This window comes from Acinetobacter sp. CIP 53.82 (assembly GCF_000369465.1).
GTDB lineage: Bacteria > Pseudomonadota > Gammaproteobacteria > Pseudomonadales > Moraxellaceae > Acinetobacter > Acinetobacter indicus.
This window is the reverse complement of record NZ_KB850046.1, coordinates 594,117-651,787: the sequence shown is the minus strand read 5'-3', so window position 1 is coordinate 651,787 and position 57,671 is coordinate 594,117. Positions and strand designations below refer to the sequence as shown.

Below are 57,671 nucleotides of genomic sequence, written 5' to 3'. Positions count from 1 at the left end.
CTGCTGGGTGGTTAGTGGTGTAATTTTTTCATGTTGAATCTGTTTCAGCTGGGCATCGGCTTCTTTATAGCGCTGAATCAGATGCTCAATCTGGCCATCCAGCTGTAGTGCCTGTTCTAACACGGGTTGTAACTGTAGCTGTTCTTTCTGCTGTTGTTGCGCGCTGTGCTGCAATTGTTCCAGCTGCTGCTGTGCCTGCTGATGCTGCTGTTCACAGTGTTGAAATTCCGGCTGGAATTGCTCAAGTTGCTGCGCTAGTTGTTGCTGTTGCAACTGTTGCTGGCGCTGCTGCAGATACTGTTCACGGATTTCCTGAAACTGGTCCAGCTGCGCCAGCAGGTCACGCTGCGGCTGCATTTTCTGGTTGGCATCGACCTGCACCAGATAAAATTCTTTTTTGGCCTGAATTTCACTGTGCAGACGATGTTGCTGCTTGTACCAGCTTAAATCATTCAACAGCAGTTTTTCGCTTTGCAGTTTTTCATGCAGACTCAGTTTGCTCTGGGCATGCTGTTGTTGCAGGGCTTGTAGCTGCTCATCACTAAGCAACTCAATATGCCCCATCAGTTGTTGTAACTGTTCTTTTTCGCTGCGAATCTGGCGGATTTTTTCAAAGGCTTTCTGACTGACCAGACTGAAAATATGGGAATTGGTCAGATATTCCAGCAAGTCGGCGCGGTCCTGATCTTTGGCCTTTAAAAAGGCACCCACTTCAGACTGGGCCAGCAAGACGGCGCGGGTAAACTGCTCAAAACTCAGCCCAATCAGCTTTTCAACAGTCGGGGTGCATTCCGAAATTTTCTGGGTCAGCACGCGCTGATCTTCCACAGCGGTAATCGCGCGTTCGACTTTTAAATTGCCATCGACCTTGTTACGGGCGCGGCGCACTTCCCAGCGTGCCAGATAACGCTTTTGATCCAGCGCAATAAATTCCAGTTCGGCAAAGCCTTGGGTACAGCCGCGGCGCAGAATATTTTTAGAATCTTTAATCGAGATGCCCTGACCGCTGGCATCTTTAAGCGCCCCGGCAGCGCCGTTTAAGCGCGGAATCTGGTCATACAGCGCCAGACACATGGCATCGAGCAGGGTCGATTTACCGGCCCCAGTTTTTCCGGTAATCGCAATCAGGCCGGCATGAGCCAGCGGTGCGCTTTCAAAGTTGATGTCCTGGGTGCCGGCAATAGAAGCCAGATTATTCAGACTTAAACGTAAAATTTTCATGTCTGATCCTTATGGCTGTTCTTGTTCAAGGCTATGCTGCGCTTCAATCAGCAGCTGCATAAAATCTCGCTCGACCGAGGCATCCGGCTGATAGCCCATTTTGCTCCACAACTGTTTGAATAAGCTGTCCGGTGTGGGCGGGGCCAGATCAATTTTGGACTGATCTGCGGCCTGATCTTCCTGTGGGGTGTAGACCCGGCAAATGCGTAACAGGCGATAGCGCTGTTCCGGTAAGGTCTGTTCAATCTGCTGGCGTAAATCGACCGGTGGTGGTACATCGGTGCTGTATTCAATTTCCAGATAATCACGCTGGCAGATGCGTTCCACCGTACCTTGCGGGAGGGCTTTCAGTTGCTGAAACACTTCATCCAGACTGCCGCGAATACGGTGCAGCTGTACACTGCGCGGAATCAGCAGTGAGCCCAGTTGCAGGCGCTGTTCGGGCGCAGCCTGCGGGTCAATCTTGACCTCGAGCACCTGATGCTTGTACTGGATTTCACTAAAAGACAGCGGAATTGGAGAGCCGCTATAGCGGATATGTGGATGCTGGACTTTTTGCGGTTTATGCAGATGCCCCAGCGCGACATAGTCAATCACATCATCAAATAGGGCAGTGGAAAGTGCTTCTTCATGACCAATAATGATCGGCCGTTCTGAATCTGAGGTTTCGCCACCTTGCATATGCGCATGTGACATCAGGATTAGTGCCTGATCTTCCGTTTTACGGCGTTTGGCTTCGGCAATCAACTGCTGATGTAAATAGGCAATCGCATTCTGGGCGTTCTGGGTCTGCTCATTCAGTCCGGTAATTTCCGCAGTGCGCAAAAACGGCAGGGTCAGACACCAGGCAATAACTTTGTTTTCGGCATCATAAATTGGCACCAGTAAACGGTCGAGATCCAGCTGGTTGTCGGTATTGCGCTGAATCACCCCAACCGCCTTGGCTTTAAACTTGGCCAGCAACGGTTCCACCTGTTCAATGCGGTAGCCGGAGTCATGGTTACCGGCAATCATCAGGGTTTGCATGTGTGGTGCAATGGCATGAGCATCGGCCAGAAACTGGTACAGCTGGCGCTGCGCGCTGGAGGCCGGGTTAATCACATCAAAAATATCCCCGGCAATAAACAGGGCATTCGGCTGTTTTTCCTGGATTTGTTCTAATAACCAGTCTAAAAAATGTGCATGTTCATATTCACGATCGTGGTTATGGAAAAATTGCCCCAAATGCCAATCTGACGTATGAAAAAAATGCACTGCCATGTCATCAACCTGTTTTGCTTTAGGCAAGCATACTATAGCTGAGGGCGAAATTTAAAATTCTGTACCGGTATAAAACGCTAAGGTTTAATCTTTATTGTCCTGAAGATGAGTGCTGCTCACCAGCAAAGGCCAGACAAATAAAAGCCGACGATTCGAGTGATGATAAATCGTCGGCCAAATAAAAAGTGCGATGAACAAAGCATTTGGCTGCTATACAAAAACTTGATTCACATTCGCTTATTGCTTTAGCAAAGCTTCCCGAAAAATTTGTGGATGCCGTTACAAATTCGCCGGAGATGAAGCTTGTGCCATATATAACGCCTGTTCGGGCACAACGGTTGACAGGATCATGCAAAAAAAATCAATTTTTTTTATACTAGTTGCTTATGGCTCAGGTAGACAGTTTAATGATTTCTCTAACACGTTATTTTCTCTGGTTTTTATTTTTCTGTCTGATCTTTACCTGTATCTGCGGGGTACTGGCTGCATTGTTACCGGCAGGTGTGGGCGGCATTTTAACCGCAGTGCCTTACTTGGTTGCCATGATCTGGGTGCTGTTTAAATTTTTAAAACAGCAGCAGCGCGCACCGTCTCAGGCCGAGCGTAAAAAGCTGACCTTGGGTTTTAGCCTGATTTTCTGGGGCTATAATCTGGCCTTTTTATTACTCGGCATCTGGATTTTTTCCCGTCAGAATCCAACCATCTGGCAGGATTTTCTGCTGTATTTACAGCAGCCGCAATTTTTAAGCGTGGTGGTGATTATGTGGTTATTAATTGCCATTCCGCTGTATCTGCTGACGTACTGGTTTTATGGCAAACAGGCGCAGCGGATGGCGGCGAAAATGTTTGGTTCATAGCATCAGGGCTAAATCATCTGACGTATTTTCCCTTCGCCTCATCTCGGGTAGGGGAATTGTTCCAATCTTAACTGGCCAGTGCAGCATGCTGTAAACGGGCGGGACTATAAGCCTCAGGAGATACATCCGGGGTCTGGCCCAATAGCAGTTGACGCAGCAAACGCGCAGAGGCTGGTGCCATACATAAGCCATTGCGGAAATGGCCAAAATTGGCCCACAGATTGTCAAACGCTGGCATCAAGCCAATATAGGGAATACCGCCGTCTGGTGAGCCCGGGCGTAAACCGGCCCATTGCTTGACGATGGGCAGGTCTTTTAAGGCTGGCACCATGGCATAGCTGGCCTCCAGAATATTGGCCGTGGTATCGGCATTCAAACGGGTATCAAAGCCCTGTTCTGCCATACTGGAACCACAGACAATATGGCCGTCCTGACGCGGAATCAGATACATGACTTGATTCATGCACATGGTGGGCAGCCAGTTTTCAGGAGTTTTAAACAGTACCATCTGTCCATGTACCGGACGTACCGGAATCTGTACATCAAGCTGCTCGGCCCAGCGCGCTGACCAGGCGCCGGTGGTCAAGACATAGTCATCGGCCTGATAACGCTGTCCGGTCTGATCAACAATGGCGCGTACTTGCTGACCGTGCAGTTCTAGGCGTTCAATCGGGCAGTGTTCAAACAGCTGCACCCGTGGATGCTGCTTTAAATAGCACAGAATTGACTGTAATAAACGCGGATTACGCACATTGGCCAGCTGCGGGAAATAGATGGCCTGCTGGAACTGGGCGGAAATATGCGGATTCAGCTGATGCAGTTCGGTACTGTGCAGATGCTCTGCCTGCTGCATCGGTTGCTGAAACTGCTCGGCAAAATTCAGACCGATATCAAAATCGCTTTCATCAAAAATCAGCATACCGGTTTCATGGATCTGAAAATCAATACCGGTGTCAGGCTGAAGTTTAGCATTCCAGCGCAGATATTCAGTCTTGGCTGATTGCGCCAGCACATTTACCGCAGCCGGATAACGCCACGGATACATTGGAGAGAGAATACCACCACCGGCCCAGGAGGCTGCCTGACCGGATTGCTGCTGATCAAAAATACTGACCGAGCAGCCCTGTTCTAATAGCTCCAGCGCCGACATCAGTCCACTAATGCCGGCGCCAATCATGGCAATGTGCTTCATTGCAGTGGCAATATCCTTATTTCATGTCTTTGAGTTTGAGTGCGGCTTCTTCTGCAAAGTAGGTCCAAATGCCATCGGCACCGGCACGGCGGCAGCTCATCAGCGATTCAATGATCACGCTGTCGGATAACCAGCCATTTTGAATGGCAGCAGCCAGCATCGCGTATTCGCCACTGACCTGATAGACAAAAGTCGGCACAGCGAAGGTATCTTTGACTTCACGGACAATATCTAGATATGGCATACCTGGTTTGACAATCACCATGTCGGCGCCTTCCTGAATATCCAGCGCGATTTCATGCAGCGCTTCTGCACGGTTGCCAATATCCATCTGGTAATTGTATTTATTGCCGCCTTTTAAATTGCTGGCCGAACCGACGGCATCCCGGAACGGGCCGTAAAAGCTGGAAGCATATTTGGCCGAGTAAGCCATAATATTGGTATAGATATGACCTTGTGCTTCCAGTGCCTGACGAATAGCACCAATACGGCCATCCATCATGTCGCTTGGCGCAACCACATCGGCACCGGCTTCGGCATGGCTTAAGCATTGCTTGATTAAGGCTGCTACGGTTTCATCATTCAGCACATAACCACTGTCATCAATAATGCCATCCTGACCATGGGTGGTGTACGGATCGAGGGCGCCGTCGGTAATCAACACCATCTCCGGGAGTTCTTTTTTCAGTAAACGGACCGTGCTTTGTACCAGGCCATCTTCGCGCCAGGCAGCTTCGGCGGTCAGACTTTTATCTTCTTGTGGGGTGACCGGAAACAGCGCCAGTTTAGACACACCCAGTTCCAGCAGGCGCTCGGCTTTTTTCAGCAGCAGATCGGCCGACAGGCGCTGAATGTTGGGCATGCTTGGAATATCTTGGGTCTGGTTCTGACCGGGTAAAACAAATACTGGATAAATGAGATGATCAACCGTGAGCTGGGTTTCTCGCACCATGGCACGTAGCTGGTCATTTTTACGGATACGACGCATACGAGTGGCAGGAAATGCGGGACGATTGAACGTATAAGTCATAACAATCTCACTGATCAGTATTAAACTAGGCAATATTGTAGACCCATAAACAGGATTGTGGGGCAAAATACATGCGTTTTTTCTCAATTTAAGGTAATTGGCCAATTTATGAGCGATATGGCAAAAAAGTGGACCGGAGGCATTCATTTGGGTTCGAAAGTAGATATTGATGTCGTCTTACAGCAATTGTGTCAGGCCTTTAACAGTTCACCATTTTTTAAGCATAACGGTATGCAGATGCGCGTGGTGGATCAGCAGATTGAAGCCTATATCGAGATGCAGCCGCAGCTGATTGGCAATGTGGCTTTCCAGATTTTACATGGTGGGGTGGCTGCGACAATTCTGGACAGTGTGGGCGGGATTGTGGCGATGGGCGAGCTGTATAAGCGCACCGAGCCGGAGCAGTTGCCTGATACCATCAAGAAAGTGACCCGATTGGCCACGGTGGATATGCGGGTGGATTATCTGGCGCCGGGGCGAGGCAAATATTTTACGGCCCGTGCTGAAACCCTGCGTTTGGGCCGTAAAGGCTGTACCATGCGCATGACTCTGGTCAATGATGAACATAAAGCCATTGCCACCGCAATTGCGTCTTATGCTTATTAATCCAAATGGATTGATTGGCAGATAAAAAAACAGGCTCAATCGGGCCTGTTTTTTATTTGGATCAGTCGCGGTGAATAGCGTAAAAATCAAGCTTGAGCGATTTCGCGGGTATTCGCCGTTTAATGATCGGAACGGGCACGTTTTAGCGCCTGTTGCCATTTTTGCAAATGTGCCTGACGCTGATCTTCTCCCATACCGGGTTCAAATGCGCGTTCCAGCTGCCAGTTATCGGCAATATCACTTAAGCTGTTAAACACCCCGGATTTAAGCCCGGCCATTGCCGCTGCGCCCCAGGCGGTGGATTCTCGCATTTGCGGCCTTAACACTGGCACATTGAGCAGATCGGCCTGAAACTGCATTAGCATATCATTACAGCTGGCGCCGCCATCGACCCGTAATTCTTTGAGCGGTTGCTGAATATCTGACTGCATCGCGCTGAGAACATCGGCCACCTGAAAGGCAATTGCTTCAAGCGCTGCCCGGGCGATATGGGCTTTGTGAGTGCCACGCGACATACCGCAGAGCAGGGCACGTGCATCACTGTCCCAATGCGGCGCACCTAGACCGGTAAAAGCCGGCACCAGCACCACGCCATCGGTATCGCGGACCTGACTGGCCAGCTGTTCGACCTCGGCACTCTGTTGAATGATGCTCAAACCATCGCGCAGCCATTGCACAATCGCGCCAGCCATAAACACACTGCCTTCAAGCGCATAATGGGTCTGGTTCTGGCATTGCCAGGCCAGGGTACTGAGCAGCTTATTCTGGCTGTATTGCAGTGTCGAACCGGTATTAAACAGCATAAAGCAACCGGTGCCATAGGTGTTTTTGGCCATGCCCGGCTCAAAGCAGGACTGGCCGAACAGGGCAGATTGCTGATCGCCCAGAATGCCGCTGATTGGAAGTCGGGCGCCGAGTAAGCCGGCAGCGGTATCGGCCACATAATGGTCGGAACTGATGATTTTTGGTAAGACCGAAGCGGGAATCTGAAAAAGTTGCAGCAGTTCTTCATCCCAGCTTTGGGTTTGTAAATTCATGAGCATGGTGCGTGAGGCATTGCTGACTTCAATTACATGCTCGGCGCCTTGGGTCAGGTTCCAGATTAGCCAGCTATCGACGGTACCAAAGGCAACATGACCTTGCGCTGCCAGTTCGGCCAGACCGGGAATATGCTTAAGCAACCAGACCAGCTTGCCGGCACTAAAATAAGGGTCAATTAATAATCCGGTGGTCTGCTGTATTTTTTGTTGCAGTCCCTGTTGCAGCAGCTGATTACACCAGTCGGCTGCGCGCCGGTCTTGCCAGATGATGGCCGGAGCCAAGGGCTGGCCATTGCGTTTGTCCCAGACGATGGTGGTTTCCCGCTGGTTAGTGAGGCCAATGGCATGAATATCTTTGGCCAGAATCCGTGCGGACGCCAGCGCCTGTTGCACCACAGCCATCTGGCTGCTCCAGATTTCCTGGGCATCCTGTTCCACCCAGCCGGATTGCGGGGTGTTGATTTGGGTTTCGCGTTGCGCGCTAGCCTGAACCTGTCCATGTTCATTAAAAATAATCGCGCGACTTGAGGTCGTGCCCTGATCCAGGGCGAGTAAATAAGTCATAATTTATACTGTTATCTGACTTGAAATTTAAAATATTAGCGCAATTATGTTATTAAGCGCAGATCTTGCGGTGAATAGTTGTGAAATGATCTCGTAATTTTCAACTTTTATGCTATGATGGCGCTGTAGTCTGGGGGTGTTATTGGCTTCGACGCTGATGATGAAACTCATAGATGCATGCCGAGAGCGCATTTTCTCTCGTAAATCAAATTTGCATTTAAATAGTCGCAAACGACGAAACTTACGCTCTAGCTGCCTAAGGGCCGCTTGTCCGCTTCACTGAATACTTGTGGTCAGTGAACCCGACCGAAGCGAACGCACACAAGTCCGTATAGAGCCAAGCCTCGGGGCTTTATACCAAACTTAGAGGATCGCACTTTGAACCCTGTTCGTCGGGTCTTAAAGTGTTAAAACAATAGACGATATCTAAGCATGTAGTATTCTCGAGCGTAGTGTTGGCGGACGCGGGTTCAACTCCCGCCACCTCCACCAGAATTTATTTTATAAATCAGCCACTTATGTAAGTGGCTTTTTTATTTGCCACATTTTTGCCACATTTTTATTTCAACAAGTAGAAATATCAGTGGCCTTATGCTGTGTGTGCCACGCTTAATTTTGCAATTTCTTGCTTGTTCTTATCCCCATGCAGCGGCTACTGGTATACATTTGCCAAAGAAAATTCACGTCAATATTTTAAACAGGGAGATATCTTTCCTGATTTTAAAAGTGATTGGGGGATTGTATTCTGGCAGTTTGATGGTGAAGAATAATAGAATGTACGACCGCTCTTTTAAGAGGAGATTTTTATTTCTTATTAATTTGATTTAAAAAAAACAATAAATTAGACCGTCATGAAAAATGTAAAGGACTAGATAAACCAAAGTGTACACGGACAGTGACTGCATACGATATTAAGTTAGAGTTTGTTTTACCTAATGAGGTGTTGGAGCGATAAGATAATGTTCATATCGGTGAATGATCAATAAATAGATTGGCAAAAATGATTGAGCTTGGACATAAAAGATACAAGTTTGTTTAGAGATAAAAAGCATAATAGAAGATTACAATCGACATATAAGCCCTATAAATTGAATCCGCGTACCATGCTTTTATAAAGCAGAATAAAAATTGTAACTCTATTTTAGAGTGATGGAGCCTGTAAATAATTTTGTGTAATTGCTTTTCATCAATTTAAAGGTGATTGCTTAAGCGGTCACCGAATTCAATAATAAAGCGGCTCATGGCTAAACGCCAGTCGCGAATCGCGCATATTCCACTTTTTAGATGCTGCATCAATTGCCAGGTAAATCACTTTACGTACAGAATCATCCGTTGGAAAGACTTTACGTTTTTTGATCGCTTGGCGTATTACGCTGTTTAATGACTCGATTGCGTTGGTAGTGTAGATGGCTTTGCGTATCTCGGCTGGATAAGCAAAGAAGGTATTCAGATTCTCCCAGTGCGTACGCCAGCTTTTGCTGATCTGTGGGTACTTGTCATCCCAAGTTTGGGCAAATTGATCCAGGGCCATCAAGGCTGCCTCTTCAGTGGGTGATTGATAAACGGCTTTTAAATCCTGAGTGACCGCCTTGTAATCTTTCCATGACACGTATTTCAAGCTGTTGCGCAGCATGTGGATAATGCACAGCTGGATGTGGGTTTGCGGGTATACGCTGTTAATGGCATCAGGAAAGCCTTTTAGTCCTGAGAAGCACTGCTTCGCAAGGCAGGCGATCAGAATATCCTGCAACCCTCGGTTTTTAAGCTCAGTCAGGACATTCAGCCAGAACTTGGCACCTTCATTCTCAGCCATCCACATGCCGAGCAGTTCTTTGTGTCCATCAAGATTAATGCCTAAGGCAAGGAATACAGCCTTGTTGATGACACTGCCATTATGACGGACTTTAACCACAATACAGTCCATATAAACGATGGGATAGATCACATCCAGCGGACGGTTTTGCCATTCAGCAACCTGCTCATTGACGGCATCCTCACAGCAGTGCTGTTCGCCTTGGAAATGAGCGTTGGAGATACATCGGCATCGTACATTTCCTTGAAGGTAGCAACGATTTCACGGGTGGTCATGCCTTTGGCATAAAGGGATAGAATCTGGCTATCCATTTGCGTGATACGGGTCTGATTTTTCTTAATCAACTGAGGTTCGAAAGTGCCATCACGATCACGTGGTGTGGTGATCTCAATCTCCCCATCATCGCTAAGTACAGTCTTACTAGAATAACCATTGCGTGAATTTGAGCCAGATTTACGGGCATTTTTTTTCATGTCCGAGATGTTCGGTAAGTTCGGCATTAAGAGCCGTTTCAACAGTGAGTTTGGTCAACAATCGGGTGAATTGGTTGAGGTCGTCTTCTGTTTTGATTCCTTTAGCAAATTCTGCTGCAAGGTCTTTTAGTTGTTGTTCGTTCATCATATTGCCTGACTCCGTTGTGAATATGAACATAGCAAATTCAGGCAATTACACAATTTAATTTACAGTCTCGAGTGATGAGTAATTGCACTTCTGGATTTTTTTAGTCAGCACGATAAACTCCAATTTCTCTTTAAAAATCCTCAAATTGGGGTAAGATGTGACAACAGATTCTACCGTTGAGATCACAATGAGCTTTTTAAAAAAGAAAAATAGCGCGAGTTTTGTCTTCTTTATTATTACGCTGTACTCATTGATTGGTTTTGGTCTAGGCTATGTGATCTGGGAATATCTGCTGTAACGTTTTCTTAGTCGCTTTATCCAATAATTATTGAATCATCAGCAAGTTATTAAACTTGCTGACTATCACTGTTTTTTATTCTTTCTCTAAAGCCGACCCATCATCCAGATGATCAGCTTTTATATGTAAGGATAAATTTTTTACGCTGTTTTCTGTGCCAATAATGTCGCAAAGCGCTGTTGAATACGCTTGCCCTGTTCATCGACACGGTGCAGTTCACCCACATTTTCATTGTATTTCAGCAAAGTCCAGCCTTCATAATAAGCTTTTAACTCACCGGCTTTAAAGCTAAAAGGGAAGTCCAGTTGAATCGGATAATCTTCACTATCCATCGCGCAAACAATCAGGTTAAGGCCACCAGCTTTGGTGGCCTGCTGCATCTGCTGAATTAGAGTCGGGATGGTGTCGGGTTGTAAAAACATCATCACCACCGTGCAATACACAAAATCGTATTGACCCTGAATCTGTGGATTAATATTTAAATCCCGCAGTGCGGTGTGAATGTTCTGAATCTGTTCCTGCTGAATAATCTCGTTCAGGCGCTCCAGACTTTGGGCATTGACATCCCAGGCATCGACCTGAAAACCGTGCTGACTTAAAAACAGCGCATTACGACCACTGCCACAGCCAACATCCAGCGCCGTGTTGCCCTGTAAAGATGGCTGTGCGGCCAGAATTTCTGAATGGGTCGGGGTCAGTTTATATTTTTTGGCAAAGTAGTCATCGGCTGTGCAGTAGAAGCTGAGCTGACATTCAATATCGGCACTGGCCGAAACAATCTTGTGCCACACTTGCGGCTCAAGCATGGGCGGTTGCTGTTCCGGGCTAAACAGATGTTCAGACAACAGCGTGCCTGCTTCATCGAGCAAGGCAAAACGCAATTCACCTTTTAAAACCTTCAGTTGGGCCCAAGTGCCGGCTTTGGTATTGTGCTGGCGTAAAAAGCCGGGCGGGATAGTGTCTTGTGTCCAGATCGGCAGCTGTTTATAGCATACGAGCGATTGCATCTTTTCTCCATGTGCACTTGGGGTAGATTTTATTAAACCCTAAGACTGCACAATATGCCAGAGAGGGGAGGGTAAAGGGCATGATTTCATCGGCCCACTTCCAATCATCTAGATGGCTCAATCCATACTATTTCAGCCATGAAGATTCAGCTCAAAATGATCTCCACATTTCCATTTTTGCAGATGTATTAGCTTTTTGAAAAATGCTTCAGTATCAAATAGTGAGAATTTAAAGGTGAAAACCAGGTCACATTTTGGGCCTGGAAAAGCATATACACTTTAGAAAATTATCAACTGACCCGTTGGCAGGTGGCTAAAAAATAAGTAAAACTAAGTGAATGATATAAAATGATAAATATTTTATTGCTTTATTTTGAAAGCAAGGGCAAAAAGAAAAAAAACGGGATTAATTAACAAATGTATACACAAATAATAATAAAATAATGGTTGAATCTGCGCAATTGCTCGAATGTAGCATCGTATCTTCTTGTCTGTACCATGAATTCCGCGCGCCTTATGTCTCCTCTATTTCAGTTTATTAAAGCGGTCCAGATTTTTGTTTTCTTTCTTTGTAGTATGCTCATGGGGTGGGCACAGGCGGGAAATGAAATGAAAAACTTGACGATCCTTGCCTACCACGAAGTTACTTCTGAACCACAACCGTTAATGCCTGAATATGCAATTGATCCTAAACAATTGCAGCAGCATCTGGACTGGCTGGTACAAAATGGCTTTCAGTTTATTGGCAGTCAGCAACTGTTAGAGGCACAGCAACACAACAAGGCGCTACCGGAAAAATCAGTCTTGTTGAGTTTTGATGATGGCTATCAAAGTTTTTATCAGCATGTCTATCCTGTTTTAAAACAGCGGAATATTCCGGCCGTGTTGTCGGTGGTTGGGCGCTGGTTAGAACCAGCAGAACAGCAACAGGTTAATTTTGGCGGGCAACTGGTGTCACGCCAGCATTTTTTAAGCTGGGCACAGTTAAAAGAATTACAGGCCAGCGGTCTGGTGGAAATTGCCAGCCACAGTTATGACCTGCATAAAGGCATTGTGGCCAATCCGCAGGGCAATGAATTGCCAGCCACCGTAGCACGCGCCTATTTTCCGCAGCAGCAGCGTTATGAAGATAACAACGCTTATCAGAAACGTATTCAGCAGGACTTAAAAGCCAATCAGCGCCTATTGCAAAAACATGGCCTGAAAGCGCCAAAAATTATGGTCTGGCCCTATGGTCGCTATAACTTGCATACGGTAAAAATTGCTGAAAAACTGAAGATGCCAATCAGCCTGACGCTAGATGATGCCGAGAATCAACCTGTAAACAGTTTTTCCAGATTGCCGCGAATTCTGATTCAAAAACACATGGATGCAGCGCTGCTGGCTAAAGAAATCCAGAAACATCAGCAGCAGCGCACGGACAATGACCGTCCGCAAAAGATCATGCATGTCGATATTGACTATATTTATGATCCGGACCCGCAGCAGCAGGAACGTAATTTAGGCTTATTGCTGGACCGGATTCAGCAGATTGGCGTCAATACCGTATATTTGCAGGCATTTTCTGATCCGGATGGCAATGGCTCGGCCGATCTGGTCTATTTCCCGAACCGTTATATTCCAATGCGTGCCGACCTGTTTAACCGTGTGGCCTGGCAAATACAGACCCGGACTCAGGTACGTCGTGTCTATGCCTGGATGCCGGTATTTGCCTGGGAATTACCGGTCTCGAATCCGGTGGCCCAAGATCTGGTGCAAACCGAGCAGCCGCATAGCGGTAAGCATCTGAACATGGGCTATCACCGTTTAAGCCCATTTTCGCCGCGCGCCCGCAACACCATTAAAGGCATTTATGAAGATCTGGCCAAATCGGCGCAGTTCAACGGCATTATTTTCCATGATGATGCCACCTTGTCCGATTATGAAGATGCCAGCAGCTGGGCCAAAAAGGCCTATCAGCAGCAGGGCTTAGCGACTGATCTGGCACAACTGCGTGCTGATGATGCCGCCTTACAGAAATGGACAGCTTATAAAGTCAAAGTAATTGATGATTTTGCCATGGAGTTGGCCGAGACCGTGCGTCAGTATCAGCCTTATTTGCAGACCTCGCGCAATCTGTATGCACAGGTGGCACTATCGGCCTATTCAGAAAACTGGTATGCCCAGTCGCTGGAACAGTCGCTAAACCGTTATGACTTCACCGCGATTATGGCCATGCCATATATGGAACAGGTCGATGATCCGGTGCAATTTTATCGGCAGCTATTGAGTCGGGTGCAGCAGTATCCGCAAGGGCTGCGTAAAACGGTATTTGAATTGCAGGCCGTCGACTGGCGCAGTGGCAATAAAATTCCATCTGCGGAAATTGCGGAAACAATTCAGAAACTCTATCAGGCCGGTGTGAAGCACATTGCCTATTATCCGGATGATCCAATCCAGAATCATCCTGATCCGGCTGTGCTGCGTCAGGCTTTCCAGTCTCAGCCCGCATCCGCACCGTAACAGGCTAGAGGAACAACCATGTTGCAAGAACTCTGGCAATCGGTGCTGAACTTTGTGTTTTATTATCCGCTGTTCATGTCCTATTTATGGATGATGGGCGCGCTGATTTTCTATGTCAAAGAACGCAAAGATCCGACCTTTACTCAGCCGCCAGCTTTACAGGAATATCCTTTGGTGGCGGTGCTCATTCCGTGTTTTAACGAAGGCGATAATGCCGAGGAAACCATCACCCAGGCACTGGCATTAAAGTACCCCAACTTTGAAGTCATTGCGATTAATGATGGCAGCTCGGACAATACTGGCGAGGTACTGAATCGTCTGGCGGCCCAGCATCCACGGTTAAGGGTGGTGCATCTGGCAGAAAATCAGGGCAAGGCCATGGGGCTGCAAGCTGGCAGTCTGGTCACCGATGCTGAATATCTGCTTGGAATTGATGGCGATGCCTTGCTCGATCCACATGCGGCCAGCTGGATGTTACGCCATTTTCAGCGTGATCCCGCGGTGGCCGCCGTTACGGGCAATCCGCGAATTCGCAATCGCTCGACCTTATTGGGCCGAGTCCAGGTCGGAGAATTCTCCTCGATTATTGGCATGATTAAACGTGCCCAGCGCACCTATGGCCGTATTTTTACTGTTTCCGGCGCGATTACCGCCTTTCGTAAAAGCGCGGTACATCAGGTCGGTTACTGGTCGCACGATATGCTGACCGAAGATATTGATATTTCCTGGAAACTGCAGCGTGCCGGCTGGAAAATTGAATTTGAACCGAATGCGCTGGTCTGGGTACTGATGCCGGAAACCCTGCAAGGCTTATGGAAACAGCGTTTGCGCTGGGCCATGGGTGGGGCGCAGGTGTTAAATAAAAATATTGATGTAATTTTTAAGCCCAAGCTGAATTATTTGTGGCCGCTGATTCTGGAAATGATGCTGACTCTGGTCTGGTCATATCTGCTGCTGTTGCTGTGTCTGCTCTGGATGTTAAGTTTCTGCCTGCCTATTTTACCGTTGCCGGAACTGCAATCGCCGTTTTTACCGCAAGGGGTGGGTATTGTGCTGGGCGCGACCTGTTTGTTCCAGTTTATGGTCAGCAAATGGATGGACAGCCGCTATGAAAAAAATCTGGCCAAAAACTATTTCTGGATGATCTGGTATCCGTTCATGTTCTGGCTGATTACCGTATCGGCCAGTATTGTGGCGTTTCCAAAAATGCTGCTGCGTGGGGAAGGGAAACGTGCACGCTGGATCAGTCCCGATCGTGGAATTAAACGTGACAGCTAACTGTCGCGATGTGATGTGTTGAGAGTAAAGTTGTGAAAGCCAATACTTTAATTATTGATTATCGCTATGAATTGCCGTGGCAAAAGCGTTATGCCTCGAACGTGTGTACCGCCGGCTTATGGCTGACCTGGGGCCTGTTGTGGCAGCCGGTTTTAAGCAGTCTGGGTTTACTGGATTTGGAACGGGATGCACTGATTCAGCAAGTGGCCCAGTTGATGCTAAGTATTCTGCAAAACGGTTTTAGTGCGCTGGTGGCTTGTGGCTTGAGTTTATGGCTGTGGACCAACTATATTCCGGCATATTCCCTCCAGACCATGCAACCGGCACCGCTAAACCAGTTTGCCGAGCATTTTCAGCTGGAACCGGTGATGTTAACGCAATCCCGTCAGGCCAAAATTGTCACGGTCTATCATGATCAGGAGGGTAAGATTGTCGATTTACAGGCACATTCCCAGCACACTGTATCTTAAAGGTTGGCTGGAATTCGGCTGCTCTGGTTTTATATCTGCAAAAAAAAACAGGCAGCCTGATAAGCTGCTTGAATGGAGATAAGAATCGCGCTTGGAATGAGGACTAAAGCTTGCGCCAGACCTTGTTTTCATCTTGAAATGAAATGGTGAAATTAAATTCAGTGTCGGCGGTGACCAGATACGCTGTTGGCGTGGTCATCAGAACTTTTAAAATAGTGCCTGTCTCAAAATGGATAGGTGGGCAGTTCTCTTTCTCAAGTACCAGAGGTTGAATAAGTTCAACAGCTTTCACTTCCATCATGATTTCCCTCAAAAATGTATTATGTATCACATATTTATCTTAGCATTGTCTGGTCGGGAATATGGGTTTTATTTGTCAGATTATAAATAAGTAATTGATATTTTAAAAAATAAAGTTAAATTTTTAGTCTAAAAATTGGTATTTTAAGCTCTTGATTTTTTATTGTTTTACTAAAAATAGTCAGGGGGAGTATTGGGGTTTTATATTGCTTTAAATACCGGTTAGTGGAAAAATCGGTACTGAAAAGTACATGCGCTGTCGGGGAAATCTTGTATATTGCTCATGTTGAAGTCATCGCGTGGCGCATTGCACGCTGCAATGTTGTAAACGCTGCTTTTCAACATCTTGAAAAGAATAAAGGAAATAGAACACTGCATGTTTAAGTCATTTTTTCCACATCCGAAATGGTTTTTTAGTTCGCTGTTACTCTGGTTCATTCTTAATCTGGTGCTGTGGTATTCCGGTGGACAAGGCTGGGGCACCATCATCGGTTTGCCTGAAGGCTATCATGAAGCAGAACTCCCGATTGGGGTCAGCCGTTTCTGGTCACCGGCATTTCTCTGGTTCTATCTCTGGTATTTTCTGGCCACAGCCATTTTTGCAATTTTCTGGCGGATTCAATCGGATAATCCCTGGCAGCGCTGGTCGGTATGGGGCTCATCCTTCATTCTGTTTAATATCTGGTTCTGGGTGCAGGTGAGCGTAGTCATTAACGCCTGGTACAGCCCGTTTTATGACCTGATCCAGCAAATGCTGAGCAATGGCGGTGGTGATGTGAATAACCTCTATGCCGAGATCATGACCTTTTTGTATGTGGCAATTGTGGCGGTGACGGTTTCGGTATTTAACCTGTTCTTTGTCAGCCACTATGTGTTCCGCTGGCGGACGGCAATGAACAATTATTACACCACCTACTGGGACCGCTTACGTCATATTGAAGGGGCATCGCAGCGTATTCAGGAAGATACCATGCGCTTTGCCCGTACCACCGAAGGTCTGGGCGTCAGTCTGATTGAAGCGCTCATTACCCTGATTGCCTTTTTACCGGTTTTGGTAACGCTATCGAGCCATGTGAAAACCCTGCCAATTCTGGGGGAAATTCCTTATGCGCTGGTGTGGGCGGCAATTGGTTGGGCGGTGTTTGGTACCGTACTGCTGATGGTGGTCGGTTATAAACTGCCAGGACTGGAGTTTAACAACCAGAAGGTGGAAGCGGCTTATCGTAAAGAACTGGTCTATGGGGAAGATCATGCCGAGCGTGCCGATCCGCTAACCTTGAAAGAGCTGTTTAGCAAGGTTCGTCTGAACTATTTTCGCCTGTATTTCCATTATGCCTATTTCAACCTGGTACGAATCTGGTACATGCAGCTGGACAATATTTACGGTCTGTTTGTGCTGTTCCCGAGTATTGCTGCGGGAGCGATTACCCTCGGCCTGATGATGCAGATTGGTAACGTGTTCGGGAAAGTGCGTGAATCGTTCCAGTATTTAATTGCCTCCTGGCCCACCATTATTGAACTACTGTCGATTTATAAACGTTTAAAAGCCTTTGAATCGACCCTGGATGATTAAGTCATTCCCAACTGACCCGCTGTTAAGGCGGGTTTTTTAATGATCGGATGAAAGTGTTAAGGCGTTCAGGTTTCGCTGTTAAAACTCTGGATATTTTGCATTTACCAGAGGATAGTGCGGGGCAGTAGTAATAAATAAACGAGAAATATCAAGTAAAATCAAGCGACTAGATTTGTTATTTGCGCCTATTTGAGCTATGTTTTGAGTGGGGAAAAATAGAGAATAAAGACGTGAATGTCAAAACCTTCATGATGTTGGCTGGGGTCGGTGTCGTCTTTTCGGGCTGTGTCAGTGTAGAGAGTTTTAGTCCAGATGCCTTGAAGCACTTTGCTTCGCCACAAGAGCTGATTGCGAAAAAAAATCTGAATCAGACCAATGGTTCAGCCAAAGCCTATGTGTATGACTGGGGACCGCAGCGTAAAGAGCTGGCGGCAGAATCGCTGATTCCGCGCAAATATATGGGCAGCTATTGTCAGTCGCAGCAAGGGCATTTAAAACTGGCCTATAAAAGCACGATGTCGATGCTGAAAAATAGCTGGTCCAAAAAACTGTTGGCGACTTATCGTGATGTTAATCAGGGCATTGGTGCCTATCGCTGTGTCAGAAAAAATGGCCCGGACTGGATTGTTTCAATCGAGCCGGTCAGCGAGCGTAAACGCGATGGCCAGGGTGAAGTCCGCATTGTGCATTTACTTACTCAAGTCATGACGGAAGATGAAGCACGGCGTTTTTATCGTTCGGCATCTTCCAGCAGCAAGAAGGCTAATACGAATACCAATCGGAATAATAAAAACACTAAAGCTGTTGCCAAAGAGCCCGAACCAAAAGAAACACCGGAACTTCCAGCCGAGAAAACCCCGGCACCCGTAAAAGCGGCGCCTGTGGTGGCTGCGACCCCACAACAGCAGCAGATGAAATATTATGTCGCTGCACGCCGTGATTTAAACAGCGGCCGCAATGAGTTAAATGCCTGTAACAGCGCACAGCGGGCCTATAATTATGGCCGGTTGCAGGGCACCAATGCGCGGAATGTCTATGCTGAATCGGGGATTTTGCTGGCGCGTTGCTTAAGCGCTGTGCCGAGTTTTAGTAACCGTTTTTCCCAGCCCAAAGCCCGAGCCAAACGGATTTTGCAGGAGCTGGCCAACCAGCATAATCATGCCGGTGCCAAGCGTATGCTCAGGCAAATGAAATAGTCAGTATAAGTAATAAGGAGAAGCACATCACTTCTCCTTTTTTATGCGCGTTACATAGTCATAACAGGTGAGATTGCTGCTTGCATGCTACAAATAGGCTATTTCTGGGATGAGTCGATGTTGGCGAGGTATAACATGATGCAGTTGAGTCTAAAGCAGCTACGAGGATGGGGCCTGGCGATTGCGCTCTTGGGCTGCTCACAAGTGAGTACGGCTGGTCCGGCCGTTGATCAGTTGAGTGACTGTCTGGTGAAGTCGACCACGGCAACTGATAAAACCGCGGTCTTACAGTGGACCTTTGTAGCGCTATCTGCACATCCGGATTTGAAACACTTGAGTCAGGTGACGCCAGAACAAAAACAGGCTTTAGATCAAAAGCTGGCAACCGTTTTGCAGCGGATACTGGTAGAGCAATGTTCTGCGCAGGCCAAAGCGGTGATTCAGACTGAAGGAATACAGGCGGTCGGCAGCAGTTTTCAGGAGCTGGGACAAATTACCGGTGAAGAACTTTTAAAGACGCCTGAAATTAAAAGTCAGCTGAGTGGTGTACTGCGTTATCTGGATTTAAACAAGTTGATGATGACCTTTTTGACGCCAGATGTGTGGAATAAGTTGGGGGTGATTCGGGGGCAGTGATGCGGGTTTTGTCTTCTCGCTTATACTTCGTTTTAAAATTTACCTCTCCCTAACCCCCACTAGTGCGTTAAAACTTGCTCAGGAGAGGGAAGCTTTTAATAATCCTCTCCCTAGCCATCATCCTTTCTTGCGCTTCGTTTTAAAAGCAGTGCTTTAAAATTTGCTCAGGAGAGGGAACTACGCGGTTCTAATGGATTACGTGACAAAGTCTCCCTTTTTAAAAGGTGAGAAGCGAAGCTTCGCAAGGAGGACTATTAAATAAGATCGGGATAAAACTGCTCAAATTCTTTATTCATCGCCTCACCACGTAATAAATAGCCTTTAGGCTGAATATAGCTATAAATTTCCCGAGTAGGTTGTTCATGCCAGCCAATATTAAATGCACAAAGTTTTGGGAAAAATTGTAGATGGTTGTAATTCAAATTATTATGAATCCAATAGGCGAGTTGTTGCCAATTGACTTGATCTTTTTCATACAGTGCTAAAAATGATGGAATGACAATACACGCCGTTGCACCGTAGCCTTTTTCATCTGGATAGTCCCAAATATGACTGGCAAAGTTTTTCTCGTTGCTGGCGCAATTATGTCCTTTTTCATTACCAAGTTGGTTTACGCTTGGTGAGCGATACGCCGAGCGAATCGCAATTCGTCCAAATTTTTCTTGGAGTGGTTCGAGCAGTTGTTGGCAGAGTTCTTTGCCTGTGCGAATGGCAATGTCAGGATGGTCGGGGAAGTTTGGTACACCGTACCAATTGGCGATTTCGCTATACAGAAAGTCACGCATAAAAAAGGACTTGGAGAGTTTGATGCGTCCTAAGTCTTCGAGTTTGGCGATGGAGGATACTTTTTTGATGGTCATGTTGTTTTTGGTGTGAAGTGCTTAGAAAGATTATATTGATAAAGTCGTTCTTTGAAAAAGGGGGTTCTGAAAATATACGCATCTATCTATTGGAGAAAAATATTTTTGTAACTGTCTAATTTTTTGATGTTTAATACTATTCTATATTTTCGAAGATAATTATTTTCATGGATAGAAAACTCTTAATTTTTGGCAATGGTCTAGGGATGGCTATTGATTCTAATCATTACTCTTTAAATAATGCTTTGAACACAGTTTGGAATGACACTTCAATGTGGAGTGATATTCAGCATAGAGGATTGATTCAGAATTGTATACCAACTGGAAACTGTCCTGTTTCGGAAGATGAGTTAGACAAACTGCACTTAGTGTCTACATCATGTGATTTTCTGAACGGTTTTCCAAATGCTGCTAATAATATTCATTGGTTATCAAGTTATGGCAAAGATTTTACTGAAGCAGTTCAAGAATATATTCATACTGTAGCGTCTCATTTGTTCGATTCGTCAAATATCTTACCTAGTAATTTTAAGAATTCATTAATTGATTTTATTAAAAATACAAAATCACATGTTGCTACCCTGAATTACGATAAACTTTTATATGATGAATTTATCAAGGAAAAGATTTGTAAAGGTTATTCAGGATATTTGGTTGATGGTTTTTATGATACTGGTTTCGCACCTAGTAACATGGAAAGACTTTTTGGAAGAGACTTTGGGTATTATATGCATTTACATGGCTGCCCATTATTTAAAGATATAAGCGGGATAACCTACAAATTAAAAACTTCACAGATTTCAACCAATAATATCTTTGGTAGTAAGCACATAGTATTAACGCATATTCCTCATAAGCCAAGTGTAATCACAGCTTCAGAGGTTTTATCAACTTATTGGAGCTATTTGATTCTATCTTTAAGTGAAGTAAAAGAGATAATTTTATTTGGATACTCAGGTTGTGATATTCATTTAAATAAAATTTTAAAGGTACATGCTAGTTCAAAAAATAAAAAAATTATTGAATGGGACGGTGATGGACAAACAACTCAACAGCGTCAACAGTTTTGGGATAGTGAGCTAGGTGCTAATGTCACGTTGCAGAGAATGCCCGATATTACTCAATTTACATCATGGTAATAGAAAACCCGCTCTAAAGCGGGTTTTCTATTAAAGAAAGATCAGATCAACCTATCAATTTCTTCATCAACTCATTTACTTGTGCAGGGTTGGCTTTGCCTTTCGCAGCTTTCATTACCTGACCAACAAGACCGTTAAAGGCTTTCTCTTTACCAGATTTATACTCTTCAACCATCTTCTCGTTCGCAGCAAGTACGTCTTTAATAATTGCTTCAATTGCGCCTGTATCTGTTTCCTGCTTTAAGCCTTTTTCAGCAATAATCTCGTCCGCAGATTTGCCTTCTTCCCACATAAAGCCGAATACTTGCTTCGCGATCTTACCGTTAATTGTGTTGTCCACAATACGCGCGATCATACCGCCAAGTTTTTCCGCAGATACAGGAGAATCAGCCAAATCTAAGCCTGCTTTATTTAAAGCACCTGAGAATTCACCCATTACCCAGTTTGCCGCAATCTTACCTTGTGCAGCACCGCCAGCAGCTTTCACCACTTCTTCATAAAACTCTGACATTTCACGAGTTAATGTAAGCACGTGAGCATCGTAATCAGTTACACCAAAGTCTGCTACGAAACGCGCACGGCGTGCAGCAGGAAGCTCAGGCATAGTCGCTTTAATGGCTTCAATTTGCGCGTCAGGAATAATCACAGGCAACAAGTCTGGATCAGGGAAGTAGCGGTAATCGTTCGCTTCTTCTTTCGAACGCATTGAACGCGTTTCCATCTTCACAGGGTCGAACAAACGTGTTTCTTGATCAATGGTGCCATCCCATTCCAAAATTTCCATTTGACGTTCAATTTCAACATTGATTGCTTGTTCAATGAAACGGAATGAGTTCAAGTTTTTAAGCTCACAACGTGTACCGAATGGCTGACCTGGACGACGTAGTGACACGTTACAGTCCGCACGGAATGAACCTTCTGCCATGTTGCCGTCAGAAATACCCAACCAACGTACCAAAGTGTGAATCGCTTTAATATAAGCAACCGCTTCTTCAACCGAACGCATATCTGGTTCAGATACGATTTCCAATAAAGGCGTGCCTGCACGGTTTAAGTCGATCCCAGACATGCCTTCAAATTGGTCATGGATTGATTTACCCGCATCTTCCTCAAGGTGCGCACGGGTCACGCCTATGCGTTTGGTTGTGCCATCTTCAAGTTGGATGTCAATATGACCCAAGCCCACAATCGGGTTATCCATCTGGCTAATTTGGTAGCCTTTAGGCGAGTCAGGGTAGAAGTAGTTTTTGCGCGCAAACACAGAAGCTTGGTCAATGTAAGCATCAATGCCCAAACCAAAACGGATTGCCAAGTCCACCACTTCTTTATTCAACACTGGCAAGACGCCTGGCATGGCTAAATCAACAAGGCTGGCTTGCGTATTTGGGTCTTGACCAAATTCGGTTGATGAACCTGAGAAAATTTTAGAATGGGTTGCAAGCTGAGTGTGAATCTCAATACCAATCACGACTTCCCAACCATCAATCAGGTTTGATTTTGGTTTAGCAGTATTCTTCGCCATTATGCGTTCTCCTCAGCAATTGCCGCACGTTGTGTATGCCAATTGGTGGCTTGTTGGTACTGGTGCACCACAGACAACAATTGAGATTCTGACCAGTAATTACCAATCAGCTGTAAGCCAACTGGCAGGTTGTTCTGGTCAAAACCAACAGGCGCACTAATTGCAGGTAAGCCCGCTAAGTTTACCGCGATGGTGTAAATATCACCCAAATACATTTCAACAGGGTCTAAAGACGCGCCAATTTTGTAGGCAGTTGTTGGTGCAGTTGGTGCTGCAATTACATCGACCTGTTCAAAGGCTTTTAAGAAGTCTTGCTGAATTAAACGACGTACTTTTTGCGCTTTTACGTAGTAAGCATCGTAATAACCCGCAGAAAGGGCATAAGTACCAATCAAGATACGACGTTGCACTTCAGCACCGAAACCTTCTGAACGCGAACGTTTGTACAGGTCCAGAATATCTTTTGGATCTTCACAGCGATAGCCATAACGTACGCCGTCATAACGTGACAGGTTAGAAGATGCTTCTGCTGGTGCAATCAGGTAATAGGTTGGTACATAGGCTTCCGTCATGTTGAGATCAACCTCAACCAGAATGGCACCCATCTCTTCTAATTTTTTCAGCGATTCTTCAACGCGCGCTTTTACATCTGTGGCCAGACCGGCAACATTAAAGTACTGTTTTGGAATGCCAATACGTAAACCTTTTAACGATGTACCGTTTAGATTTGCCACGTAATCATCGACATCTTTCTCGACCGACGTTGAATCTTTGGCATCATGACCCGCCATCACGTTCATCAGATACGCACAGTCTTCCGCAGAACGCGCCATAGGACCGCCTTGGTCTAAAGATGATGCGTATGCGATCATACCGAAACGTGAAACACGGCCATAGGTTGGTTTCAGACCGGTCAAGCCACAGAAAGAAGCTGGCTGACGAATCGAACCACCGGTATCGGTACCGGTTGCAAATGGCGCCAGATCAGCCGCGACCACCGCAGCCGAACCACCTGAAGAACCACCCGGTACACGATCCAGTGCCCACGGGTTTTTGGTTGCGCCAAAGTATGAGCTTTCCGAGGTCGAACCCATTGCGAATTCGTCCATGTTCACTTTACCTAAAGTGACTAAGCCAGCAGTTTTACCTTTGGCAACCACCGTAGCATCGTAAGGTGAAATAAAATTATCCAGCATTTTAGAACCAGCGGTGGTTTTAATGCCTTGGGTACAGAAAATATCTTTATGCGCAATAGGCACACCGGTCAGCACACCAGCGCCGCCAGCTTGACGCAACGCATCGGCAGCATCGGCTTGGGCCAGCGCCTGTTCCGCAGTTACGGTGACATAGGCATTGACCTGGGCATCAATTTTTTCGATGCGTTTTAAATAATGTTCGGTCAATTCGCGAGCAGAGAATTTTGCATTGGCTAAACCCTCAGTCAGTTCACGAATGGATAAGCGATGTAAATCTGTCATGAGAAATATTCTTTACCTGAATTCAACAAAAAGATGAGCGCTGAAAAAATTATTCAATTACGCGTGGTACCAGATACAAACCGTCCTGCACGGCAGGTGCAACGGCCTGATATTCCTCACGATGGTTATCTTCAGACACCACATCTTCACGTAGCGGTTGAGGGTGGTCAAATGGGCTTTTGAGTGGCTCAACGCCATCGGTATCGATGCCTTTTAAGGTTTCCATCATGCCTAAAATTTTATTTAGACTTTGAGCATATTCAGCAGATTGCGTATCATTGAGCGACAACCGAGCAAGATTGGCGATTGCTGAAACTGTTTGTGCATTTAAATCTGCAGAATGCTGTGCATCCGATGTAGACATAACATCACCTAATCAGTATTAAAAATTTTCAAAATATCGTGCGTTATAATAAGCGATTGACTTGTCCAAAGCATCACATTTAGTTAAAGTTGCCAACTTGCGTCCACATAAAGTTTAATCGAGAACGACTCCGTGATTCTAAAACGACTAATTGGCTTGTTTTCACCAGATCTAGCCATTGATTTAGGTACAGCAAATACACTTATTTATGCGCCAGGACGAGGCATTATATTAAATGAACCGACGGTTGTGGCAATTCGTCACAGCGGTTCACAGAAAATCGTTGCCGCAGTCGGTCTGGATGCTAAACAGATGCTGGGTCGTACACCTGCCAATATTTCTGCCATTCGTCCAATGAAAGACGGCGTCATTGCCGACTTTGAAGTGACTGAAACCATGCTGAACCAGTTCATCAGTAAAGTGCATGAAAAGCGCCTGTTTCCGCCTGCACCGCGCGTGGTGGTGTGTGTGCCATGCAAATCGACGCTGGTTGAACGTCGCGCCATTCGTGAGGCAGTGTTTAATGCCGGTGCGCGTGATGTCCGTTTAATTGAAGAACCGATGGCTGCAGCAATTGGTGCAGGTATGCCTGTCGAGCAAGCCTGTGGTTCGATGGTGGTCGATGTGGGCGGTGGTACAACTGAAATTGCGATTATTTCGCTACAAGGTTGTGTCTATGCAGATTCACTGCGTATTGGGGGCGATGTGTTTGATGAGCAGATCATCAACTATGTCCGTAAAGCGCATGGCTGTGTGATTGGTGAAACCACAGCAGAAACCATCAAGAAAGAAGTGGGCATGGCAGTTCCGGAAGAAGGTGCGAAGCCTCTGGAAATTGAAGTACGTGGCCGTAACCTGGCCGAAGGGGTGCCACGTGCCATTACCGTGACTTCTGATGAAATTACTCAGGCGATTTCTGACCCGTTACAAAATATTGTGTCCGCAGTAAAATCGGCGCTGGAACAAACACCACCAGAATTATCTTCAGATATCGCCGAGCGCGGTATTGTCCTGACCGGTGGTGGTGCCTTGCTGCGTAATCTGGACAAGCTGTTGGCCAAAGAAACCGGCTTGCCAGTGGTCGTGGCTGAAGAGCCTTTAACCTGTGTCACCCGTGGTGGTGGCAAGGTGCTGGAATTCTTTGATAATCCAAACCATGACATGTTATTTGTAGGCTAATCAAAAGGACCCGGCGGTGCAATCACATCTGTTTTCCAGACAACCGCCATCTTTTCGCTCCTTTATTATTGCGGTCATTACATGCCTGGTGGTGCTGTTTTTTAACTGGCGCATGCCGCATGTAATTCAACCGGCAAGGGATCTCTTGTACGCGGCATATAATCCGATTTATGCGCTGGCAAGTTATCCGGTGTTGTCGCGAGAATGGCTAAGTCAACAAAGTAAATCTGAAGCCCAGCTGCGTCGTGAAAATACCGCGATGCAGGCCGAGCTGCTTCAGGCACAGGTACGCCTGCAAAAACTCTCCGAACTGTCTGCCGAAAATACCCGTTTACGTGGCCTGCTCGATACGCCGCTGATCATTGACGGACGCATGGAAATTGCCGAAGTGATTGGGACCGATGCCGATCCGCTACGACATATTATTGTGATTAACCGCGGCGCCAACCGTCAGCTCAAAGTCGGGCAAACCGTGCTGGATGATCGTGGTATTATGGGCCAGATTGTTGATGTCTATCCGCACAGTAGCCGGGTGATGCTGCTGTCTGATAAAGAACATTCGCTGTCGGTACGTCTGGAACATACCGGTATGCGCGCGATTGTTTCGGGTACGGGTGACTTAGGTCGTTTAAAAATGGAATATGTGCCGACCAGCGCCAATATCAAAGTCGGTGAAAAAGTCTATAGCTCCGGACTCGGTGAACATTTCCCGGCAGGTTATCTGGTCGGAACCATTTCCAAGGTTAGCCGGCATAACTCGGGCGAGTTTGCGCAAATTGATGTGATTCCTGCTGCACAGCTGGCCGGTGGACATCATGTGGTGGTGTTATTCTCTGAATCCTTATCACGGGAGCAGCCACATGCCAATCGCTAAAATGGGCCAGCGCAAACCCAAAGATCCTTTATTCCCGATTATCTTCTCGGTCATTATTGCCTCGGTGCTGCTGGTTTATCCCTTGTCTTATGCCTTATCGGGCTGGCGTCCGGTATTTATGATAATGGTAATGCTGTTCTGGGTCATGAGCCAGCCGACCTGGTGCGGCGTCTGGTTTGCCTTTGGCACCGGCCTGTTTACAGATTTGCTGCTGGATGCACCGCTGGGCATGAATGCCTTAAGTTTTGTATTAATTACCTTCGTGGCGCGCTTTCTAACCCGCGAACGTCGGGTGATGACTTTTGCCAATTTATGGGTGATTGCCAGTATTGCCATTGTGGTCCATCTGGCGCTGATCTGGCTGTTACAGGTTATGGCCGGTATTGAATTTCCATTTGCCCGTCACTGGCAACCGGTGCTGTCCAGCATTCTGGTCTGGCCGGTGCTGTATTATCTGCTACGAAAATGGCGCAGCGTATAATTCTGGCCTCCAGCTCACCTCGACGCCGTGAGCTGCTTGCACAGTTGGGGCTGCAATTTGAGATTTACAGCCCGGACATCGACGAGTCTATTTTGCCAGATGAGCCAGTTGAGCAGTATGTTGAGCGGCTGGCCTGTGCCAAAGCTGATGCTGTGTTGGCACGTTTTCCAGAGGCGATTGTGATTGCCGCTGATACCAGTTTGGGCGTTGATGGGCAGATTTTAGGAAAACCAGAATCTAAGGCGCATGCCTTTGCCATGTGGCAGCAGATTTCCGGTCGAAAACATGATGTATTTTCAGGTGTTTGCGTACGCACAAAAGCAGAAAAATACAGTATAGTGGTACGTACCCAGGTTGAATTTCAAGCGCTGAGTCTGAGTGACATGGAGTGTTATTGGGCCAGTGGAGAGCCGCTGGGTAAGGCGGGAGCCTATGCTATACAGGGCATTGCAGCACGTTATATCCCGCGTATTGAAGGCAGTTATAGCAACGTGGTGGGATTGCCGCTGCATGAAACCGTACAGTTATTACAGACAGTTAAGGCACTAAATTAACTGCTGCTACAAGAATTTTTATAAGGCTTTGAGTTGTATTATGTCTGACGAGTTGTTGATTAACGTCACGCCTATGGAATGTCGTGTCGCGTTAATTCAAAACGGCACGGTCAATGAATTATTTGTTGAACGTACCGCCAAACGTGGTTTAGTAGGAAATATTTATAAAGGTAAAGTGGTACGGGTGCTGCCAGGTATGCAGGCCGCCTTTGTCGATATTGGGCTGTCACGTACCGCTTTTTTACATATCAATGACATGGTCTGGCCACGCAGCCAGCCGACCCCGAATGTTTTCGAGCTGTTACAGCCGGGACAAATCCTTACTGTGCAGGTCATGAAAGACATGCTCGGTACCAAAGGTGCGCGTCTGTCGACCGATCTGTCAATTCCTTCGCGTTATCTGGTATTGATGCCATTTGGCAGTCATATTGGCGTTTCACAGCGGATTGAATCGGATGAAGAGCGTGACCGTTTACGCTCGATGATTGAACGGATTCAGAAACAGCATAAACTGCCGGGCTCGGTGATTGTCCGTACCGCCGCAGAAGGGGTGGAAGAGGCCGCCATTGCCCAGGATATGGCCTATCTGGCCAAGCTGTGGGAGCATATTCAGCGTAAACAGAAAATTATTGCGGTGCCGTCTTTAATTTTTGAAGAGCTGCCTTTGCCGCAGCGCGTGATTCGTGATCTGGCCAATGAAGAAACTGCCAAAATCTATGTCGATTCACGTGAAATCTATGCCAAGCTAAAAGACTTTGTCGATGAGTTTGTGCCGAATATGCAAAACCGCTTGTTGCATTATCCGGGTGAGCGACCGCTGTTTGATTTATACAATGTCGAAGAAGATATCCAGAAGGCGCTTCAAACCCGCGTGGCGCTGAAATCGGGTGGCTATCTGATGATTGATCAGACCGAAGCCATGACCACCATTGATATCAATACCGGTTCTTATGTCGGCGGGCGTAGTCTGGAAGACACGGTCTTTAAAACCAATATGGAAGCCACACAGGTGATTGCACGTCAGTTGCGACTGCGTAATCTGGGCGGGATTATCATCATTGATTTTATTGACATGCAGGAAGCACAGCATCGTGAAGAAGTGATGTGCCAGTTCGAGAAAATGCTGGAACGCGATCATGCTAAAACCAAAATTACCCAGGTGTCTGAACTGGGTCTGGTGGAAATGACCCGTAAGCGTACCCGTGAATCTCTGGAACATTTGCTGTGTGAGTCTTGTCCAACCTGTCAGGGCCGCGGTTATGTGAAAACAGCCGAGTCAGTGTGTTACGAGATTTTTCGAGAAATTATGCGCTATGCACGTGCCTTTGAATCTCAGCGTGGCTTTACTGTCGTTGCCCATCCATCGGTGATTGACCGGCTGTTAACCGCAGAAGCACCAGCCGTCGCGGATCTGGAGCATTTCGTGAATCGTGTCATAAAATTCCAGGTTGAAAATTTATACACGCAAGAGCAATACGATATCATTTTAAGCTGAAATTGTAACAGGATATCGTTAAACAGTTGTTACATCTGAAATTTTACTTTTTTAGGTAGATTCACAATACTAAGCATACACCAAAGCCAAAGCCGTAATCTCCCTTACGGTTTCAGCAAAATGAGGTCTATCATGGGTATGAGCGAAGTCGTGATTAATAAAAGTCTTAAAGTTTTAGAACCAAAAACTGTACACAGTGCGGCGTATATCGTAGATGAGCAAGGTAAAGAAGTACAAATTACCACCGCCATGATTCGCACCGTCTGTCAGCAATTATTAAAACAATGTCGAACCATTAAAAGTTAAGGGGCCTTTTGAAAGCCCCTTAATTTTTTCTCTTATCATTACAACTTAAAAAAGAGATTCATACTTTTCGTCTGAATCTCGATGTTCTTCCGGCCTGGGCCGAGTCTTTTAACTGACTTTTTGTTCCACCTCGTCCAAGGTCACATCTACCGTTTCAATAATCCGTTCGAAACGCTGAATTTCATCTTCCAGATGCTGTAATAGGTTCTGCATTTTTGGCAGGGCATTGCGGCAGGCTGTTAAACCGACTTCCAGCTTGTCCTGATAACTGGTCATGGTGATGTTCAGCGCCTGACCATCCAGCACAATTGAAGCCGGATACAGCGCTTCGAGTTTGGCACCATTCCAGTACAGCGCTTCACGCGGTCCCGGCACATTGGAAATGACCAGGTTAAAGGCCTGACGTTTTGGCATTAAACCAGACACAATGTTTAGGCCGGCGGCGCTATAAACAAAGGCGCTATAGTTTAGAATCTGGTTGGCATTCATGCGTTTAAAGCGTTCTTTGGCATTTAGTACGCTGCGGCGAATAATGCTGAGACGTTCCAGCGGATTGTCCTTGTGCGTCGCCAGGTTGGCCAGAATCATGGTAATCCGGTTGGATACATCGGAATCATCGCTCCGGACTGACGCGGGTACCATGGCAATTAGTGGTTTTCTTGGCAGGGCATTCTGGCTGAGTAAATATTCACGTAAGGCACCTGAACAGATGGCCAGCACAATGTCATTAATAGTCACGCCCAGGGCCTTGGCAATTTTATGCAGACGGGCAAACTCATAGGACTGTGCAGCAAAGCGGCGTGAGGAACTAACGCGCTGATTCAGAATTGAACTTGGCGCCTGGAAGCTGGATACATAATCCGGATTACGGCCCATATCTTTCATTACGGTTTGTGATAACTCGTACATGACTCGCGGTGTGGCTTCCAGCTGGCTTTTCAGGCCTGCTGCAATATTTTTAAAGCGGCTGGCTTTTGGCTCTTTCAGGCGTTTGGCGCGGCGGCCTTCTACACACCAAGGCGGTACAATACTTTTGGCATCTGGATCGTGTGAGAGCGATTTTTCCAGTAAGCGCATGCCGGCAATGCCATCAACCATGGCATGATGGATTTTGAAGTACATAGCAAAGCGGTTGCCTTCAATGCCTTCAATAATATGACAGGTCCACAGCGGTTTGGCGCGGTCAATCAGCGCGCTGTGTTCTTGAGAAATATAGGTCAGTAATTCACGAATTCGTCCCGGATGAGGCAGGGCGATATGACGAAAATGGTGGTCCAGATCAAATTCAGGATCTTCATCCCAGAATAGTCCATTTAATTTATTATTAAATGGTGGAATCGGCATCGATTGAGAATTACGGATGTCTTCGACCAGATCTTGAATAAAGGTTTCAGGTGCGTTCTCTGGAATCTGAAATAGGAATAACCCCCCAACATGCATTGGTTGCTGGCGTTTTTCTAAAGACAGAAAGATAAAATCAATCGGATGTAATGGACGCATAGCGTTAATTGCCTCACTGCAATATGACCGACCCTCATTGGAACGGCTTTTTAGAATTATAGGTGAACTGACTTAGTATATAGTGTTTATCATATAAACGCGGAACTTTGTTTATTCTGTTGCGTAAAAAAATAAACCACTGCTGGGCAGTGGTCTAGCGTATTTATTTTTTCAGATTTCCGGCGTGAAGTCCACATTCTTTATGGGTTGCATCTTCCCACCACCAGCGGCCTTCGCGTTCATGCTGGTTTGGTAACACCGCACGGGTACACGGTTCACAGCCAATCGAAATAAAACCTTTTTCATGTAATGGATTATATGGAATTTCCATTAAACGGATGTAATTCCAGACATCACTGCTGGACCAGTTGGCCAGCGGATTGTACTTGATGAGCTGTTTGCCAGGACCAGAAAAACCCGGGTCAGCCTGAACCACTGGAATTTCATTGCGCGTGCCCGGACTCTGGTCTTTACGCTGACCGGTAATCCAGCCATCTAGCGTGGCCAGCTTTTTACGCAGCGGCTGAACCTTACGGATGCCGCAGCATTCCTGATGACCGTCGGCGTAGAAACTGAACAGGCCTTTTTCATTAACCAGTTGCTGAATCGCTTCAGTTTCCGGGAAACAGATTTCAATTGGAATATTATAGTGCTTGCGAACGGTTTCAATAAATTGATAGGTTTCGGCATGCAAACGGCCGGTATCCAGGCTAAAGACACGAAAAGGCAGACCCAGATTGGCCGCCATATCAATCAGCACCACATCTTCAGCGCCTGAAAAGGAAATCGCAATTTCACCTGGCTGGCTGAGTGCCAGTTTTAGAATTTCACTTGGAGATTTATCTGCATATTCGGCGGCAAGCGCGTCAACGAGATCAATAGTGGGAATGGTAGTCATAATATTCCTGGCTATAGGCTTGGAGATGACAAAACCTATATTAATTTATTTCGGCTGTATTTTAATAGAAATGCCAAAACCGACTTATCACTAAAAAATCAATGCTTATGAAAAAAATAGATTTAAAAAATAACAAGTCAAAAGCACGATCTTGGTCTATGATAGAGCAAATTTTTTTCAATGACAGATATGGGGAGCATTCATGGAAGTTGTATGTCTTGATCTTGAAGGTGTGTTGGTTCCAGAAATTTGGATTAACTTTGCAAAAAAAACTGGGATTAAAGAGCTAGAAGCGACAACCCGTGATATTCCTGACTATGATGTATTAATGACACAGCGTTTGAATATCTTAAAACAGCATGGTTTAGGTTTAAATGATATTCAGGAAGTGATTGCCGATATGGGTCCTTTTCCGGGTGCCAAAGAATTTGTGGAATGGTTGCGTACCCATTTCCAGCTAATTATTCTATCTGATACATTCTACGAGTTTGCCCATCCGCTAATGAAGCAACTGGGCTGGCCAACCATTTTCTGCCATAAACTGGAAACTGATGAAAATGGCATGATCACCGCGTACAAGCTGCGTCAACCTGACCAGAAGCGTCAGGCGGTAAAAGCATTACATGGTTTGAATTTCCGTGTGATTGCCGCAGGCGATTCTTATAATGACACCACTATGCTTGGCGAAGCCGATGCCGGTTTCCTGTTTGATGCACCTGAAAATGTGATTGCAGAATTTCCACAATTCCCTGCAATTCATGGTTATGCAGCATTAAAAGAAGCAATTCGTGGTGCTTCGGTACGTGATATTCCTGCTTAATCTGAAGTTGAATATAACAAAGGGCATCATTTGATGCCCTTTGTTATACTTGGTTTTGAAAATTTAGAAGCGGTAGCCAATTTTTAAGCCATAACCTAATGCGTAGTTATCGGTAAATTCACCCACGATATTGCCACCCGTTTGAGCATGAGCATCACCTAACCAAAAATATTTTACGCCAGCTTGAATAAAATAGTTTTCTGCTGGGCTATATTGACCACCTAAGCCAACACTCCAATAACCTTCTGTTGGACCTAAAGTGGTGACAGGGTTACCCGCACCAGAGTCATAACCTACAGAAGCAGAACCAGACCAATGACTATTAAACTTGCGACCCACGCCTACGGTTGCAGACCATTGATCATCTGAATAGTCAATAAGGTTATTGCCAGAAGCTGCATTTAAAAACTTTGGTGTGACCGCAAATTGATCCCAATGTGCCCAACGGATATTGGCAAAAGCTAAAGTGTTGGCTGCAACACCTGTTTGAAAATCAATGTTTACTGATTGCGGAGTTACAACTTCAGTGAGTGCATTTGGTCGTTGAATTGCACCAAACCCAAAAGTTTCAGTAGTATCAAGTTCATGTTTGATTTCTGAACGATAGGTAATCGCAGTTTTTAACGCGATTTCAGGAATTTGATAAGCAAAACCAGCAAGCCAACCGTATGCTTCATCTTCTTTTAAATTAATGTCGTAGCTGCCAAGTTTAGAAGCACCCCCGTACGCAAGTCCACGTAAAGATACTGTACCTTGTACGGTTTGATAAACAGGACCCACGTAGAAATTCCAGTTTTCTGTAGGTTGGTAACCAATTAAAGCTGAAAGATTGTGTGTTTCTACTTCTACTTGGGTTGCTTCACCATTCGCGCCAAAAACTGGATTATTTGAAGGGTAGAGAGATTCGGCGCCAAATGGTTGGTCATATAAAAGACCTATAGAAATGTGTTCAGTTGCTTGTACTTTAATCGCAGCAGAAGGGAAATAATAATCTTCTGCCATATCGTTAACTTTCAATTGATTAGATTGAACTTTGGGATCTAAAATTGAAATACCTGCTTCTGCATAATTACCCGGTTGTAAAAATGCAGCAATAGATTGACCAGAACGGTCTAAGCCAGCAGCAAGCGCAGGTGTAAGTGGGAGAGTGCTAAGTAAAATAGCCGAATAGATTTTATTGAGCTTCATGGTCGTTCCCTGATGCTTTATGTAACAAAAAGTTCAGGAAAAGTAACATATTTGAAAAAAGAGTAAATGCTCAACTTCGCAGAATAAATGAACTGAATAAGTTATAAATAGCAGTTGATTAGAGTGAAAGTACTATTTTCAGGTCTTAAGTAAATGAATTTTATTAAATAATTTTTTAGGGTAATGTTTGGGTAAATACGAGTTTAATTGCTTTAAATTTAAACATTTGGTTAACACTTGTATAAAAACTAGAAGTTTTTAGTGCAAAAAAACCACCCCGAAGGGTGGCTCTATTGAAAAATATTGAAATTAGAAGCGGTAACCGATTTTGAGGCCATACGCCCAAGCATCGTTATCTTCGAACTCTGCTACATACTCATTGCCGCCTGCTTGAGCACCGGTCTGTGCTTTAGCATCACCTAACATGAAATATTTAACGCCCCCAGCAATGAAGTAGTTTGGTGCAGGTGAATATTGAACACCTAAACCGACATTCCAATAACCTTCTGTTGGGCCAAGTGTTGATACAGGGTTACCTGCACCTGAATCCCAACCTACAGAAACGTTACCCGCCCATTGCTCACTTAGTTTGCGACCTACACCTACAGTTGCAGAAATTTGGTCATCTTCATACTCAACTAGATTGAAGCCATTAGGACGTTCAACGATAGGGCCAACTGCTTCGGAAATTAAACCGAACTTATTTGGGCGAATTGAGAAGTTAGACCAATCTACCCAACGTACATTTGCGAAGGCAACAGTATTGGCCATAATACCTGTTTGGAAATCTAGATTAACAGATTGAGGTGTAGTAATTTTAGTTTCACCACTTGCCGCTGCAATAGCTGCTGCTGCTTCAGCACCTCCATCTAAAAGTGCTAAAGCAGGAAGGGTAGGAATATTCTCATTAATATTAACGTTGTGATCAATCTCTGAGCGATACGTTAGGGATGCTTTTAATGCAATTTCTGGAATTTGATAAGCAATACCTGCTAACCAACCTACAGCGCTGTCTTCTGGAATGGAGGCATCATAGCCATTGTATAGGCTGTATGCCTGACCACGTAAAGATACATTACCTTTAATAGTTTGATAAACAGCACCACCATAAATATTCCAGTTCTCAGTCGGTTGATAACCCATTACAAACGATAGATTTTGAGTATCAACTTCAACTTTGGTGTTACCTGTACCAAGTGGTGCTGTAGCTAATACATCATCAACTTGTTGATTGCCTGCTTGTTTCGCTCCTTCAAGAATAATACCTTTAGCAGTTTCAGTACCGCCAGATGCGGTGATTAAGTTTTGTACTTGTGTTTGTAGCGTTGATCCAAATGCAGGATCGGTTGGAGCAAGACCAGCATTAATTAATTGGCTTGCAACACCTGCAGTAATGATTTGTGTATCTGTTAAATCACTGAAATTTTGTAGAGGTGTATTCTGACCTGTTAGTGCATCACTAATTTCTTTACTGCCTTGGGCAATAGCTGTTTCAACGTTAGATTGAATTAATCCATCAAGTACAGGTTGAGGTAATATTGTATTTGTAGCATCTGAAACAAATGCATTATTGCCAGTATATTCGGCTTCAGCACCAAATGGTTGGTCATATAAAATGCCAAATGAGAATTTGTTGGTTGGTTGAAGCTTTAAGGCTGCACTAGGGAAGTAATAATCGCCAGCCATATCACCAATATTACGGCGAGTAGGGGTTTCACCTGCTTCCTTACCAGAAACACTTGGATCTAATACAGAAATTCCTGCTTCAAAATAGTTACCTGGTTGTAAAAATGCAGCCATAGATTGACCAGAACGATCTAGAGCTGCGGCAAAAGCACCCGTCATTGGTACTGTTGCCAAAATCATTGCTGCGCTAAGCGTTTTTAATTTCATTCTTCATTTTCCCTTGATGCACAAAGTTTTAACAAAATTTTCTGATGCTTGTTTGTTTGTTGACTCTGGAGAGATCAGTGTTTTATCACTGAAATCCTTTGTTACTCCATGTGACAAAAATAGCACAATTAAAATAAGAGTAAATGCTCTACATGAACTATTGAGTATAAAATCCAACCTCATTAGAGCTTAAACTCTAAATTAATCTTATTTTTTTATTGTTATTTATTGATAAATAATAAAAAAATTATAAAAAGAGATGTTTTTTTAATATTTTCAACTGATTGAAATTTGATCAATTTTAATGGCTGAAAATTTGATGCTTATTTCTTTGAAACTATAATTTTTGAGATTTAATTCAAAATTTTAGAGACGGGCATGCTCTTAAAAATCAGGTGATTAGTGGGTTAAAAACAGAAGCAGCTATTTGGCTGCTCCTGATCTGTGGGATTTAAGCTGCATCTAGATCCGTTGTGATCAGCTTGGCACCTGTAGCAGCCTGAATCTGCGCAACAGTCACATCTTTGGCCAGTTCTACGAGCTTTAAGCCCTGTTCAGTCACATTAATCACGCCGAGATCACTAATAATCCGGTTGACGACGCCTTGACCGGTCAGGGGTAGACTACATTCGGAAAGTAGTTTTGGGCTGCCATCTTTGGCACAGTGTTCCATGAGCACCACGACTTTCTGTACCCCAACCACCAGATCCATGGCGCCGCCCATGCCTTTGACTTTTTTACTTGGAATCATCCAGTTAGCCAAATCGCCACGTTCCGACACCTCCATGGCACCTAAAATGGCAATGTTGACATGCCCACCGCGAATCATGGCGAAGGACTCTGCGCTCGAGAAAAATGATGCACCCGCTTGTGCGGTTACCGTCTGTTTCCCGGCATTAATCAGGTCAGGATCAACCGTGTCTTGAGTCGGAAACTCACCAATGCCCAGCAGGCCATTTTCAGACTGTAGCCAGACGTTGATATGTTCTGGAATATAGTTGGCGACCAGGGTGGGCAGACCAATCCCTAAATTGACATAAAAGCCATCTTGCAGCTCAAGTGCAGCACGCTGGGCCATTTCATTTCGCGTCCATGCCATGGTTTAAGCCTCCGCCTTTAAGGTCACCTGTTCAATCCGTTTTTCGGGTGTGCTGTTCAATACCACACGGTTGATATAAATTCCAGGCAGATGGATCTCATCCGGATCCAGCTCGCCAATTTCCACAATCTGCTCGACTTCCGCAATGGTAAATTTGCCGGCCATGGCACATTCAGGATTAAAGTTACGGGCAGTTTTGCGGAATATTAGATTTCCAGCTTTATCTGCCTTGTAAGCTTTAATTAATGCAACATCGGCAGTTAAGGCGTGTTCCAGAATATAGGGTTTTCCTTCAAATTCACGGACTTCTTTGCCTTCGGCAATCAGTGTGCCGACCCCGGTTTGCGTGTAAAAGGCCGGAATCCCCGCGCCGCCAGCACGTAATTTTTCTGCCAGTGTGCCCTGAGGGGTCAGTTTCACTTCCAGTTCACCGCTTAAATACTGGCGCTCAAATTCCTTGTTTTCACCAACATAGGAAGAGATCATCTTTTTAATCTGTTTGGTCTGTAGCAATTTACCCAAACCAAAATCATCGACTCCGGCATTGTTGGAAATACAGGTCAGTCCCATCACCCCGGTATTTTTTAGCGCTTCAATTAAGGCTTCAGGAATGCCACAGAGGCCAAAACCACCCACTGCGAGAGTTTGCTGATCGGCCACCACATCGGCCAACGCCAGCTCAGCAGTTGCTACTACTTTATTCATCTGTTTTAACCTGCTTGTTTAGCTGTCGACTTTGGCACTGCCAGCGTTGTTGTCTAACTCGGAGGCATGCAGGAAATGGGTATGATGCGGCGCGCGTTTGGTCTTGCTCCATTGCTCCAGCATTTCATGCTTCATGTCTTCGGTAATCAGGGCGATTTTTTCTGGCGCAGCTTCATCATCGTAGGCCAGTTCCAGACGATGGCCATTCGGATCAAAAAAGTAAATTGAATGGAAAATGCCATGATTGGTCACGCCTAAAACCTCGACACCATTGGCTTCCAGATGCGCTTTGGCTTCGAGCAGTGCAGCGCGGTCTTTGACTTTCAGGGCGATATGCTGCACCCATTTCGGGGTGTTTTCATCACGGCCCATTTCTGGCTGGGTCGGCAGTTCAAAAAAGGCCAGTACATTGCCATTGCCGGCATCCAGGAATAAATGCATGTATGGGTCAAAGGCTTTGGTCGACGGCACATAGTCTTCGGCAAAAGCCAGAATAAAGTCCATATTCAGGTTTTTTTTGTACCACTCGACGGTTTCTTTGGCATCTTTACAGCGATAGGCAACATGGTGAATTTTTTCAATTTGAATGGTCATGGTTCAATATCCTTATTGATGAATCTTAGGCGGCATCCGCTTGTGCTTCGGGGGCGGCCTGTTGAAATGCAGGCAGGGTGAGACAATGGCTATAAATCGCGGCAATTTTTGGAAAATAGGTTAAATCGACATGAAAGCGCTGGGCGTTATAGACCTGTGGAATCAGGCAGCAGTCTGCAAAAGTGGGCTGATCGCCAAAACAGAAGCGGCCATTGGAATCGGTCAATTGTGCTTCCAGACTCTGAAAGCCCAAAGTCACCCAATGCTGATACCATGCCGTTTTCTGTTCATCGCTGAGTTGGAGCGTGCCGCTTAAATATTGCAGCACGCGCAGGTTATTAATCGGATGAATATCGCAGGCAATGCTCTGGCAAAAAGCACGGATTTTGGCACGTTGCTGTAGATCAGCGGGTAACAGGGCTGGCTGCGGATATTTTTCTTGTAGATATTCCAGAATACTCAGCGACTGGCTCAGCTGAAAATCATCCTCCACCCAGGCCGGAATCAGGCCGCTTGGGTTGATTTGACGATAGGCAGGCTGATGCTGTTCGCCGCCATTGTTTAGCAAATGTACCGGAATAATCTCAGCTTTTAAGCCCTTCAGGTTCAGCGCAATCCGCACCCGGTAAGCAGCTGAACTGCGAAAATAACTATACAGTTTCATGGGCAGCATCCTGCGCTTCATCTGTGGCAAAGTTAAATTGCACTGCAGGCAAGACGGTGCCGCTGACTTCACCAAAGCCAATGCGCAGGCCATCTTTTTCACAGTAGCCTTTCATGATTAGCGTGTCGCCATCTTCTAGGAAACCACGCTGTTGACCGTTGGCCAAAGTTAACGGTTTGCTGGTGTTCCAGGTCAGTTCCAGCAAGGAGCCATAAGAATCCGGCGTTGGACCAGAAATGGTGCCGGAACCCATTAAATCGCCAACCTGAACATTACAGCCTGAAACAGTGTGATGGGTCAGTTGCTGTGCCATCGACCAGTACATATATTTAAAGTTGGTCTGGCAGATCACATCGCTCTGTTCCGATTGTGCGGCTTTGAGCTCAACCGACAAATGGATGTCATAGCTGTTATCGACCTGTTCTTCACGTAAATAGGCCAGGGGACGTGGCTCTTGCACCGGGGTACGGGTTTTAAACGGTTCCAGCGCCTCCATGGTCACAATCCATGGTGAAATGGATGAAGCAAAGGTCTTGGCATTAAACGGCCCTAAAGGCACATATTCCCATTGCTGGATATCACGTGCTGACCAGTCATTGAACAGCACCATGCCAAAAATATGCTCCCAAGCATTCTCAATTGAGATTGGTTCACCCAGTTTGTTGGGTTTGCCAACAATAAAGCCGGTTTCCAGTTCAAAATCGAGTTTACGGCAAGCCGAGAAAATTGGACGTTCGGCATTTGGTAACTTGATCTGGCCAGATGGGCGTACCACCGGTGTACCACTCACCACCACAGAACTGGCGCGGCCATTATAACCGACCGGTAATTCTGACCAGTTCGGTAATAGCGCATTTTTGGGATCGCGGAACATGCAGCCGACATTGGTGGCATGTTCTTTAGATGAATAGAAATCGGTATAGCCCGGAATATGTACCGGCAGATGCATATGCACTTCTGCCTGAGCGAAGAAAGCCTGTGCACGTAAACTGTCATTGTCACGTAATGTCGGGTTGTCGGCAGACAGCAGGCTTTGTAATTCCTGACGGATTTTGCGCCAGTTGTGTTGACCCGATTCAATAAATTTATTCAAGGTCGGCTGATTAAAATAACTTTCGCCGGCCTGAATGCTGAGAAAACCGTTCGCTTCCAGCATGGCCAAATCCACCACCCATTCACCTAAGGCTACACCAATACGGCGATGGCCCGTTGGGCTTTCGCTAAATACGCCATACGGCAGGTTCTGAATCGGGAAATCTGAATGTGCTGCAACGTCTACAAATGCTTGCTGAGTCATATGGGGTTCCTGCATATCTCGATGAAAACGGTCCAGTGTTTTCTATCTGGGGAGTGATCTGGATCACTTGATTTTTGTCATAAATCTCATCATACTCATTTTTATTAATTACGCAATAGTTAATTAAATTACGAATATCGTAAAAATGTAAATAAAAGAATTCTGCAGAGATGCATTTATAAATCAGAACAGCACGCTAAAATGCTCGGTGTTTACAGGAGAGTAAAATTCTTATGTCAGAAAAGAATCAGGTGGGCGTGCAATCTTTAGAGGTGGGTTTAACCGTGCTGGATGCGCTGATGACCTATCGTCATCCGGTCATGCTCAAAGATTTATCTGAAAAACTGGCCATGCATCCGGCCAAGGTGCACCGTTATATGGTCAGTCTGGTACGTATGAATTATGCCAAGCAGCTGGAAGATGGTCGTTATGCACTGGGCGATCAGGCTTATCGTTTTGGTCTGAGCTGTATCCAGCGCAGTGACAGTCTGCAGGCGGCACAGGCACAGATTAATGAACTGCACCGGCATTTGGATTGTGGATTGCAGATTAGCAAATGGACGACGCAAGGCCCACTGATTGTACAGTGGCTGGAGCCGAATCAGCCAGTTTCGGTAATTACCCGTGTCGGTTCGATCATGCCGATGCTGAATTCGGCCACCGGCCGGGCTTATGCTGCGTTTATGCCGGAAGCATTGGTGCGACCTTTGCTGGAAAAAGAATGGCAGCAGCATCAGGCACAGCAGAAAGTGGTCTATCCGCAGAACTGGGATGAATTTTTAACTTTAAAACAGCAGATTCTAAGTGAAGGTGTGGCCACGGTCGCAGGCGATTTGCTGGCCGGAATTCATGCGATTTGTGTGCCGGTATTAAATCAGCACCATGAAATTGAATATGCGATTTCGGTGTTGGGCACTGCTTCGGATTTGCCGCTGGATATGCAGCATCCAAAAATCCAGTATTTAAGAGAGATGGCAGCACGTTTAAGCGCACAGTTACAGCCGATTTAAAATGGTGGGGGAATTCGCCAAGGCAGCTACGCGAGTTGCTTCATCTCGGTGAAGTGCTGAAGATAAAAAAGGAAGGAGATGCGCCTCATTGCTGTCCCACAATTTTTCACAAGAGGAAGCTCATTTGAGCTTCCTCTTGTTTTATGGGTATTTTATCGGGTGAAAATAAAGCTTTTAAAGTTCTTCTTTCAAACAAATTCACTTGAATTATTCTGAGTAAACGTTGAACTGTCCAACCTGTTTTTCCTAAATGTCGAGCGAAACTCACCAATAAATAGGCGATCATCGCAATCCAGATTTGTGTCTGAATTGCGTTCCTGCTGCGGCCTAGAAACGCTTTTAATTTGAGATTCTGCTTAATCGCCTTAAAGAACAGCTCAACTTTCCAACGATCTTTATAAATCGCCGCAATGGTGGAGGCGGCTAAATGAAAGTTATTGCTGAGAAAGCTAAAGTGCTTGCCACTTTGCTGATCTCTATATTCAATTCTTCTTAACACTGGGGCTTTTCTTTTTAGGGCATGTGCGCTATTCAGCTGAATGGTTTCATCTTTTAGAATACCTTTGGATTCAAGCACTGGATGTTGCTGGATCACCTGATACACAGATTTAGGCCTAAAACGTGTGACAAATCCAATGTTTTGAGCAGTCAGATTTGCATACCATTGGTAATCGACATAGCCTTTATCAAAAACTACAATGCTGCCAGCAGGAAACTGGAATTTGCGGCCTTGTACCATGTCATTTTCTTTGCCATTTTCAACTGCAACAAACTCAGGAATATCATTGCTGTGATTCAATCCTATACTGAGTTTCATGCTGGCTTTTGAGTCGTGAACTTTGGCCCATTCACATAAGGAAAGCGACAGGTCAATATGACTGGCATCCAAGGAATACAAGGGATTCTTAAAGCGAAATTTATGAGCTACTTTTGAGTGTTCATAGTATTTAAGCAACTTGTAAAATAGCTGTTGATACAAGGCAGCAGGCTGCTGCTCATTGATTCGTGCCAGCGTGCTTCGGGGAATAGACTTTGCTCCGAGATGACTCAGCTTTTCCTGTTGGCACTCCAAATTGGATTGAATATCTCTCAGACTTTGCCTACAAGAGAATTGAGACATCAATATGGCAATAAACTGATCCCACCGGGAAGCCGCTCTAAATTTCTGTCCAACATGGTGTACTTTAGCAAGTTGTTCAAAATCCTGTCGCACAACAGGTTTAATTAGCTCATGAAATACGGTATTCTGATGTGACAAAACCTGAATCCTGGTCGTTAAAGTGTTTGTTTGCACTCATATTTTAACTGTTAGGACTCAGGTTTTTTTATTTAAAGCAAACTATGGGACAGCAGTGAGATGCGCCTTCCTTTTTTATAGATACGATGGTGTGCCCTGCGGGACTCGAACCCACGCCGGTCGCTTAGGAGGCAACTGCTCTATCCAGTTAAGCTAAGGGCACAAAACGCCCTTAATTTAGCTGAAAAAAAGCTGAAAAAAAAGTTATTACCGAAGTAATAACTTTTTCTTTTGTCAGTAAAAATAACTTAGCTGTTTTTTTGTTTTAGCAATTTAAACAGACCCCACATCAGCACAATCCAGACCGGAATCATATACACCGATTCGCTAAAGCCTTGGGTCCACATAATGTACAGGATGGTGGCAATAAACAGCAGCACAATCACGTTACCCACAGGTGACCACAGTGCAGGGAAAGAGGTGGTTTGACCTGAGTTTTTCATGGCCTGAATAAACTTCAGGTGAGTCAGGGTAATCATGGCCCAGTTCAGTACCAAGGCACCGACCACAATATAAATCAGGTGGCTTAAAGCATCTTCCGGTACAAAGTAGTTCAACAATACACAGCCAAAAATCAGCAGGGCAGAGAACAGCACCGCAGGAATTGGCACGCCTTGCTTGTTCACTTTCAGGAATACTTTTGGCGCATTGCCTTGTTGGGCCAGACCGAACAGCATCCGGCTATTGGCATACATACCACTGTTATAAACCGACAGCGCCGCCGTTAAAATAATAAAGTTCAGCAGATGTGCCGCCCAGCCAATGCCTAACTGGCTAAAGATCATCACGAATGGGCTTTTATCCAGACCGCCCAGTTCCAGCTGATTCCATGGCACTAACGACAGTAAAATCGTCAATGAACCAACATAGAAAATCAGGATACGGAACACCACCTGATTGATGGCTTTGGGAATGGTCTTTTTCGGATCCTGCGCTTCTGCTGCTGCCATACCAATTAGCTCGATCCCGCCAAAGGCAAACATCAGGAAGGCCAGCATGAAGAATAAGCCTTCAAAGCCGTGCGGGAAGAATCCGCCATGGCTCCAGAGGTTGCTAAATGAAGCAGTCGAGTTGGCATCTGCGGTCAACAGGAGGTACAGACCAAAAATGATCATCGATACTACTGCGGCCACTTTAATAATTGCCAGCCAGAATTCTGATTCCCCATAAAATTTTACATTGCCGAGGTTGATCAGGGTAATGACAATAAAGAAAAACAGGACCGAGGACCAGGCCGGAATATGCGGCCACCAGTAGTTAATATATTTGGCGACAGCGGTGAGTTCGGTCATGGCGACCAGAATATATAAAATCCAGTAATTCCAGCCGGCCAGGAAGCCAGGGAATTTCCCCCAATAGCGATAAGCAAAATGGCTGAAAGAACCTGCAACCGGTTCATGAACAATCATTTCGCCCAGTTGGCGCATAATTAAAAATGCAATTAAACCCCCAATCGCATAGCCTAAAATAATAGAGGGACCTGCGGATTGGATGACTTGAGCGGAACCTAAGAATAAGCCAGTACCAATCGCGCCGCCCATGGCGATGAGTTGGATATGACGGTTCTTTAAGCCACGCTGAAGTTGAGAAGACTCGTTGTTCAAAGTGTTCAGCCCGACAATGTATAATAAGTGGCTCGATTGTAATAGATAGTTGCAAATTAGCCTAGTAGATCACCAGTCGCTTCAGAACAGCTCATAAAATCGAAAAATGGTCATTTTTTTGAAACAATAATTGAATCAAGATATTAATTTTATTGGCTATATTTTTTTAGGCTTGAAAATTTCAAGTCTGCAGCCAAAGATTTGGGTAAATTTTATACTTAAGTCCAGTTCGCCTGATTTTTTAAGCAAAAGACGTTATCATTTAAAGCAAGCAAAAACCTTGCTTTGGATTATGTAATACAACGAAAAATCAAAGGATTAGATAAGAATGCGCTGCGCTCCACAAATTAAAATTGCAGCCACCTATATGCGTGGCGGTACTAGTAAAGGTGTCTTTTTCAAATTAGATGACTTACCAGTCGAAGCGCAAGTGCCTGGAAAAATTCGTGATCAGCTACTGCTACGGGTCATTGGCAGCCCGGACCCTTATGGCAAGCAGATTGATGGCATGGGCGGCGCCACTTCCAGTACCAGTAAAACCGTGATTCTGGCCAAAAGCAGCCAGCCGGAGCATGATGTCGATTATCTATTTGGTCAGGTGGCAATTGATCAGCCTTTTGTGGACTGGAGCGGTAACTGTGGCAACCTGACTGCGGCGGTGGGTGCTTTTGCCATCAGTCAGGGGCTAGTGGATGCCGATAAAATTCCGGAAAACGGTCTGTGTACCGTACGCATCTGGCAGAAAAATATTCAGAAAACCATTATCGCGCATGTGCCAATCACCAATGGTCAGGTGCAGGAAATCGGTGATTTTGAGCTGGATGGTGTGACTTTTCCGGCAGCAGAAGTACAAATTGAATTTTTAGATCCGGCCGATGATGGCGAAGAGGGCGGGGCCATGTTTCCGACTGGCAATGTGGTGGATACCTTTGTGGTACCAGATGTCGGGACTTTTCAGGCGACTTTTATTAATGCCGGTATTCCGACCATCTTTTTAAATGCCGATGAAATTGGCTATAGCGGTACCGAATTGCAGGATGACATTAATAGTAATCCGGAGGCGCTGGCGCGTTTTGAAAAAATCCGGGCCTATGGGGCCAAGCAGATGGGCTTGATTGATGATGTAGCGGAAGCGGCAAAACGTCAGCATACCCCGAAAATTGCTTTTGTCGCGCGTCCACAGAGCTATACCGCATCAAGTGGTAAAAATATTCAGGCTGAAGATGTCGATTTGCTGGTGCGTGCCTTGTCGATGGGTAAACTGCACCATGCCATGATGGGCACTGCTGCGGTGGCCATTGGGACAGCCGCTGCCGTGCCGGGGAGCTTGGTGAATCTGGCTGCTGGTGGTGGCGAGCGTGAAGCGGTGCGTTTTGGTCATCCTTCTGGGACTTTACGCGTCGGCGCGCAAGCGGTGCAGGAAAACGGTCAGTGGCAGGTGAAAAAAGCGGTGATGAGCCGTAGTGCGCGGGTGCTGATGGAGGGCTGGGTACGTGTACCGGCCGAGGTGCTGGAATAACGCTGACTTGATTTTGCCTGAATTAATGAATTCGTCTCTATGCTTAATAGGGGCGTTTTTTTATGGGTTGAGATTGAAAGCTGAAAAAAAACTGAAATATCCGCTTGTCTGTAGTTAAGGCTTAAAAAAACTTAAATTAGAGGTACAATGCGGACAGGGGGTTGGCCAGTGACGGCTAACAATCTTATAGAACAACCAATTCGAGGCAAATGTGTCATCTCTCACTGACGTCCCTGTAACCGTGTTGACTGAAGCGCAACAACGTATCCAACAAGATTTATTGACGGCCTTAGACGCTTTTGCCATTCCTGAGCCTTTAAAAGGGGCGGTCTATCATGCGGTGATGCTGGGTGGAAAACGCGTGCGTCCGGCCTTGTGTTATGCCACAGCAGCCTTAAAACCGAATACCAATATGGCGGCAGTGCGCCGTGCAGCGGTGGCGATTGAGCTGATTCACTGCTATTCGCTGGCGCATGATGATTTGCCTTGTATGGACAATGATTTGCTGCGCCGTGGCCAGCCGACCTGTCATGCCGCCTTTGGTGAAGATACTGCACTGTTGGCGGGTGATATTTTGCAGTCAATGGCCTTTGAGGTATTGGGCAGCCGTCTGTTTGATCAGGGGGCGGCAGTAGATGCGACAATTGTGCTAAAGCAGATGCAGATTCTGGCGACCGCGTCTTCCAAGATGGTGTGCGGACAGGTGCTGGATTTACAGGCCGAAGGCAAACAGGTTGATCAGGCTGCGTTAGAAACGATTCATCGCAATAAAACCGGTGCTTTAATTTCTGCGGCGATTATGATGGCTGCAGTAGCGATTTTTGAGGGTACCGATCGCGCGATTCCACAACTGCGTGAATATGGGCAGGTGATTGGTCTGGCCTTCCAGGTCCAGGACGATATTCTGGATATTATTTCTGATACTGAAGTGTTAGGAAAAACTGCCGGTAAGGATGAGCAGGTGGAGAAATCGACCTATCCGGCATTGATGGGGCTGGAGCAGGCACAGGCTTATGCCACAGATTTGCATGATCAGGCTTTGCAGGCGCTAGACTATTTTGCTGAAGATGCCGCCGCATTAAGAGCCATTTCACAATTTTTATGGCAACGTAAAAGTTAATTAAAAAAGCGTGTTGTCAAAACACGCTTTTTTGTTTTATTCCTGGATTTTGGCATCCGGAGCAATCAGGGCTTTGCCTTTTTTAAGGCCTTCCAGTGCAGCCTGATTAAAGTCAAACAGCAGCTTATTGTCTTTGGCATCAATACTGTAGCGGCTAATCAGTTTCTGGTCACCGTCCAGGGTATCCACCGTGTACTCATCAGCAATATTTAAAATACCATCGAGGTTAATACTGGCTGAGGCTTTGTCCTGACGGAACAGCTCGTAAATATCACGTAAATCGAAAATGGCATTGTTCGCGTCTGGATGTTTCTCAATATAATTTTCAATATGACGCATAATTAGCTGGGCAAAGAGAAAGTACTCAGGATGATGGGTAAATTTTAAGCTCATGTATGTACTCCTTATTATTGAAATTTATAGTTCTTCTTAGGAATACCATAAGCCTTCAGATTGATGAAGCCTTAAGCGCTTTAAATTGCAAAAATATACAAATCACGCCGGCATTCAGGCGCAGAATAAGATCATCATTTTAATTCAGTGTAAATGAAGCCGAATACGGCTGGCAGGATTGGCCATTGCAAATTTAGTGATCAATAGCAGCGACTCACGCAAAATTTTGGAAAAATTAATAAATAAACATATCTTGATTTAGTAAAGCGATTATGGCCTGTAGGGGCCAACAGAATGGTGCTCTGGCATTTGTTTCGCGGAAAAATCATCCGAAAGACTAAGGCTTATAAGCTAGCAAGTGAAATCATAAATCAGGTACAATTGGCGGGATTAATTTTGTGTTTGGTGTATTTGAAGGCCAATACATACATTCTTTGTTAATAAATAGGCCTGCCAGGAGTTATCCCCGCATGAGTGCCATTACTCCATACGAATGGGCAATTATTGCCTTCGTGATCGGCGTTACATTTTTATGCGTCTTTATGCTCACTGTCCCGTTACTCCTAGGGGGTAAATCATGGGGCCGTGCTAAGCAGGAGCAGTTTGAGTCAGGTGTTGTGAGTGCAGGTGGTGCACGCATTCGCTTGTCTGCCAAGTTCTATTTAGTTGCGATTTTCTTCGTTGTGTTCGACTTAGAAGCCCTCTATCTCTACGCATGGGCAGCTTCTGTTCGTGAAGTAGGCTGGGTTGGTTTTGCAACTGCTGCTGTATTTATTTTAGTTTTACTCGTTGGTTTGATTTACGAACTGTCAACCGGTGCACTGAACTGGGCTCCATCTGACAAACGTAAAGCTGCAGGGATTAAACCTAAAATCGGTTCACCAAATATGGATCTTGCAGAAATTACCCGCTTTAACTCAATTGAAGAGCTGGTAATCGACCCTACTGGTCAAATTCCTGCTCAATCTGCTGGTCATGTGAAAAAATCACAGGCTATATCATCTGATAAGGAGTAACTCGGGATGAAATATACCTTAACCCGTGCGAATCCGGATGCTGATCAATATCCACTTCAGGAGCGCCAGATCGTTACCGATCCGCTTGAAGAAGAAGTGAATAAAAATGTGTTCATGACTCGTTTAGAAGACTTGGCACATACAGCAGTAAACTGGGGGCGTAAGAACTCAGTTTGGCCGTTTAACTTTGGTACATCTTGCTGCTACGTAGAGTATGCAACGACTTTAACCGGCGTGCATGACTTGTCACGTTTTGGTGCCGAGGTTATTCGTGCTTCACCTCGTCAGGCCGACCTCATGATTGTCGCCGGTACCTGTTTCGTGAAAATGGCCCCAGTAATCCAGCGTTTGTACGAGCAAATGCTTGAGCCAAAATGGGTCATCTCAATGGGTGCATGTGCAAACTCAGGCGGTATGTACGATATTTATTCGGTTGTACAAGGTGTGGATAAAATCATTCCTGTCGATGTGTATATCCCAGGTTGCCCACCACGTCCTGAAGCCTTAATTCAGGCATTAATGTTGTTGCAAGACCAAATTCAATTAGAGCGCCGTCCGCTGTCTGCGGTGATTGGTGATGATCTTAAGCCAGTGTATAAGCCAAAGATGATGCCAGAACGTGACCGTAAGCAAGCACAACGTATTGCGGTGAAAAACCTGCGCTCTATGGATGAAATTAAATAATTTAAGCGACAAAATCGTGGTGCACCCGTTATGGGTGTAGTTGTCGTTTAGGTTGACTGAATTTGTATTAAATAGGAAGCCAAGCCAATGGCTGAAACTGACATTGCTATGCCAGAATCAACAGCAGTTGATTCCCGCCCAGCATTTGCAATTGTAGAAGAGCTCAAAACCAAATTTGGTGAGAACTTCTATGTGCAAACGACTTTTGAAGATTTTCCAACGGTCTGGGTTGAGCGCGCACGCGTACAAGAAGTCTTGATGTTCTTGCGTACAGTGTCACGTCCATACGTGATGCTGTTTGACCTGTCTGCGGTAGATGAGCGTTTACGTACGCACCGCGACGGATTGCCTGCATCTGACTTTACCGTGTTCTATCACCTGTTGTCGTTAGAACGTAACAGCGATATCCGTGTCAAAGTTGCGCTAAATGAGAACGATCTGAATATTCCGACTGCGACCAATATCTGGCCAAATGCCAACTGGTACGAGCGTGAAGCTTACGATATGTTCGGCATTAACTTCGAAGGGCATCCAATGCTCCGTCGTATCTTGCTGCCAACCTATTGGGAAGGTCACCCGCTGCGCAAGGAATATTCTGCACGTGCCACTGAATATACCCCGTATATGCAGAACCAGGCCAAGCAGGATTTTGAACAGGAACACTTACGTTTTGTACCGGAAGACTGGGGTCTGACCCGTGGTAACGAAGACGAAGACTTCATGTTCCTGAACTTAGGTCCTAACCACCCATCTGCGCACGGTGCGTTCCGTGTCATCTTGCAGCTGGATGGTGAAGAAGTAAAAGACTGTGTACCCGACATCGGCTATCACCACCGTGGTGTAGAGAAAATGGCTGAGCGTCAAACCTGGCACTCATTTATTCCGTATACCGACCGTGTCGACTACCTCGGTGGTTGTGCGCAAAACATGCCGTATGTGATGGGTGTGGAGCAGCTGGCCGGTATTCAGGTGCCAGAGCGTGCACAATGTATCCGTGTGATGATGTCGGAACTGTTCCGTATCAATAACCACTTGCTTTATATCGGTACAGCAATTCAGGATGCCGGCGGTATGACCCCAGTATTCTATATGTTCGCCGACCGTCAGAAGATTTATGACGCGATTGAAGCGATCACCGGTTACCGTATGCACCCAGCCTGGTTCCGTATTGGCGGTACCGCGCATGATCTTCCAAACAACTGGCAGCACCTGATCCGCGAGATTCTGGAGTGGATGCCAAAACGTCTGAAGGAATACCATACTGCAGCGCTGAAAAACTCGGTGTTTGAAGGCCGTACCCGCAATGTAGCGCAGTACGATGCAAAATCTGCATTGGCTTGGGGTGTGACAGGTACCGGTTTACGTGCAACAGGTATCGACTTTGACGTACGTAAATACCGTCCATACAGCGGCTATGAAAACTATGACTTCGAAGTGCCGGTGGAGTACGAAGGTGATGCCTATGCGCGTGTCATCGTTCACTACCGCGAAATCGAACAGTCTTTAAAAATCATCAAGCAGTGCTTGGATAACATGCCATCTGGTCCATATAAAGCGGATCATCCTCTGGCTGTTCCACCACCAAAAGACAAGACATTACAAGATATTGAAACCCTGATTACGCACTTCTTGAGCGTGTCTTGGGGTCCTGTCATGCCGGCAGGTGAAGCATCTGTAATGGCAGAAGTGGTGAAAGGGGCGTCGAACTACTACTTGACTTCAGACAAGTCAACCATGAGTTATCGTACCCGTATCCGTACACCAACCTTCACGCACTTACAGCAAATTCCTTCGGTGATTAACGGCAGTCTGGTCTCTGACTTGATCATTTATTTAGCGACAATTGATGTCGTAATGGCTGACGTGGATCGCTAAGGGGTAAACGCATTATGATGATTTTGACTGATAAAAAGCCACGTGTGAATGTTGAAGGGATTTTAACTGCAGATGAAATCCACGAAATCGAACATCACATTGGTCACTATCCGTACCCACGTGCGGCATCTCTGGATGCGCTAAAGTGTGTACAACGCCGTAATGGCTGGATTGATGACGCACAGCTCAATGCGATTGCTCAACTGCTTTCAATCAGTGTTGCTGATTTAGAAGGGGTAGCAACGTTCTATAACCGTATTTACCGTCAACCGGTAGGTCGTCACGTTATTCTTCTGTGTGACTCTATCGCGTGCTTCTTGATGGGGGCGGAAACTTTGGCAGAAGCGTTCCAGCGCGAGCTTGGCATTCAGTTTGGTCAAACGACTGCAGATGGTCGTTTCACTTTGCTGCCAATCTGCTGTCTGGGCAACTGTGACAAAGGTCCAACGTTAATGATTGATGAAGATACTCACGGTCTGGTTGAAGTGACATCAATTAAACAGTTATTGGAGAAGTATGTATGAATACCGAACCAAAACCAATTTATGGCGACGGTAACCCAGAAACTCATCCATTAACTTGGCGTTTGAGTAAACAAGAGCATGTTCGTAATGCAGATGATTACGAAGCGCTTGATGGTTATGCCGGCTTCAAAAAAGCCATTAGCATGACACCGGCTGAAGTGCTGGATGTGGTGAAAGCTGCAACCGTTAAAGGTCGTGGTGGTGCAGGCTTCCCGGCGGGCATCAAATGGTCGCTGATGGCGCCAAACGACAATTCAGGTCCACGTTACCTGATCTGTAATGCCGACGAAATGGAACCGGGTACCTTCAAAGACCGCTTGTTGATGGAAAAACTTCCACATCAATTGATTGAAGGCATGCTAATTGCGGCTTATACACTGGAAGCGACTCACGGCTATATCTTTATCCGTGGTGAGTACATCGAAGCTGCACAATACTTAAATGAAGCAATTGAGCAGATTCGTGCCAAAGGTTACCTGGGCGACAACATCCTGGGTTCTGGCTGGAACTTCGAGCTGTATGTACACACCGGCGCGGGCCGTTATATCTGTGGTGAAGAAACCGCACTGATTAACTCGCTGGAAGGTCGCCGTGCCAATCCGCGTACCAAACCGCCATTCCCGCAAGTTGCAGGGGCGTGGGGTCGTCCTACGATTGTCAACAACGTAGAAACCTACAACAACTTGCCAGCCATTTTGTTACGTGGTCCTGAGTGGTACATCAACCTGTCTGCGGGTAAATCTAAAGATCCAGGTACGAAAATTTACGGTGCATCAGGTAAGGTGAAATTCCCGGGTCTTTGGGAGCTGCCTTTTGGTACCACTGCACGTGAAGTGATTGAAGAACATGCCGGTGGTATGCGTGACGGCCTGAAGCTGAAAGCATGGTTACCGGGTGGTGCATCAACAGACTTCCTGGCTGCTGAGCACATTGACCTGCCAATGGATGCAGAAAGTATCATGAAAGCGGGTTCACGTTTAGGTACCTGTCTGCTGATGGTAGTCGATGAAACCCAATGTATGGTTTCAGCAACCCGTAACTTAGAAGAATTCTTTGCGCGTGAATCATGTGGCTGGTGTACACCTTGCCGTGATGGTTTACCGTGGGCGGTGAAAGCACTGAAAGCACTCGAAGATGGTACGGGTACGAAAGAAGACATCGATCACTTACAGGAACTGACCCGTAAGCTTTGGATTGGTAAAACTTTCTGTGCACACGCACCAGGTGCGATGGAACCGTTAATGGGCGCACTCAAATATTTCCGTGGCGAGTTTGAAGCGAAAGTGGTGAATGCCGCAGCTCAGACCAGCAACGTAGAACAAGCTTAAGGAATTCGACTATGGCTACAATTCATGTCGATGGAAAATCGTATGAAGTCAACGGCTCAGAAAACTTGCTGCAAGCTTGTTTAAGCCTTGGCATCGACATCCCATATTTTTGTTGGCATCCATCCTTAGGTTCTGTCGGTTCTTGCCGTCAATGTGCTGTGACGCAATACGCGAATCCTGAAGATACGCGTGGTCGTCTGGTCATGTCATGTATGACGCCTGCTGCTGACAATACCTACATCTCGATTGAAGACAAAGAAGCAAAAGATTTCCGAGCTTCTGTTGTTGAATTCTTGATGACCAACCACCCGCACGACTGTCCGGTCTGTGAAGAAGGTGGTCACTGTCATTTACAGGATATGACTGTAATGACGCAACACGACCGTCGTCGTTACCGTTTCACCAAGCGTACGCATTACAACCAGGAACTGGGTTCGTTTATTGCGCACGAGATGAACCGCTGTATCGCCTGTTACCGTTGTGTGCGTTACTACAAAGACTATGCTGGCGGTACCGACTTTGGCGTGTATGCCAACGCATCACGTGTGTACTTCGGTCGTCCAGAATCAGGGACTTTAGAATCTGAATTCTCGGGTAACCTGACTGAAGTCTGCCCAACAGGTGTATTCACCGACAAAACTCACTCTGCGCGCTACAACCGTAAGTGGGACATGCAGTATGCGCCTAGCGTATGCCAAGGCTGTTCTTCAGGCTGTAACATTTCTCCAGGTGAGCGTTATGGTGAACTGCGTCGTGTAGAAAACCGTTTCAACGGTGAAGTGAACCAGTACTTCCTGTGTGACAAAGGCCGTTTCGGTACCGGTTATGTGAACCGTGAAGATCGTCCGCGTCAGCCACAATTCCGTGATGGTCAAAATGTCACGACTGTGTCTGTCGATCAGGCATTAGACACCGTGATTGAGAATCTTCAAGGCAAAAAAGTGCTGGGTATTGGCTCACCACGTGCCTCGCTTGAATCGAACTTTGCACTGCGCGAACTGGTTGGTCAGGACAACTACTCAACCGGTATGTCGCAAAAAGAGCAAAGCCTAGTAGAACTGGCGGCATCAATCATGCAAACCGAAGGTGTTTACAACCCGGGCATGCGTGAAATTGAAAGCTATGACGCCGTGTTAATTCTGGGTGAAGATCTGACACAAACTGCACCACGTATGGCTTTATCTGTTCGTCAAGCAGCGAAAAACAAAGCCAAAGAAATGGCGGCAGAGCGTCGTACTCAAGAATGGCTGGCTGAACCGGTACAACGTATTGCGCAAGATGCAAAATCTCCGATTTACATTCTGGCTGCAACTCAAACCCGTCTTGCTGACGTGGCAACTGGTGAAGTGGTTGCATCTCCAAATGACATCGCGCGTTTAGGCTTTGCTATTGCAGCTGGCGTAAAAGGCGAAGTGATTACCGGTTTAGATGACGATGCCAAAGCATTTGCGCAAACCATCGCAGATACCTTAAAAGCGGCGAAGAAGCCTTTAATCATCTCTGGTACAAGCTTACAAGACGCTGCCATCATGGAAGCTGCTGCACAAGTGGCGCAGAATCTGGGTAATGCAGGCTTAACATTGACTGTTCCTGAAGTGAACTCAATGGGCTTGGCGATCTTTGGTGGTCAGAGCTTGGAGCAAGCCTTTGCACAAGACTATGACACCGTGATTGTGGTGGAAAATGACCTTTACCGTCGTTTACCAGCGGCTCAGGTCGATGCTGCACTTGCAGGCAAAGATATTATTGTGCTGGATCACTCTGAAACTGCGACTGTGGCGAAAGCAGACATCGTACTTTCAGCAGCAAGCTTCGCTGAAGGTGACGGTACTGTGGTATCGCAAGAAGGCCGTGCACAGCGTTTCTATCAAGTGTATGATCCAAGCTACTACAAGCCGGAACTGGCGATTAAAGAATCTTGGCGCTGGTTACATGCCCTTGAAACTGGCATGAAAGGTAAAGCGATTTCATGGACCTTGCTGGATGATGTGATCGAGTCTGTAGCGAAAAACGTACCGGCATTAGAAGGTATTTTAGACGTTGCACCAGATGCGGGCTTCCGTGTCCATGGTCTGAAAGTGGCACGTGAACCACGTCGTTACTCAGGCCGTACTGCCATTCGTGCACCGCTTTCGATTCACGAACCAAAACAGCCGACCGATGTCGATTCTGCATTAACTTTCTCGATGGAAGGTTATGTCGGTAATCAGACGCCATCTGCACTGGTGCCATTTGCGTGGTCTGCAGGCTGGAACTCGCCACAGGCCTGGAACAAATTCCAGGACAACGTGGGCGGTCACTTAAAAGGTGGTGATTCAGGCGTACGTTTATTCGACCGTTTACCAAAACGTCCAGCACGTAGCTTCGTAGCACCAAGCCCTGTATTGGCCAATCCGGACAGCTTCCGTTTGGTGCCAATGCATCATATTTTTGCGTCAGGTGAATTCACCATTAAAACACCAGCGATGGAATCACGTATTCCTGAAGCCATGTTTGCCGTGGGTGAACAGGATGCAAGCCGTTTGAACCTGAAAGATGGTCAGAAGATCACTGTGAAAGCAGGCGAGACTTCAATTGTTCTTCCAGTTCAAGTGATTGAATATTTACCTACAGGTTATATTGGTTACCCAATTGGTCTAGCACCGACGGTATCTCTTGCTGAGCCTGTGTCAGTCGCGGTAGGAGTATAATTCATGGAACAAGAATTAATGCGTCAAACACCGCTTTGGGCTGAGAACTGGCCAATTGCCTATTCAGTCATTCAAGCGATTGTGATCTTGCTGGTTGTGGTACTGGTTGCAGCATTAATGTCATTTATCGAGCGTCGTCTGCTCGGTTTATGGCAAGACCGTTATGGTCCGAACCGTGTAGGTCCGGGCGGTATGTTCCAGATTGTCGCCGACATGCTGAAAATCATGTTCAAAGAAGACTGGACACCAAAATTCGCTGACAAGCTGACTTTCCGTATGGCACCTGCAGTTGCAATGGCAACTGCGGTACTGTCGTTCATGGTTATTCCTGTATCACCGTATTTAGGTGTGGCAGACATGAGCATCGGCCTGCTGTTCTTTATGGCAATGGCGGGTATTGCAGTCTATGCGGTTCTGTTTGGTGGCTGGTCATCAAATAACAAATATGCATTGCTGGGTGGTCTACGTTCTGCAGCGCAAACCATTTCTTATGAAGTGTTCCTGGGTATTTCCCTGATGGGTGTGGTGGCAATTGCCGGCTCATTCAACATGCGTGAAATTGTAGAAGCACAGCAAGACGTCTGGTTTGTAATTCCTCAGTTCTTGGGCTTCTTGATTTTCGTGGTTGCAGGTGTTGCGGTAACGCACCGTCACCCGTTTGACCAACCAGAAGCAGAACAGGAATTGGCAGAAGGTTATCACGTCGAATACGGCGGTATGAAATGGGGGATGTTCTTCGTTGCGGAATACGTCAACGTGGTGCTGATCTCTGCGCTGATCGTGACGTTATTCTTCGGTGGCTGGTTAGCGCCATTCGGACTTGATTTCTTACCTCCAGCATTCTGGTTCATTATCAAAACAGCATTCTTTGTAATGATGTTCGTTCTGGCACGTGGTTCTTTAATGCGTCCACGTTATGACCAGGTAATGAACTTTGGCTGGAAAATTTGCTTGCCATTAGCGTTGGTGAACCTGCTGGTTACTGGCGCGGTTATCTTGTGGTAAGGGCAGGGAGAACAAAATGTATAAGTTTCTAGCTGGATTTGGGTCAATCGTGCGCTCGTTGTGGATGGTGTTCAGCCACGCAACCCGCAAACGTGACACCATTTTATATCCGGAAGTGCCAGCCGAAGAAATCGTACCACCGCGTTTCCGTGGTCGTATCGTGCTTACACGTGACCCAGATGGCGAAGAGCGCTGCGTTGCCTGTAACCTGTGTGCCGTTGCATGTCCAGTGGGTTGTATTTCACTGCAAAAAGCAGAGCAGGAAGATGGTCGTTGGTATCCGGAATTTTTCCGTATCAACTTCTCTCGCTGTATCTTCTGCGGTATGTGTGAAGAAGCCTGCCCGACAACCGCAATTCAGCTGACACCAGACTTTGAATTGGGTGAATATGTTCGTCAGGACCTGGTCTATGAAAAAGAACATTTGCTGATTTCAGGTCCGGGTAAATATCCTGACTATAACTTCTACCGTGTAACCGGTATGGCAGTTACAGGTAAAGACAAAGGTCAAGCACAAAAAGAAAGTGCACCTGTTGATGTACGGAGTCTATTACCATGATGTGGCCGTTTTATTTGATGGCACTCGTGGCCATTATCTCTACTGTTCGTGTTGTCACCAACACGAACCCAGTACATGCGTTACTGAGCTTGATCGTGTCATTACTTGCAGTTGCAGGGATGTTCATGATTGTGGGTGCACCGTTTGCCGGTGCCCTGGAAATTATTGTGTATGCCGGCGCGATCATGGTGTTATTCGTGTTCGTGGTGATGATGTTGAACTTGGGTCAGCAAACTGTTGAACAAGAGAGCAAATGGCTCAACTCATCTGCATGGGCATATCCAGCATTAATGAGCTTCCTGATGGGTCTGGTTCTGGTATGGATGCTTGCATCGGATTACTCCAGCACGCCAGCTGTCATGGGAACCGAAATTGTTGGTCCTAAAGAAGTCGGTCAAGCACTCTTTACTCACTATTTATTATTGGTTGAAGTTGCCGCGATGTTATTGCTAGCAGCCCTGGTTGCAGCATTCCACTTAGGTAAACGTGAACCAGGTGCAGAAGAGGAAAAACAATAATGGGCAACATCCCTTTAGAACATGGTTTGATCGTTGCAACCATTCTTTTTGCACTGGGTTTTTACGGTGTAATGGTGCGACGCAACCTGTTATTCATTTTAATGAGCCTTGAAATCATGATGAACGCAGCAGCACTTGCGTTCGTTCTGGCGGGT

53 protein-coding genes, 1 tRNA gene, 1 other RNA gene and 2 pseudogenes (2 of these 57 cut by a window edge) are annotated in these 57,671 nt (G+C 46.1%); 32 read left to right on the top strand and 25 right to left on the bottom strand.

From position 1 onward, the window contains the following. On the bottom strand, positions 1 to 1,221 hold the beginning of the coding sequence (locus F905_RS08690; RefSeq protein WP_005179760.1) for an AAA family ATPase. It extends 2,385 nt beyond the left edge of the window; only the first 1,221 of its 3,606 coding nucleotides appear in the window; the start codon lies at positions 1,219 to 1,221; the stop codon falls past the left edge of the window. Between the two features lie 9 nt (positions 1,222 to 1,230). Next, a complete protein-coding gene (locus F905_RS08685) occupies positions 1,231 to 2,481 on the bottom strand; it encodes an exonuclease SbcCD subunit D C-terminal domain-containing protein (protein WP_005179756.1) in 1,251 nt (416 codons plus the stop codon). Between the two features lie 407 nt (positions 2,482 to 2,888). Here F905_RS08685 and F905_RS08680 point away from each other — a divergent pair, with 407 nt between their 5' ends. Continuing rightward, positions 2,889 to 3,338 carry an ABZJ_00895 family protein gene (locus F905_RS08680; RefSeq protein ID WP_034598225.1) on the top strand — a complete coding sequence of 150 codons (450 nt, stop codon included), beginning with the start codon at positions 2,889 to 2,891 and terminating at the stop codon, positions 3,336 to 3,338. Between the two features lie 67 nt (positions 3,339 to 3,405). Here F905_RS08680 and thiO read toward each other — a convergent pair whose 3' ends face one another. Then, positions 3,406 to 4,530 carry a glycine oxidase ThiO gene (gene thiO, locus F905_RS08675; protein ID WP_005179752.1) on the bottom strand — a complete coding sequence of 375 codons (1,125 nt, stop codon included), beginning with the start codon at positions 4,528 to 4,530 and terminating at the stop codon, positions 3,406 to 3,408. A 16-nt stretch (positions 4,531 to 4,546) separates the two neighbouring features. Further along, on the bottom strand, positions 4,547 to 5,560 hold the full coding sequence (gene hemB / locus F905_RS08670; protein WP_005179750.1) for a porphobilinogen synthase: 1,014 nt from the start codon (positions 5,558 to 5,560) through the stop codon (positions 4,547 to 4,549). A 108-nt stretch (positions 5,561 to 5,668) separates the two neighbouring features. Between hemB and F905_RS08665 the strand changes: the two genes are divergently transcribed. After that, complete coding sequence (locus F905_RS08665) at positions 5,669 to 6,166, top strand: thioesterase family protein (RefSeq protein WP_034597877.1); 498 nt, start codon at positions 5,669 to 5,671, stop codon at positions 6,164 to 6,166. 119 nt (positions 6,167 to 6,285) lie between these two features. Here the strand turns inward: F905_RS08665 and glpK are convergent, their stop codons facing one another. Further along, the gene (gene glpK / locus F905_RS08660; protein WP_005179748.1) at positions 6,286 to 7,770 is read right to left on the bottom strand and encodes a glycerol kinase GlpK; all 1,485 of its coding nucleotides are present in this window, start codon (positions 7,768 to 7,770) and stop codon (positions 6,286 to 6,288) included. A 132-nt stretch (positions 7,771 to 7,902) separates the two neighbouring features. Between glpK and ssrA the strand changes: the two genes are divergently transcribed. Both ssrA and F905_RS15665 read left to right on the top strand, forming a co-directional pair. Continuing rightward, positions 7,903 to 8,262, top strand: a transfer-messenger RNA (tmRNA) gene (gene ssrA, locus F905_RS15180). A 358-nt stretch (positions 8,263 to 8,620) separates the two neighbouring features. Continuing rightward, positions 8,621 to 8,725 (top strand): annotated as a pseudogene (locus F905_RS15665) (hypothetical protein); the annotation flags it as partial. Positions 8,726 to 8,961: 236 nt separating this feature from the next. Here the strand turns inward: F905_RS15665 and F905_RS15175 are convergent. After that, a pseudogene (locus F905_RS15175) lies at positions 8,962 to 10,201 on the bottom strand (IS256 family transposase). A 190-nt stretch (positions 10,202 to 10,391) separates the two neighbouring features. On the opposite strand from F905_RS15175, the gene F905_RS15525 reads away from it, so the two are divergent. Beyond that, the gene (locus F905_RS15525; RefSeq protein ID WP_005179737.1) at positions 10,392 to 10,502 is read left to right on the top strand and encodes a hypothetical protein; all 111 of its coding nucleotides are present in this window, start codon (positions 10,392 to 10,394) and stop codon (positions 10,500 to 10,502) included. A 140-nt stretch (positions 10,503 to 10,642) separates the two neighbouring features. On the opposite strand, the gene tehB is transcribed toward F905_RS15525, so the two are convergent. Then, positions 10,643 to 11,509, bottom strand: a complete 867-nt coding sequence (gene tehB / locus F905_RS08645; RefSeq protein WP_005179736.1) for an SAM-dependent methyltransferase TehB — start codon at positions 11,507 to 11,509, stop codon at positions 10,643 to 10,645. A gap of 576 nt (positions 11,510 to 12,085) precedes the next feature. Here tehB and pgaB point away from each other — a divergent pair. From pgaB to pgaD, 3 genes are read left to right on the top strand one after another with little or no spacing between them, the layout of a single operon-like run. Continuing rightward, a complete protein-coding gene (gene pgaB / locus F905_RS08640; protein WP_228127898.1) occupies positions 12,086 to 14,011 on the top strand; it encodes a poly-beta-1,6-N-acetyl-D-glucosamine N-deacetylase PgaB in 1,926 nt (641 codons plus the stop codon). Between the two features lie 18 nt (positions 14,012 to 14,029). Beyond that, positions 14,030 to 15,289, top strand: coding sequence for a poly-beta-1,6-N-acetyl-D-glucosamine synthase (gene pgaC, locus F905_RS08635; protein ID WP_005179732.1), 1,260 nt, complete (start codon positions 14,030 to 14,032; stop codon positions 15,287 to 15,289). 32 nt (positions 15,290 to 15,321) lie between these two features. Further along, the gene (gene pgaD, locus F905_RS08630; protein ID WP_005179731.1) at positions 15,322 to 15,759 is read left to right on the top strand and encodes a poly-beta-1,6-N-acetyl-D-glucosamine biosynthesis protein PgaD; all 438 of its coding nucleotides are present in this window, start codon (positions 15,322 to 15,324) and stop codon (positions 15,757 to 15,759) included. 103 nt (positions 15,760 to 15,862) lie between these two features. Here pgaD and F905_RS08625 read toward each other — a convergent pair whose 3' ends face one another. After that, the gene (locus F905_RS08625; protein ID WP_005179730.1) at positions 15,863 to 16,060 is read right to left on the bottom strand and encodes a hypothetical protein; all 198 of its coding nucleotides are present in this window, start codon (positions 16,058 to 16,060) and stop codon (positions 15,863 to 15,865) included. A gap of 375 nt (positions 16,061 to 16,435) precedes the next feature. On the opposite strand from F905_RS08625, the gene sbmA reads away from it, so the two are divergent. From sbmA to F905_RS08610, 3 genes are all read left to right on the top strand, one after another. After that, positions 16,436 to 17,632 (top strand): peptide antibiotic transporter SbmA, encoded by a 1,197-nt coding sequence (gene sbmA / locus F905_RS08620; protein ID WP_005179729.1) that lies wholly within the window; start codon positions 16,436 to 16,438, stop codon positions 17,630 to 17,632. A 230-nt stretch (positions 17,633 to 17,862) separates the two neighbouring features. Continuing rightward, a complete protein-coding gene (locus F905_RS08615; RefSeq protein ID WP_005179727.1) occupies positions 17,863 to 18,828 on the top strand; it encodes a hypothetical protein in 966 nt (321 codons plus the stop codon). Positions 18,829 to 18,963: 135 nt separating this feature from the next. Then, positions 18,964 to 19,464, top strand: coding sequence for a hypothetical protein (locus F905_RS08610; protein WP_005179722.1), 501 nt, complete (start codon positions 18,964 to 18,966; stop codon positions 19,462 to 19,464). A 254-nt stretch (positions 19,465 to 19,718) separates the two neighbouring features. On the opposite strand, the gene F905_RS08605 is transcribed toward F905_RS08610, so the two are convergent. Then, a complete protein-coding gene (locus F905_RS08605) occupies positions 19,719 to 20,324 on the bottom strand; it encodes a hypothetical protein (protein WP_005179721.1) in 606 nt (201 codons plus the stop codon). Positions 20,325 to 20,491: 167 nt separating this feature from the next. On the opposite strand from F905_RS08605, the gene F905_RS08600 reads away from it, so the two are divergent. Then, complete coding sequence (locus F905_RS08600; RefSeq protein ID WP_005179720.1) at positions 20,492 to 21,463, top strand: SIR2 family protein; 972 nt, start codon at positions 20,492 to 20,494, stop codon at positions 21,461 to 21,463. A 46-nt stretch (positions 21,464 to 21,509) separates the two neighbouring features. Here the strand turns inward: F905_RS08600 and gatB are convergent, their stop codons facing one another. Genes gatB through gatC form a run of 3 tightly spaced genes read right to left on the bottom strand, consistent with a single transcriptional unit; the run spans position 21,510 to position 24,827 of the window. Beyond that, entirely contained in the window at positions 21,510 to 22,985 is a 1,476-nt protein-coding gene (gatB, locus tag F905_RS08595) for an Asp-tRNA(Asn)/Glu-tRNA(Gln) amidotransferase subunit GatB (protein ID WP_005179719.1), read from the bottom strand. After that, positions 22,985 to 24,463 (bottom strand): Asp-tRNA(Asn)/Glu-tRNA(Gln) amidotransferase subunit GatA, encoded by a 1,479-nt coding sequence (gene gatA, locus F905_RS08590; protein WP_005179718.1) that lies wholly within the window; start codon positions 24,461 to 24,463, stop codon positions 22,985 to 22,987. The genes gatB and gatA overlap by 1 nt, the downstream gene beginning before the upstream one ends. Before the next feature lie 49 nt (positions 24,464 to 24,512). Next, complete coding sequence (gatC, locus tag F905_RS08585) at positions 24,513 to 24,827, bottom strand: Asp-tRNA(Asn)/Glu-tRNA(Gln) amidotransferase subunit GatC (protein ID WP_005179709.1); 315 nt, start codon at positions 24,825 to 24,827, stop codon at positions 24,513 to 24,515. A 132-nt stretch (positions 24,828 to 24,959) separates the two neighbouring features. Between gatC and F905_RS08580 the strand changes: the two genes are divergently transcribed. The 6 genes from F905_RS08580 to F905_RS15520 all read left to right on the top strand — a co-directional run bounded on the left by F905_RS08580 (position 24,960) and on the right by F905_RS15520 (position 29,716). Next, a complete protein-coding gene (locus F905_RS08580) occupies positions 24,960 to 26,006 on the top strand; it encodes a rod shape-determining protein (RefSeq protein WP_005179708.1) in 1,047 nt (348 codons plus the stop codon). 16 nt (positions 26,007 to 26,022) lie between these two features. Continuing rightward, entirely contained in the window at positions 26,023 to 26,880 is an 858-nt protein-coding gene (mreC, locus tag F905_RS08575; protein ID WP_005179707.1) for a rod shape-determining protein MreC, read from the top strand. Beyond that, positions 26,867 to 27,361, top strand: coding sequence for a rod shape-determining protein MreD (gene mreD, locus F905_RS08570; RefSeq protein ID WP_005179705.1), 495 nt, complete (start codon positions 26,867 to 26,869; stop codon positions 27,359 to 27,361). Before mreC ends, mreD begins: the two co-directional genes overlap by 14 nt. Then, entirely contained in the window at positions 27,346 to 27,915 is a 570-nt protein-coding gene (locus F905_RS08565) for a Maf family nucleotide pyrophosphatase (protein WP_005179703.1), read from the top strand. The genes mreD and F905_RS08565 overlap by 16 nt, the downstream gene beginning before the upstream one ends. Before the next feature lie 40 nt (positions 27,916 to 27,955). Next, entirely contained in the window at positions 27,956 to 29,410 is a 1,455-nt protein-coding gene (gene rng, locus F905_RS08560; protein ID WP_005179701.1) for a ribonuclease G, read from the top strand. Between the two features lie 132 nt (positions 29,411 to 29,542). Further along, positions 29,543 to 29,716 carry a PA1571 family protein gene (locus F905_RS15520; RefSeq protein WP_005179698.1) on the top strand — a complete coding sequence of 58 codons (174 nt, stop codon included), beginning with the start codon at positions 29,543 to 29,545 and terminating at the stop codon, positions 29,714 to 29,716. Between the two features lie 108 nt (positions 29,717 to 29,824). Here F905_RS15520 and F905_RS08555 read toward each other — a convergent pair whose 3' ends face one another. Beyond that, the gene (locus F905_RS08555) at positions 29,825 to 31,216 is read right to left on the bottom strand and encodes a WS/DGAT/MGAT family O-acyltransferase (RefSeq protein ID WP_005179696.1); all 1,392 of its coding nucleotides are present in this window, start codon (positions 31,214 to 31,216) and stop codon (positions 29,825 to 29,827) included. Between the two features lie 163 nt (positions 31,217 to 31,379). Next, entirely contained in the window at positions 31,380 to 32,114 is a 735-nt protein-coding gene (locus tag F905_RS08550) for a phosphoadenylyl-sulfate reductase (protein ID WP_005179693.1), read from the bottom strand. A 202-nt stretch (positions 32,115 to 32,316) separates the two neighbouring features. On the opposite strand from F905_RS08550, the gene thrH reads away from it, so the two are divergent. Next, complete coding sequence (gene thrH, locus F905_RS08545) at positions 32,317 to 32,934, top strand: bifunctional phosphoserine phosphatase/homoserine phosphotransferase ThrH (protein ID WP_005179690.1); 618 nt, start codon at positions 32,317 to 32,319, stop codon at positions 32,932 to 32,934. Positions 32,935 to 32,997: 63 nt separating this feature from the next. Here the strand turns inward: thrH and F905_RS08540 are convergent, their stop codons facing one another. The 7 genes from F905_RS08540 to fahA form a co-directional block, all read right to left on the bottom strand. Further along, positions 32,998 to 34,122 (bottom strand): OmpP1/FadL family transporter, encoded by a 1,125-nt coding sequence (locus F905_RS08540; RefSeq protein WP_005179687.1) that lies wholly within the window; start codon positions 34,120 to 34,122, stop codon positions 32,998 to 33,000. Between the two features lie 309 nt (positions 34,123 to 34,431). Further along, the gene (locus F905_RS08535; protein WP_005179684.1) at positions 34,432 to 36,015 is read right to left on the bottom strand and encodes an outer membrane protein transport protein; all 1,584 of its coding nucleotides are present in this window, start codon (positions 36,013 to 36,015) and stop codon (positions 34,432 to 34,434) included. Between the two features lie 451 nt (positions 36,016 to 36,466). Then, entirely contained in the window at positions 36,467 to 37,114 is a 648-nt protein-coding gene (locus tag F905_RS08530; RefSeq protein WP_005179681.1) for a 3-oxoacid CoA-transferase subunit B, read from the bottom strand. Between the two features lie 3 nt (positions 37,115 to 37,117). Further along, positions 37,118 to 37,819, bottom strand: a complete 702-nt coding sequence (locus tag F905_RS08525; protein ID WP_005179680.1) for a CoA transferase subunit A — start codon at positions 37,817 to 37,819, stop codon at positions 37,118 to 37,120. 18 nt (positions 37,820 to 37,837) lie between these two features. Then, positions 37,838 to 38,413, bottom strand: coding sequence for a VOC family protein (locus tag F905_RS08520; protein ID WP_005179677.1), 576 nt, complete (start codon positions 38,411 to 38,413; stop codon positions 37,838 to 37,840). A 25-nt stretch (positions 38,414 to 38,438) separates the two neighbouring features. Beyond that, positions 38,439 to 39,077 (bottom strand): maleylacetoacetate isomerase, encoded by a 639-nt coding sequence (gene maiA / locus F905_RS08515; RefSeq protein ID WP_005179676.1) that lies wholly within the window; start codon positions 39,075 to 39,077, stop codon positions 38,439 to 38,441. Then, complete coding sequence (gene fahA / locus F905_RS08510; RefSeq protein WP_005179674.1) at positions 39,064 to 40,374, bottom strand: fumarylacetoacetase; 1,311 nt, start codon at positions 40,372 to 40,374, stop codon at positions 39,064 to 39,066. The genes maiA and fahA overlap by 14 nt, the downstream gene beginning before the upstream one ends. Before the next feature lie 233 nt (positions 40,375 to 40,607). Between fahA and F905_RS08505 the strand changes: the two genes are divergently transcribed. Beyond that, positions 40,608 to 41,384: an IclR family transcriptional regulator gene (locus tag F905_RS08505; RefSeq protein WP_005179671.1), complete on the top strand. Its 777-nt coding sequence runs from the start codon at positions 40,608 to 40,610 to the stop codon at positions 41,382 to 41,384. Between the two features lie 106 nt (positions 41,385 to 41,490). Here the strand turns inward: F905_RS08505 and F905_RS08500 are convergent, their stop codons facing one another. The 3 genes from F905_RS08500 to F905_RS08490 all read right to left on the bottom strand — a co-directional run bounded on the left by F905_RS08500 (position 41,491) and on the right by F905_RS08490 (position 44,285). Then, on the bottom strand, positions 41,491 to 42,642 hold the full coding sequence (locus F905_RS08500; protein ID WP_005176703.1) for an IS4-like element ISAbe18 family transposase: 1,152 nt from the start codon (positions 42,640 to 42,642) through the stop codon (positions 41,491 to 41,493). Positions 42,643 to 42,768: 126 nt separating this feature from the next. Beyond that, positions 42,769 to 42,844, bottom strand: a tRNA-Arg gene (locus tag F905_RS08495). Between the two features lie 85 nt (positions 42,845 to 42,929). Then, complete coding sequence (locus F905_RS08490) at positions 42,930 to 44,285, bottom strand: amino acid permease (RefSeq protein WP_034597873.1); 1,356 nt, start codon at positions 44,283 to 44,285, stop codon at positions 42,930 to 42,932. 328 nt (positions 44,286 to 44,613) lie between these two features. Here F905_RS08490 and prpF point away from each other — a divergent pair, with 328 nt between their 5' ends. Together prpF and F905_RS08480 are read left to right on the top strand one after the other, a co-directional pair. Continuing rightward, positions 44,614 to 45,804, top strand: a complete 1,191-nt coding sequence (gene prpF / locus F905_RS08485) for a 2-methylaconitate cis-trans isomerase PrpF (protein WP_005179664.1) — start codon at positions 44,614 to 44,616, stop codon at positions 45,802 to 45,804. Positions 45,805 to 46,015: 211 nt separating this feature from the next. After that, positions 46,016 to 46,924, top strand: a complete 909-nt coding sequence (locus F905_RS08480; protein ID WP_005179661.1) for a farnesyl diphosphate synthase — start codon at positions 46,016 to 46,018, stop codon at positions 46,922 to 46,924. Between the two features lie 36 nt (positions 46,925 to 46,960). Here F905_RS08480 and F905_RS08475 read toward each other — a convergent pair whose 3' ends face one another. Next, positions 46,961 to 47,317: a hypothetical protein gene (locus F905_RS08475; RefSeq protein WP_005179658.1), complete on the bottom strand. Its 357-nt coding sequence runs from the start codon at positions 47,315 to 47,317 to the stop codon at positions 46,961 to 46,963. 470 nt (positions 47,318 to 47,787) lie between these two features. Between F905_RS08475 and ndhC the strand changes: the two genes are divergently transcribed. From ndhC to nuoK, 10 genes are all read left to right on the top strand, one after another. Continuing rightward, positions 47,788 to 48,333, top strand: coding sequence for an NADH-quinone oxidoreductase subunit A (gene ndhC / locus F905_RS08470; protein ID WP_005179655.1), 546 nt, complete (start codon positions 47,788 to 47,790; stop codon positions 48,331 to 48,333). A 6-nt stretch (positions 48,334 to 48,339) separates the two neighbouring features. Beyond that, complete coding sequence (locus F905_RS08465) at positions 48,340 to 49,017, top strand: NuoB/complex I 20 kDa subunit family protein (RefSeq protein ID WP_005179652.1); 678 nt, start codon at positions 48,340 to 48,342, stop codon at positions 49,015 to 49,017. An 87-nt stretch (positions 49,018 to 49,104) separates the two neighbouring features. Next, positions 49,105 to 50,892, top strand: coding sequence for an NADH-quinone oxidoreductase subunit C/D (gene nuoC, locus F905_RS08460; protein ID WP_005179647.1), 1,788 nt, complete (start codon positions 49,105 to 49,107; stop codon positions 50,890 to 50,892). Positions 50,893 to 50,906: 14 nt separating this feature from the next. Further along, positions 50,907 to 51,416: an NADH-quinone oxidoreductase subunit NuoE gene (gene nuoE / locus F905_RS08455; RefSeq protein WP_005179645.1), complete on the top strand. Its 510-nt coding sequence runs from the start codon at positions 50,907 to 50,909 to the stop codon at positions 51,414 to 51,416. Beyond that, on the top strand, positions 51,413 to 52,744 hold the full coding sequence (gene nuoF, locus F905_RS08450; protein ID WP_005179643.1) for an NADH-quinone oxidoreductase subunit NuoF: 1,332 nt from the start codon (positions 51,413 to 51,415) through the stop codon (positions 52,742 to 52,744). Before nuoE ends, nuoF begins: the two co-directional genes overlap by 4 nt. A gap of 11 nt (positions 52,745 to 52,755) precedes the next feature. Further along, positions 52,756 to 55,434, top strand: coding sequence for an NADH-quinone oxidoreductase subunit NuoG (gene nuoG / locus F905_RS08445; protein WP_005179641.1), 2,679 nt, complete (start codon positions 52,756 to 52,758; stop codon positions 55,432 to 55,434). A gap of 3 nt (positions 55,435 to 55,437) precedes the next feature. Continuing rightward, on the top strand, positions 55,438 to 56,439 hold the full coding sequence (gene nuoH / locus F905_RS08440) for an NADH-quinone oxidoreductase subunit NuoH (RefSeq protein ID WP_005179637.1): 1,002 nt from the start codon (positions 55,438 to 55,440) through the stop codon (positions 56,437 to 56,439). Positions 56,440 to 56,455: 16 nt separating this feature from the next. Beyond that, positions 56,456 to 56,998, top strand: a complete 543-nt coding sequence (gene nuoI, locus F905_RS08435; protein WP_005179629.1) for an NADH-quinone oxidoreductase subunit NuoI — start codon at positions 56,456 to 56,458, stop codon at positions 56,996 to 56,998. Further along, positions 56,998 to 57,516 carry an NADH-quinone oxidoreductase subunit J gene (nuoJ, locus tag F905_RS08430; RefSeq protein ID WP_171065113.1) on the top strand — a complete coding sequence of 173 codons (519 nt, stop codon included), beginning with the start codon at positions 56,998 to 57,000 and terminating at the stop codon, positions 57,514 to 57,516. The genes nuoI and nuoJ overlap by 1 nt, the downstream gene beginning before the upstream one ends. Continuing rightward, positions 57,516 to 57,671, top strand: partial view of an NADH-quinone oxidoreductase subunit NuoK gene (gene nuoK / locus F905_RS08425; RefSeq protein WP_005179622.1) — the 5' portion only. It continues 153 nt past the right edge of the window; 156 of the gene's 309 nt are visible here — the first part of the coding sequence; the start codon lies at positions 57,516 to 57,518; the stop codon falls past the right edge of the window. Before nuoJ ends, nuoK begins: the two co-directional genes overlap by 1 nt.

Excerpts from the sequence above, each read along its gene's own strand:
- F905_RS08685 (WP_005179756.1), bottom strand. The coding sequence starts at position 2,481 with ATGGCAGTGCATTTTTTTCATACGTCAGATTGGCATTTGGGGCAATTT.
- F905_RS08680 (WP_034598225.1), top strand. The coding sequence starts at position 2,889 with ATGATTTCTCTAACACGTTATTTTCTCTGGTTTTTATTTTTCTGTCTG.
- thiO (WP_005179752.1), bottom strand. The coding sequence starts at position 4,530 with ATGAAGCACATTGCCATGATTGGCGCCGGCATTAGTGGACTGATGTCG.
- hemB (WP_005179750.1), bottom strand. The coding sequence starts at position 5,560 with ATGACTTATACGTTCAATCGTCCCGCATTTCCTGCCACTCGTATGCGT.
- F905_RS08665 (WP_034597877.1), top strand. The coding sequence starts at position 5,669 with ATGAGCGATATGGCAAAAAAGTGGACCGGAGGCATTCATTTGGGTTCG.
- glpK (WP_005179748.1), bottom strand. The coding sequence starts at position 7,770 with ATGACTTATTTACTCGCCCTGGATCAGGGCACGACCTCAAGTCGCGCG.
- F905_RS15525 (WP_005179737.1), top strand. The coding sequence starts at position 10,392 with ATGAGCTTTTTAAAAAAGAAAAATAGCGCGAGTTTTGTCTTCTTTATT.
- tehB (WP_005179736.1), bottom strand. The coding sequence starts at position 11,509 with ATGCAATCGCTCGTATGCTATAAACAGCTGCCGATCTGGACACAAGAC.
- pgaB (WP_228127898.1), top strand. The coding sequence starts at position 12,086 with ATGCTCATGGGGTGGGCACAGGCGGGAAATGAAATGAAAAACTTGACG.
- pgaC (WP_005179732.1), top strand. The coding sequence starts at position 14,030 with ATGTTGCAAGAACTCTGGCAATCGGTGCTGAACTTTGTGTTTTATTAT.
- F905_RS08625 (WP_005179730.1), bottom strand. The coding sequence starts at position 16,060 with ATGATGGAAGTGAAAGCTGTTGAACTTATTCAACCTCTGGTACTTGAG.
- sbmA (WP_005179729.1), top strand. The coding sequence starts at position 16,436 with ATGTTTAAGTCATTTTTTCCACATCCGAAATGGTTTTTTAGTTCGCTG.
- F905_RS08610 (WP_005179722.1), top strand. The coding sequence starts at position 18,964 with ATGATGCAGTTGAGTCTAAAGCAGCTACGAGGATGGGGCCTGGCGATT.
- F905_RS08605 (WP_005179721.1), bottom strand. The coding sequence starts at position 20,324 with ATGACCATCAAAAAAGTATCCTCCATCGCCAAACTCGAAGACTTAGGA.
- F905_RS08600 (WP_005179720.1), top strand. The coding sequence starts at position 20,492 with ATGGATAGAAAACTCTTAATTTTTGGCAATGGTCTAGGGATGGCTATT.
- gatB (WP_005179719.1), bottom strand. The coding sequence starts at position 22,985 with ATGGCGAAGAATACTGCTAAACCAAAATCAAACCTGATTGATGGTTGG.
- gatA (WP_005179718.1), bottom strand. The coding sequence starts at position 24,463 with ATGACAGATTTACATCGCTTATCCATTCGTGAACTGACTGAGGGTTTA.
- gatC (WP_005179709.1), bottom strand. The coding sequence starts at position 24,827 with ATGTCTACATCGGATGCACAGCATTCTGCAGATTTAAATGCACAAACA.
- mreD (WP_005179705.1), top strand. The coding sequence starts at position 26,867 with ATGCCAATCGCTAAAATGGGCCAGCGCAAACCCAAAGATCCTTTATTC.
- F905_RS08565 (WP_005179703.1), top strand. The coding sequence starts at position 27,346 with ATGGCGCAGCGTATAATTCTGGCCTCCAGCTCACCTCGACGCCGTGAG.
- rng (WP_005179701.1), top strand. The coding sequence starts at position 27,956 with ATGTCTGACGAGTTGTTGATTAACGTCACGCCTATGGAATGTCGTGTC.
- F905_RS15520 (WP_005179698.1), top strand. The coding sequence starts at position 29,543 with ATGGGTATGAGCGAAGTCGTGATTAATAAAAGTCTTAAAGTTTTAGAA.
- F905_RS08555 (WP_005179696.1), bottom strand. The coding sequence starts at position 31,216 with ATGCGTCCATTACATCCGATTGATTTTATCTTTCTGTCTTTAGAAAAA.
- F905_RS08550 (WP_005179693.1), bottom strand. The coding sequence starts at position 32,114 with ATGACTACCATTCCCACTATTGATCTCGTTGACGCGCTTGCCGCCGAA.
- thrH (WP_005179690.1), top strand. The coding sequence starts at position 32,317 with ATGGAAGTTGTATGTCTTGATCTTGAAGGTGTGTTGGTTCCAGAAATT.
- F905_RS08540 (WP_005179687.1), bottom strand. The coding sequence starts at position 34,122 with ATGAAGCTCAATAAAATCTATTCGGCTATTTTACTTAGCACTCTCCCA.
- F905_RS08535 (WP_005179684.1), bottom strand. The coding sequence starts at position 36,015 with ATGAAATTAAAAACGCTTAGCGCAGCAATGATTTTGGCAACAGTACCA.
- F905_RS08530 (WP_005179681.1), bottom strand. The coding sequence starts at position 37,114 with ATGGCATGGACGCGAAATGAAATGGCCCAGCGTGCTGCACTTGAGCTG.
- F905_RS08525 (WP_005179680.1), bottom strand. The coding sequence starts at position 37,819 with ATGAATAAAGTAGTAGCAACTGCTGAGCTGGCGTTGGCCGATGTGGTG.
- F905_RS08520 (WP_005179677.1), bottom strand. The coding sequence starts at position 38,413 with ATGACCATTCAAATTGAAAAAATTCACCATGTTGCCTATCGCTGTAAA.
- maiA (WP_005179676.1), bottom strand. The coding sequence starts at position 39,077 with ATGAAACTGTATAGTTATTTTCGCAGTTCAGCTGCTTACCGGGTGCGG.
- fahA (WP_005179674.1), bottom strand. The coding sequence starts at position 40,374 with ATGACTCAGCAAGCATTTGTAGACGTTGCAGCACATTCAGATTTCCCG.
- F905_RS08505 (WP_005179671.1), top strand. The coding sequence starts at position 40,608 with ATGTCAGAAAAGAATCAGGTGGGCGTGCAATCTTTAGAGGTGGGTTTA.
- prpF (WP_005179664.1), top strand. The coding sequence starts at position 44,614 with ATGCGCTGCGCTCCACAAATTAAAATTGCAGCCACCTATATGCGTGGC.
- F905_RS08475 (WP_005179658.1), bottom strand. The coding sequence starts at position 47,317 with ATGAGCTTAAAATTTACCCATCATCCTGAGTACTTTCTCTTTGCCCAG.
- ndhC (WP_005179655.1), top strand. The coding sequence starts at position 47,788 with ATGAGTGCCATTACTCCATACGAATGGGCAATTATTGCCTTCGTGATC.
- F905_RS08465 (WP_005179652.1), top strand. The coding sequence starts at position 48,340 with ATGAAATATACCTTAACCCGTGCGAATCCGGATGCTGATCAATATCCA.
- nuoC (WP_005179647.1), top strand. The coding sequence starts at position 49,105 with ATGGCTGAAACTGACATTGCTATGCCAGAATCAACAGCAGTTGATTCC.
- nuoE (WP_005179645.1), top strand. The coding sequence starts at position 50,907 with ATGATGATTTTGACTGATAAAAAGCCACGTGTGAATGTTGAAGGGATT.
- nuoF (WP_005179643.1), top strand. The coding sequence starts at position 51,413 with ATGAATACCGAACCAAAACCAATTTATGGCGACGGTAACCCAGAAACT.
- nuoG (WP_005179641.1), top strand. The coding sequence starts at position 52,756 with ATGGCTACAATTCATGTCGATGGAAAATCGTATGAAGTCAACGGCTCA.
- nuoH (WP_005179637.1), top strand. The coding sequence starts at position 55,438 with ATGGAACAAGAATTAATGCGTCAAACACCGCTTTGGGCTGAGAACTGG.
- nuoI (WP_005179629.1), top strand. The coding sequence starts at position 56,456 with ATGTATAAGTTTCTAGCTGGATTTGGGTCAATCGTGCGCTCGTTGTGG.
- nuoJ (WP_171065113.1), top strand. The coding sequence starts at position 56,998 with ATGTGGCCGTTTTATTTGATGGCACTCGTGGCCATTATCTCTACTGTT.